The sequence below is a fragment of the Kitasatospora sp. NPDC004240 genome, assembly GCF_053603215.1.
Genome location: NZ_JBSGFD010000007.1, coordinates 57,443 through 105,764 on the forward strand (window position 1 = coordinate 57,443; position 48,322 = coordinate 105,764).

Sequence of the window (48,322 nt, forward strand, 5' to 3'; positions counted from 1 at the left end):
CTACCCGCGCCGCCACGGGAGCACCTCGGTCTGCGCCGGCTGCTGAAGGTACTGGAGGCGCCCCGGACACTCCCGGCCTCCGCCCCGGTCACCGTGGAGGTGCCCGCCGTCCCCGGACGGACCCGCCGCACACCGGTCCACCGGGAGCTCCACATCGCCACGGCCGGGGTGCCGCTGTCCGGGGTGCTCGTCCACCTGGGCCACCTCCTCGCCGAGGCCGTCCTCGACGGGCTCGTCCTGGGCGGGGACACCCTGACGTTGCGGCAACCACCGCGGCTCACCCCAGAACCGTACGCGGCACTGCGCATCGACGCCGACGAGGCCGACGGCGGCCGTGGCCGACTACGGCTCCTGGCAGCCCTGAGCCCACCCCTGCCCGCACCGCCCTCCGGGACCGGCCATCGCCGCCCCGTCCCCGGACAACCCCGAGAAGAACGGAGCACCGCCCCATGCTGACCCAGCACCCCCACACGCCCGCCGAGGTGGGCACCCTCTACAACCGCTACACCGACGTCTACACCCGCGCCCTGGGCGGCAACATCCACCTCGGCTACTGGGAGCACGACGAGGACCCCAGCTCCGTGGAGCAGGCCACCGACCGGCTCACCGACATGGTGGCCGAGCGCCTGCGGCCGGCGGAGGGGCAGCGCATCCTGGACATCGGCTGCGGCCATGGCAGCCCGGCCCTGCGCATCGCGGCGCAGCACCCGGTCGAGATCACCGGGATCAGCGTCAGTGACTACCAGGTCCAGCTCGCCAACAGCCGTCCCCAGCCGGCGCACCGGCCCGGACGCGTCACGTTCGACTTCGCCAACGCCATGGAACTGCCCTTCCCGGACGACTCCTTCGACAGCGCGTACGCCATCGAGTCGTTCATCCACATGAAGGACCGCAAGGCGGCGATGGCACACGTGGCCCGTGTCCTGCGCCCGGGCGGACGGCTCGTGATGGCCGACATCTACCTGGACGGCGAGCCCGAGGGCGCGGACGCCGCACTCATGGCCGACTCCTACCAGTTCTTCAAGCTGTCGCTGACGCCCGACTGCTACCGGGATCTCGCCGAGGGGGCGGGCCTCCAGGTCGTGGACTTCACCGACATCAGCGAGAACGCCCGCCGCTCCTACGACGAACTGGCCGTCACGTGGCGCGCTGCGGCGAAGGAGGAGACCGGCGCGACCGCCGCCGAGTGGAACAGGGCGGCGGACCTCACGGAGGTCTACGGCCGTGTCCCGCAGGTCCGCTACGGCCTCCTGACCGCGGTGCGCCCCTGAACGTCGCGGACCGCGAGCACGTCTCCGCAACCACGCGTCGTGCTCGGCGACCGCATTCGGCCGTCCTCGGTCGATCGACCTGCCGGTAGCGGGTGAAGGGCCGCGTGCACACCGGGCAAGCTTGCTCGCGCAGCGGCTCACGCAGCGGCTCGCGCCGGGCCGGCAGGCCGGGGCGGCGCCGCTTGCGCGGTGCCGTCGTCCGCACGGACGTGGACGCGGATCAGGTCGCCGTGCACCCTGGTCGCGATGCGGGCGCCCCGACGGATCAGCTGCCGGAGGCTGTAGACGACGTTCATCGCGCAGTGCTCGGCACCGCCCTCGTTCCCGGTGATCGGACAACCACCGACCCGGCCGTAGTACGCGTACTGGCCGGCCGAGTTGAGGATCGACGAGCAGGCGTAGAGCCGCTCGATGACCTCCTTCATCACGGAGGAGTTGTCGCCCAGCCAGACCGGCGGAACACTCCGGCACCCTAATCGCAGCACACCCAGACATCAGGGACGCCGAGAAAGCCGGAGCAGCTCAGTCCTTCGTCACCGCCGCCGCCAACGGCAAGTTCGGCGCCGCCTGACGCGTCGACCCGTCGCGCAACAGGCCGTGCACGCCCGGCCGGGGTCTCCCCGGCCGGGCGTTCCGCGTCAGGGGCTCAGATCGGCCAGTCCGCGCGGCCCGTCGGACCTGTGCGGCCGCCCGGATCGTGGCCCGATGTCCCTTCGGCTCCCCTACCCCGGGCCGCTCAGGCCGGGAACGTCGCAGGTTGGCCGCCCGGAGGGGCGCAAGCCACGAGATGGCCGAAAATCCCATGCAATATAACCTGTGACATTGTTCTGATCATCGGTCGATGACAGGATCCACGCCAAATCTCCTTCCCTCAGCCCGACCCCACGTCGGGCTGCCCCCACTCGACGAAGGATTCGGCGTGCTCCTGCGCACCAGACTCTCCGTGCTCGCGGCAGGCGTCGTCGCCTGTTGCGCCACGGCCACCGCCGTGCTCCCGGCCCAGGCCTTCGCGGCGCCGCCCGTCGCGACCGCCGGGTCGGCTCCGACCACGACGACCGCCTCGGCCGGCCCGGTCGGCCCCGCCGCCCCGACGGCCCCGACCACGACCACGGGCTCCGAGGAACCCGGCGAGCCCGCCGCCCCGCTGCCCCCCGCGCTGATAGGCGCGACGCGCCTGCTGGAGGAGCCGGCCGACGCGGCCTCCCCCGCCCGGTTCAAGTCCCTCGCCGTAGACAGCTGCACCCCGGCCGACTTCGCGGCCCTCACCGGGGCCGACCTGGTCGCCTTCATCAAGAGCTCGACCCCGGAGTGCATCAACTCGCTGTACCAGAGCGCCGGCGCCGACCCGAGCATCTTCAACCAGGCCCGGATGCTGTCCGTCGCGGTCGCCCTCAAGGACGTGGCGGCGAACTACCCCGGCGACAACACGACCAGCATCGCGCAGCTGGTGAAGTACCTGCAGGTGGGCTACTACATCCAGTTCTACCACCCCGCTGCGGCGGGCGCGTACACCCCCGCGCTCACCGACGCCGTCACGACCGCCCTGGACACCCTCTTCGCGGGCACCCGCTGGCGCGACGTCAGCGAGAACAACGGCCGCATCCTCAAGGAGGTGGTGTGGCTCACCGACAGCGCCAACGTCCAGGCCCACTACCTGGCCGTCTACAAGCGGATCCTGGACGAGTACGACAACACGTACAACCAGTTCCCGCAGATGCGCAGCGCGGTCAACTCCGTGCTGTTCTACCCGCTCTGGGGAGGCTACCGGAACAAGGACTTCGTCCAGGCGCTCGCGGCCGACCCGCGACTCATCAACTCGCTCGCCGACTTCGCGATCAACCACCGGGACCTGCTCAGCGGGCCCCACTCCGTCCTCGACACCAACGCGGGCAACGACCTGGCCAAGTTCGCCGGGACCAGCCCCGCCGCCGAGGCCGTGGCCAAGCCGCTGGTCAAGAAGGTGCTGGACTCCGCGCCGCTGCTCTCGCTTCGGGACGCTGTACCTGTACACGGCCCGCCAGGCCGAGTACTTCAACTACAGCCAGTGCTCCTACTACGGCATCTGCGACCTGCGCAACAAGCTCACCTCGGTGATCCTGCCGAACCAACTGGTCTGCGACAACCGCATCCTCCAGGCCCAGTCCCTGTCGGCCGCCGAACTGGCCACCGTCTGCGAGAGCCTGCGCAAGCAGGACGCGCTCTTCCACAGCGTGTCCAAGGACAGCGGGGCCATCCCGAACCAGTACGCCAAGACCGTCACCTTCGGGATCTTCGCCAACAAGGCCGACTACACCACCTACTCGTGGGCGATCTACGGCAACAGCACCGACAACGGCGGCCAGACCGTCATGGACGCGACCGACCCGAACAGCCGGGCCGTGACCGTGATGTACCAGAAGCCCTGGAACGTCAACGACCCCGCCCGGGTGTGGAACCTCAACCACGAGTACGCCCACTACCTCGACGGCATCTACAACCTGAAGGGCAACTACGACACCCAGTCGTCCGTCCCGAACAAGTGGTGGGTCGAGGGCCTCGCCGAGTACGTCTCGTACCGCCACCGCGGCGCCACCAACGTCGACGCGATGAACCAGGCGGCCAAGCACACCTACAAGCTCAGCACGCTCTTCCAGAACACCTACGCCAACTCGGACTCGACCCGCATCTACCCGTGGGGCTACCTGTCCGTCCGGTACATGCTGGAGAAGCACCCGGCCGACGTCCAGGCCATGCTGGAGCGCTTCCGCGTCGGCGACTACCCCGGCGGCTACGCGGTCTACAACAACCTCGGCACCTCGTACGACGCCGACTTCGACGCCTGGCTCGACGCCTGCGTCGCCGGCGGCTGCTACGCGACCGGCCCGACCTCGCTGTTCGACACCACGGTGAACGGCGCGACCGTCAGCCTGAACGAGCGCTCCGTGCAGACCGGCCCGGGCCGGATCACCGGCTGGCACTGGGACTTCGGCGACGGCACCTTCTCGGACGAGCGCAGCCCGAGCCACACCTACGGCACGCCCGGCCTGTACACCGTCGCGCTGACCACCACCGATGACACCGGCCGGATCGGCACCACACAGGGCGCGGTCACCACGACCGCCCTCGGCCTGCCGACCTGCCCCGGGCAGCGCGCCGACGCGATGGACCGCAACTGCGCCCGGACCGGCCGCTCCGCGACCGCCGGCAACACGGACTACCTGTACGTCTACCTGCCGGCCGGGACCACCACGCTGAAGGTCAACACCTTCGGCGGCACCGGCACCCCGTACCTGTACTACAACGCGGACACCTGGGCTTCGCCGAAGGCCTACACCGCCGCCTCGACCGCCGCCGGCACCACCCAGTCCATCACCGTCACCAACCCCACGGCGGGCTACCGCTACCTGGGCCTGTACGCCGCCACCGACTTCAGCGGCGTCACCGTCACCACCCAGTTCTGATCCACGGAGCACCGCGACCGGCGCCCGGCCGGGCTCTCCCGGCCGGGCGTTCGCATGCGCGGGCGGGGCACTTCGCGCCGGACTGTCCGGATGGTGATGAACACGGCCGCGGCACTCGCCCGCGGCGAGGAGTTGCCGCACCCGGCGGAGGCGGCCGAACGGGCGGCCGGCTGCGACGAGGCGGTCCGGGACGACGCGGCGACGAAGTTCCACCACATGACGATCAGCCAGTCTCCGGATCCTGTCTCAACAATGCCGGCAGTTCAGCGGTGTTCGGGGTTCTCGAAGTCGAAGCGGCAGCCGGCGTCCCACTCGGAGCGCTGGTTGCCGTGGGCGGGGATGCCTCCGGCGTCCTTGAGCATCCGGGCCAGGTGGAGCTGGTTCCACGTCATGAAGGTGGCGTTGCGGTTGGTGAAGTCGTTCTCGGGGCCGCCCGACCCCTCATCGAGGTACGACGGCCCCGGGCCGGCCGGGCCGACCCAGCCCGCGTCCGCCTGCGGCGGGATCACGTAGCCGAGGTGCTGCAGGCTGTAGATGACGTTCATCGCGCAGTGCTTGGCGCCGTCCTCGTTCCCGGTGATCGGACAACCACCGACCAGGCCGTAGTACGCGTACTAGCCAGCCGAGTTGAGGATCGACGAGCAGGCGTAGAGCCGCTCGATGACCTTCTTCATCACGGAGGAGTTGTCGCCCAACCAGACCGGCGGAACGCTCTGGCACCCATCTGACCAGCCCCAGAATCGGACAGGTCCAGCGCCCTCGCCTGTCCGAGCGTTCGGTCGCCTGCGGTCGTAGTGCCGCAGCCGCCCCGAGAGCCGCTTCCAGAACCCTGCCCGGCTTTAGGGGACGTCTCGGACCGAGGGTCGTGTCCCGCGAAGCGGCGTAGTGGTCGTGTGCCAACGGTCATGAAATCGAGGGAAGTTCGTCGCGACTGTGCTCGCTGGGGTAGAGCTGGTCCATGCTTCCCTCGGGCAGGTAGCGGCAGGGGAAGGCGATCCATTCGTCGTGCATCTCGAACAGCACGGCGGTGACCAGTCGCAGGAGCGCGTCGTCGTTGGGAAAGACCTGGACGACGTCGGTGCGGCGCCGCCCACGGTCATCGCCCGCAGCCGCACCAGCCGCGACGTGCCGTCGAGACACCGGGATGCGGGGATTCCCAGAGGTAGGTGTCCGATGACAGGGCCGTCACGCACCGGCACGACGCCGGACGGTTCGAGGCCGGCAGGGCGTTCTCTGCGGCGCCGGCCGACGCGCCGGTGGGCGGAACCCCGCTCCGCGCGTCGTCCGCGGCACGCGTGGCGGAGCGCACGCAGCGGACGAGCACACGCCGAAGACCGAGGAGCACCGAGCGGGGACCGGGCTGCGCGAAGTCTGCGGGGTCGAGCGGGGCGGGCCTCGGACCAGTGCGTCCGTGCTCACTCGGCGAGGGCATCGGGTACCTCCGGTTTCGTACGCACGGGGTGCCGTAGCAGGCCGGACGCGCGAGAGCCGCGCGCCCCTGTCACGGCTGCGGCACCGGGAACGGAAGACGTCGGGCGGCAGCTCGCCCGGGGCGGTGACTCCGCCTCCGCACCTGGTGCCGGCATCCGAATGCCGGGAGTCTAGGGCGCCGGAGGGAGATCATCACAACTGTGCGATCCACCAGGGATTCTGACGGTTCGGCCGCCCGCGCCTGTGCGGTCCGCCAGGACCGGCACCCGGTCCACCGGTCGTGACAATCCGAAAACCTCTCCGAAACACAGCGGTGCTCCGATGTGCAGAACCCGACGGCCGGGGCCCGACCGTGCTCCTGGCACGGACACGGTCGGCCCGGCACCGACGACGACACCGCTGCCCCGCCGGCCGTCCCCTCCCCGCCACGACGGCGCGCACCCGCACCTCCCGAACCACCCAGGAGCATCCGATGAACCTCGCCCCACGAGAGATCGACAAGCTGTACGTCTACGTGGTGGCCGACCTCGCCCGCCGCCGGCGCGGGCGAGGCGTGAAGCTCAACTACAGCGAGGCCGTCGCGCTGATCAGTGAGGCGCTGATGGAGGGCGCCCGCGACGGCCTCTCGCTCGCCGAGTGCATGGAGCTCGGCCGGACGGTCGTCGGCGCCGACGAGGTGTTGCCCGGGGTGCCCGAGATGCTCCCGCTGCTACAGGTCGAGGCGGTGTTCGCCGACGGCACCAAGCTCGTGTCCTGCCACGACCCGATCGGTGCCTGAACCGTGCGGCCCACGGCCCGACCGCACGGGCGTCCCGCAGCCACCCTCGTCCTGGTCGGCGGCCACGAGAGCCGCGCCGCCCGCGACCTGGCCGACCTCGCCGAACAGGCCGACGCGCTCCGCGCCGTGCCGGTCGGACGCGAACTCGCCCGGGCCGTCGAGGACGCCCTCGCATCCGGCCCCGAGCCGGTGTGCGTGGTGCCGATGACCCTGGGCCGCGACCACGCACTCGTGGCGGACACGGCACGCGCACTGCAGTGGCTGACACGGTCGGCCGATGCCGAACGGGTCGCCCTCACCCAGCCGTTCGGAACGACCACACACCTCGTCGGCTGGCTCCGTGCCGCCGCCGGCACCCGCCACGACGCGGACGCCCTGCTGGTCACGGCACCCGCCGCCGGACCCGACGACGACGCGCAGCTGTACCGGATCGGCCGACTGGTGCGCCAGTACGGCACCCACCGTACGGTCGAGGTCGCCTTCGACGGCGGAGATCCGGACGTCGCCGACGGCATCGACCGCTGCCGCCGCCTCGGCGCCCGCCGCGTGGCCCGGGTTCCCGCCGGGTTCGACGGACCGTTGCTGAGCAGCCGGGCGGTGACGGAGGTGCTGCGCGCCCGGACCACCCGAGCCCTGCACCTGCTCGGACACGGCGACAACGGCATCGCCTCCGCGCTCACCGGCGACCACGGCCATGACCACCCCCACCCCCACTGACCCCCACCCCGCACACGTCGCGGACACGCGACCGGAGGAGCGCACCATGGCAGGAAGAGCCGCATACCTGTACGGAGACGATCCGATCGAGATCAACGCCGGCCGGGCGAGAGCCGTGCTCCCCGTGAGCAACACGGGCGACCGCGCCGTCCAGGTCGGCTCGCACTACCACTTCTTCGAGGTCAACCGCGCACTGTCGTTCGACCGCGACCTGGCCTACGGCATGCACCTGGACCTCCCGGCCGGAACCGGCCTCCGGTTCGAGCCGGGCGACACCCGTGAGGTCGAGCTGGTGGCCTACGCCGGTCACCGGCGGCTGGTCGGGTTCAGCGCGCTGGTCGACGGCGGACTCGGCTCGGCGGACACCCGGGCCTCGGCGCTGCGCCGTGCCGTGGCCCGAGGCTTCCTCGGCGCCCGAAGCGGGGACCGTACGGAGGCGGCCCCGGTCCGGCGCGAGGGCGCGGAAGGCGGGATCTGAATGGCGATCATCTCGCGCCGGCAGTACACGGATCTCTTCGGACCCACCGTCGGCGACCGCTTCCGCCTGGCCGACACCAACCTGGTCGTCGAGGTCGAGAAGGACCACAACCAGGGCCACTACGGCGACGAGGCGGTCTACGGCGGCGGCAAGGCCATCCGCGACGGCATGGCGCAGGACCCGGCGGCCACCTCCGCGCAGGGCGCGCTCGACCTGGTCATCACCAACGTCGTCGTGCTCGACCCGGTGCTCGGCGTCGTCAAGGGCGACATCGGCGTCAAGGACGGCTTCATCACCGCCATCGGCAAGGCCGGCAATCCGCGCCTGCAGAACGGCGTGCACCCGAAGCTGGTGATCGGCCCCGGCACCGACGTGATCGCCGGTGAGCACCTGATCGCCACCGCCGGCGGTATCGACACCCACATCCACTTCATCGCCCCCCAGCAGGTCCAGGAGGCCCTGAGCAACGGCATCACGACCCTCATCGGCGGCGGCACCGGCCCCTCCGACGGCACCAACGGCACCACCTGCACCCCCGGCCCCTGGAACATCCACCGGATGTACCAGGCGGTGGACGACCTGCCGGTCAACGTCGGTCTGCTGGGCAAGGGCAACGCCTCGCTGCCGGGCGGACTGCGCGAGCAGGTCGAGGCCGGAGCCTGCGGGCTGAAGGTGCACGAGGACTGGGGCACCACGCCGGCCGCCATCGACACCGCGCTGCGCGTCGCCGACGAGTACGACGTGCAGGTGGCCATCCACACCGACACCCTCAACGAGTCCGGCTTCTTCGAGGACACCCTCTCGGCCGTCGACGGCCGGACCATCCACACCTTCCACACCGAGGGCGCCGGCGGCGGCCACGCCCCGGACATCATCCGGATCGCCGGCGAGCCCAACGTCCTCCCGTCCTCGACCAACCCGACGCTCCCGTACACGGTGAACTCGATCGACGAGCTGCTCGACATGGTGATGGTCTGCCACCACCTCAGCCACCACATCCCCGAGGACGTCGCGTTCGCCGAATCCCGGGTCAGGGCGGAGACGGTCGCCGCCGAGACCGTCCTGCACGACGAGGGCGTCATCTCGATCTTCTCGTCGGACTCTCAGGCGATGGGCCGGATCGGCGAGTCGTTCACCCGCGCCTTCCAGACCGCCCACCACTGCAAGGAGCAACGCGGCAGGCTCGCCGACGACACCGAACGCAACGACAACGCCCGTGTGCTGCGCTACCTGGCCAAGCTCACCGTCAATCCGGCCGTCGCCGCCGGGATCGCCGACCACGTCGGCTCGCTGGAGCCCGGCAAGCTCGCGGACATCGTGCTCTGGCCGATCAACTCCTTCGCCGCCAAGCCGAAGTCGGTGATCAAGGGCGGCATGATCGCCTGGGCCCTGATGGGCGATCCGAACGCCTCGCTGCCCACCACCCAGCCGGTGTACTACCGGCCCATGTTCGGCGCGTTCGGCCGAGCCCGGCAGGCCACCCGGGTGTCATTCATGTCCCAGGCCGCCGTGGATCGCGGCGTCCCGGCCGAACTCGGCCTGGAGAGCCGGGTGTTGCCGGTACGGCGGTGCCGCACGGTCGGCAAGCAGCACATGGTGCGCAACGACGCCACGCCGGACATCCGGGTGGACCCGGAAACCTACCGGGTCACCCTGGACGGCGAGCCCGCGACCATCGAGCCCGCCCGCGAACTGCCGCTCAACCGGCTCTTCTACCTCGCGTGACCGCGGACCTCGACAAGCTGCTCGTCTGCCTGCAGCTCACCGACTCGGCCTTCCCCAGCGGCCTCTACACCCTCTCGCACGGGCTGGAGGGCTTCGCCCAGGCCAGGGCGGTGGACCAGGACGGCCTGCCCGATCTGCTCGCCGACCTGCTGCGCCACTCGGTCGGACCGGCGGACGCCACCGCGCTCGCGCTGGCCCACCGGGCGGCCGGAGAGGCGGACTGGGCGGACGTGGCCGAGGTGGACCGGCGGCTGTTCGCGAGCAAGCTCAACCGCGAACAACGGCTGGCCACCACCCGCACCGGCCGTCAACTGCTGGACAACGCACGGTTCGCGGTCGGCGGTGAGGCGCTGGACGCCTACGCGGAGTGGGTCGCCGACCGGCGGGCACCGGGCTGCCATCCGGTGGCGGCCGGCGTCGCGTACGCGGCGGGCCGCGTTCCCACCGACCAGGCCGTCGCGAGCGACCTGTTCGCCTTCGCCGTCAGCTTCGTCGGCGCCGGCCTGCGCCTGCGGCTGACCGATCACCGCCGGGCCCAGCACACGCTGCGCGAGATCGCCCCGGTCATCGCCGAGGTCACCGCGGCCGCGCTGGAGAGGGAACTGCCCGACCTGGGTGGCTGCGTCCCGGTGGCGGACGTGATGGCGGGCCGTCACGAGCGGGCGCAGGCCAGGCTGTTCGCGAGCTGAGGGCTCGCGCCTGAAGACCGTTCGAAGGAGTTGGAGAAGATGAGGGACAACGTACTGCGCGTCGGCGTCGCCGGCCCGGTGGGCTCCGGGAAGACGGCGCTGATCGAGGCCCTGGTGCCGGAGCTGATCGCCCGGGGCCGACGGCCGGCGGTGATCACCAACGACATCTACACCCAGGAGGACGCCCAACACGTGCGCCGCAGTCTCGCCGGGGTGCTCGACCCCGAGCGCGTGGTCGGCGTGGAGACCGGCGCCTGCCCGCACACCGCCGTCCGGGACGACCCGACCATGAACCTGGCCGCAGGTGCGGAACTGCTGGAACGATTCCCGGACGTCGACACGCTGCTGTACGAGTCCGGGGGCGACAACCTCACCCTGACCTTCAGCCCGGTGCTGGTCGACATGTTCTTCTTCGTGCTGGACACCGCCGAGGGCGAGAAGATGCCCCGCAAGCGCGGCCCGGGCATCACCGACTCCGACGTGCTGGTGATCAACAAGATCGACATCGCCCGGTACGTCCGCACCGACCTCACGGTGATGACCGCCGACGCCGACACGGTGCGTGAGGGCCGCCCGGTCGTGCTGACCAACAGCCTGACCGGCGAGGGCCTGGAGCGGGTCGCCGACCTGCTGGAGTCCTACCGCGCGGTCGCGCCGTGACCACCGTGGACAGGCTGCTCCCGGCCCACTACGAGCCCGCGCGCGTCCCCCGCGAAGTGCGCCGCCACGCCGGCCGCCCGGACACGCTCCCGGTCGGCCGACCCGGCAAGATCGGCCTGCTGGAACTGGACTTCGAGCGGATCGGCGAACGGACCGAACTGGTCCACCGGTACCAGAAGTCGCCGTTGCAGATCATGCGCCCGCTGTACTTCGACCCCGCGCGCCCGGACCTCGCCGTCACCTTCCTGATGTCCACCGGCGGCGGCGTCGTGCAGGCCGACCGCCTCCGGCTGGACCTGCGGTGCGGAGCGGGCACCGCCGCCCACCTCACCACCCAGGCCGCCACCAGGATCCACCGGATGGACACCGACTACGCCACCCAGCGGGTCCACCTCACCGCGGCGGACGGCAGCTTCGTCGAGTACCTCCCCGAACCGACCATCCCGTACCGCGACTCGCGCTTCTACCAGCACACGGTGATCACCGCAGCCCCCACGGCCACCGTGCTGGCCGGGGAGACCGTACTGGCCGGCCGGCTGGCCCGGGGCGAGCGCAACGCCTACCGGATCTTCGCCACCGACCTCGAGTGGCGCCGACCCGACGGCCGGCTGTTCGCCCTGGACACCGTCCGTCTGGAGCCGGGCGGCAGCGGGGTCACCGGTCCGGCCGTGCTGGCCGGGCACGACCTGATGTCCACCTTCTACGCCGTCAGCCCGGCGGCCCCGGCCCAGGAGGTCGCCGACACCCTGCACCGCGCGCTGGCCGGCAGCGGCCTGCCGTACGGGGTCAGCGTCCTGCCCGAGGACAGCGGCGCGTGGCTGCGCGTACTCGGCAGCGCCCCTCCCGCCGTCGCCACCGCGGTCCACCGGGCCTGGGACGCCGTCCGTCGGCTGCTGATCGGAGTACCGGCCCCGGCGCTGCGCAAGTGCTGACCGACGGCCGGTGCGCCGGCGTTCGGCCGCAGGACCGGCGGAGCCCCGCGCGGACCGGGCCGCGGGTTCGACCCTGCGAACGTCCCCGTCGGGGACCCTGGTTGATCGACCGAGGCCGACCCTTGACCCCTGTGGCGCCAACCACTAGCTTGCGAAAGACGCGCATCCATGACGACCGAATGGGAGGTGACCGGCAGATGCACACCAACTCCGATCTCGGTCGCCTCGCCCGCCGCACGGCCTGGGCTCCCGGTCGAATCGCGCACGGCTGCTGATCACGCCGTTCTGATGTGCCCCCCGTGGCACGTTCCGGAATTCCCCATCCCCATTTCTCGGCACGTCGCTGCCGCCTGCCGTTCTGCGCCCGCTCCTCCCATGGGGCGCGTCCGCACACAGAAAGCTGCCTGACATTGGCGAACATGACGAACGGACCGATCACGCACGGAAACGAAGGCCTGTCATGGTGACGGCGCAGATCACGGTCAACGGGAATGAGACGCCGATCTCGCCGGCCGCGCCCCACACCACCGCGCTGGACTTCCTGCGCGAGCGTGGCCTCACCGGCACCAAGGAGGGCTGCGCCGAGGGCGAATGCGGTGCCTGCTCGGTCCTGGTGGCCCGCCCCGGGGTGCACAGGCCCACCGACTGGGTGGCGGTCAACGCCTGCCTGATCCCTGTCGCGGCGCTCGACGGCCAGGAGGTCGTCACCGCCGAGGGCCTCGCCACCTCCGGCGCGCCGGGCAGGCCACCCACCCTGCACCCGGTACAGGAGGAGATGGCGGTCCGTGGCGGCTCCCAGTGCGGTTACTGCACACCGGGATTCATCTGCAGCATGGCCGCCGAGTACTACCGGCCCGACCGCTGCGCGCACGCGGACCCGGCCGGCAGGAGCGACGCCGAGCACGGTCCGAACGGTTTCGACCTCCACGCGCTGAGCGGAAACCTGTGCCGCTGCACCGGCTACCGCCCGATCCGCGATGCCGCGTTCGCCGTCGGTGCGCCCACCGCCGATGACCCCCTGGCGCAGCGTCGCGAGCAGTCTCCGCCCGCACCGATCGCCACGGAGTACACCCAGGGCGACAGCACTTTCGTACGGAGGAACACCCTGGCCGAAACGCTGCGGTTGCTGCGGGAGCGGCCCGACGCGGTGGTGGTCGCCGGCTCCACCGACTGGGGCGTGGAGGTGAACATCCGTTCCCGCCGGGCGGACTGCGTGGTCTCCGTCGACCGGCTCCCCGAACTGAGGGAGCTGCGGGTCGCATCCGACCACCTCGCGATCGGGGCGGCGCTGACGCTCACCGAGATCGAGCGCCGCCTCGACGGCGGCGTCCCGCTGCTGGCAGAGCTGTTCCCGCAGTTCGCATCCCGGCTCATCCGCAACGGTGCGACGCTCGGCGGGAACCTGGGGACCGGCTCCCCCATCGGTGACAGCCCGCCGGTGCTGCTCGCGCTGGAGGCGTCGGTGGTGCTCGCCGACGCCGACGGTGAACGCGAGATCCCGCTGGCGGACTACTTCACCGGCTACCGGCAGAGCGTGCGCCGTCCCGGCGAGCTGATCCGCACCGTGCGCATCCCGCTGCCGCTCTCGCCGGTCACGGCCTTCCACAAGGTCGCCAAGCGGCGCTTCGACGACATCTCCAGCGTGGCCGTCGCCTTCGCGCTCGACATCGAGGACGGGATCGTCCACAGGGCACGCATCGGCCTGGGCGGCGTGGCCGCCACCCCGATCCGCGCCCTCGCCACCGAGGCGGCCCTGGAGGGGCGGCCGTGGGCGGCGCGGAGCGTCGAAGCCGCGGCCCGGGTGCTGCGGGCCGAGGGCACGCCGATGGACGATCACCGCGCCAGCGCCGACTACCGCTCCGCGATGCTCGGCCAGAGCCTGCTGAAACTGTACGCGCGAACCGCCGAGGCGGTGTCGTCGTGAGCCGGTTGTCCGAGCGCCCCGAAAAGCCCGTCGTCGGTCTCTCGGTGCCTCACGAGAGCGCCGTCCTGCACGTCACCGGCACCGCGCTCTACACCGACGACCTGGTCCATCGCACCAAGGACGTGCTGCACGCCCACCCGGTCCAGGTCATGAAGGCCCACGGCAGGATCACCGCGCTGCGCACCGGGCCCGCGCTCGCCGTGCCCGGTGTGGTCCGCGTGCTGACCGGAGCCGACGTACCCGGCGTCAACGACGCCGGGATGAAGCACGACGAACCGCTGTTCCCCGACGCGGTCATGTTCCACGGCCACGCGGTCGCCTGGGTGCTCGCCGAAACCCTGGAGGCGGCCCGGCTCGGTGCCGCGGCCGTCGAGGTGGACCTCGACGAACGGCCCTCCCTGATCACGCTTCAGGAGGCGATCGCCGCCGGAAGCTTCCATGGCGCCCGGCCCGTGCTGCTGACCGGCGACATCGACGCCGGCTTCGCCGACTCCGCGCACGTGTTCACCGGCGAGCTCCAGTTCTCCGACCAGGAGCACTTCTACCTCGAGACCCACGCGGCACTGGCCTACGTCGACGAGGCCGGGCAGGTGTTCGTCCAGAGCAGTACCCAGCATCCCTCCGAGACCCAGGAGATCGTCGCGCACGTCCTCGGCCTGCACAGCCACGAGGTGACCGTGCAGTGCCTGCGGATGGGCGGCGGCTTCGGCGGCAAGGAGATGCAGCCGCACGGGTTCGCGGCCGTCGCCGCGCTCGGCGCCAGGCTGACCGGCCGGCCGGTCCGGGTGCGGCTCAACCGCACGCAGGACCTGACGATGTCCGGTAAGCGGCACGGTTTCCACGCCCGGTGGACGATCGGCTTCGACGCCGACGGCCGCGTCCAGGCCCTGGACGCCGTCCTGACCGCCGACGGCGGCTGGAGCCTGGACCTGTCCGAACCGGTGGTGGCCCGCGCGCTGTGCCACATCGACAACACCTACTGGATCCCCAACGCCCGCGTCACCGGTCGGATCGCCAGGACCAACAAGGTCTCCAACACCGCCTTCCGCGGCTTCGGCGGACCGCAGGGCATGCTGGTGATCGAGGACATCATGGGCCGCTGCGCGCCGCTGCTCGGCCTGGATCCGATGGAGCTGCGGGAGCGCAACTTCTACCGGCAGGGCCGGAGTACGCCGTACGGACAGCCGGTCCTCCAGCCCGAACGGATCTCCGCCGTCTGGCGGCAGGTCCAGGAGAACGCCGGCATCGCCGATCGCCGGCGCGAGATCGCCGCCTTCAACGCCGCGCACCCGCACACCAAGCGGGCACTCGCGGTCACCGGCCTGAAGTTCGGGATCTCGTTCAACCTCACCGCCTTCAACCAGGGCGGCGCGCTGGTGCTGATCTACAAGGACGGCTCGGTCCTGATCAACCACGGCGGCACCGAGATGGGCCAGGGCCTGCACACCAAGATGCTGCAGGTGGCCGCGACCACGCTGGGGATCCCGCTGCACAAGGTGCGGCTGGCCCCGACGCGCACCGACAAGGTGCCCAACACCTCCGCCACCGCCGCCAGCGCCGGGGCGGATCTCAACGGAGCGGCGGTGAAGAACGCCTGCGAGCAGTTGCGCGAGCGGCTGCTGCAGGTGGCCGCCACCCGGCTGGGTGCGAGCGCGCAGGATGTGCGCATCGTGGAGGGCGTCGCACGTGGCCCGGGCAGCGACGAGGAACTGGCCTGGGACGACCTGGTGCGCACCGCCTACCTCCAGCGGGTCCAGCTGTCGGCGGCCGGCTTCTACCGGACCGAGGGGCTGCACTGGGACGCGAAGACGTTCAGGGGCTCGCCGTTCAAGTACTTCGCCCACGGCGCCGCCGCGGCCGAGGTGGAGGTGGACGGCTTCACCGGCGCGTACCGCGTCCGACGGGTGGACATCGTGCACGACGCCGGCGACAGCCTGTCCCCGATGATCGACATCGGTCAGGTCGAGGGTGGTTTCGTGCAGGGCGCGGGCTGGCTGACGCTGGAGGACCTGCGCTGGGACACCGGGGACGGACCCGACCGCGGCCGGCTGCTGACCCAGGCCGCGAGCACCTACAAGCTGCCGAGCTTCTCGGAGATGCCGGAGGAGTTCAACGTCACGCTCCTGGAGAACGCCGGCGAGGAGGGCGCGGTGTACGGGTCCAAGGCGGTGGGTGAGCCTCCGCTGATGCTGGCGTTCTCGGTGCGGGAGTCGTTGCGGCAGGCGGCGGCCGCGTTCGGGCCGAGCGGGGTCAGCGTCGAGTTGGCCTCGCCCGCGACACCGGAGGCGGTGTACTGGGCGATCCAGGCGGCCCGCCGGGGCGGTGCGGCCCGGAGCGGTCACGCACGCGACGGGTCTGCCGCCGACGGGCACGCCACCGACGGCGGGATCCGAACCGACGCGGGTGCGTCGAACGGTGCCTGACATGACGTGGGTCGCCGCTGTCGCGCGGTTGCGGGCGGACCGGGAGTCCGGCGTGCTGGTGACCGTCGCGGCCGTGCGCGGCCATGCCCCGCGCGAACCGGGCGCGAAACTCGTCGTGGGGCGGACCGGGACGTGGGGCTCGATCGGTGGCGGCAATGTCGAGGCCGTCGCGATCGACCGGGCCCGGGAGATGATCGCCGCGTCCGCACCGGAGCCGGAGCTGATGGACTTCACCCTCAACGACAAGGTGACCAACCGGCACGGCGTGCAGTGCTGCGGCGGCACGGTGTCGGTGCTGCTCGAACCGTTGCCGGTGGCACGGGCGGTGGCGATCTTCGGGATCGGGCACGTCGGGCTGGAACTGGCGCGCATCCTGGCACGTCAGGACCTCGACCTCCATCTGATCGACACCCGTTCGGCGATGCTCGCCGAGGAGCGGCTCGCCGCGCTGGCGGACGCGGTGGCGCAGGTGCACGTGCACCACACGCCGCTGCTTCCCGAGGAGGTGCTGGCGGAGCTGCCGCGCGGCACCCACGTCCTGATCATGACCCATGACCACGCCGAGGACGCCGCTCTGTGCGACGCCGCGCTGCGCACGACCCACCTCGGCTCCATCGGGCTGATCGGGTCGGCGGCCAAGTGGGTGCGGTTCCGCAGACGCCTCGCCGCCGAGGGCGGTCACGACGGGGCCACCATCGACCGGATCAAGACCCCGATCGGGCTGGCCGACATCACCGGAAAGGCACCCGCGACGATCGCCGTGAGCGTCGCCGCCGATCTGCTGCGCACCTTCGAGGCCGAGAGACCCCGGCTCCCCGACCGGTCACGTGAAGGGGCCCTCACTGGTAACCACTGACGGGCGTCCGGCGGCCGGGGCCTCGTCTTACCGAAGCATGACGCGGTGCCCGTCCACGGCTCCGCCGCCGTGCGCGGCCGGTAGCGTCGCCGGTCATGAGGATCCTTGTCACCGGCGGCGCCGGGTTCATCGGTTCGGCGGTCGTAGGTGCCGTGGTCGAAGCGGGCCACGAGGTCCGGGTGCTGGACGCGCTGTTGCCGGCGGTCCACCCTTCGGGGGCGGCACCCGAGCTACCGGTCGGCGCGGAGTTCCGGCGCGGCGACGTCCGGAACGCGCAGGCGGTGGAGCAGGCCCTCGCCGGGGTGGACGCGGTCTGTCATCAGGCTGCCATGGTCGGTCTCGGCCTCGACCTCGACGACGCGCCCGACTACGTCGGCTGCAACGACCTCGGCACGGCGGTCCTGCTCGCCGCGATGGCCCGCCGCGGGGTGCGGAACCTGGTCCTGGCCGGGTCGATGGTGGTCTACGGGGAGGGCCGGTACGAGTGCCCGACGCACGGGAGCGTGGCGCCCGGGCCACGCCGCCGGGACGATCTCGACGCCGGCCGGTTCGAACCGCCGTGCCCGCGGTGCGGCGCCGCGTTGCGGCCGGGGACGGTCACGGAGGACGCGCCGGCCGACCCCCGCAACGTGTACGCCGTCACCAAGCTCGCCCAGGAGCAGCTGGCCGCCGCCTGGGCCCGCGCCTGCGGCGGCTCCGCACTGACGCTGCGCTACCACAACGTCTACGGCCCGGGCATGCCGCGCGACACCCCCTACGCCGGCGTCGCCTCGCTGTTCCGTTCCGCGCTCGCCCGCGGCGAGGCGCCCCGGGTGTTCGAGGACGGAGGCCAGCGCCGGGACTTCGTCCACGTCGACGACGTCGCGGCGGCGAACCTGGTCGCATTGGAGGCCGTCGGCGGCCGGCCGGCGGGCACCGTCCGGGCGTACAACGTCGGCAGCGGCGAGGTGAACACCGTCGGCACGATGGCCCGGGCGCTGGCCGACGCCCACGGCGGGCCGGCTCCGGTGGTGACCGGGCAGTACCGGCTCGGGGACGTCCGTCACATCACCGCCGACTCCTCCCGGCTGCGCACCGAGCTGGGATGGCGGGCCCGGGTGCCGTTCCGGGCGGGGATGGCCGAGTTCGCCGCCGCGCCCCTGCGGGTCTGACTACCCGGGCGCCGCCGGGAGCGCGATCTCGAAGCAGCAGCCTCCGGTGACGTTGCGCACCCGGGCACGGCCTTCGTGCGCCTCGACGATGCCGCGGACGATGGCCAGACCGAGCCCGGCGCCGCTGTCCCCGCCCTCCCCGGGATCGCGCCTGGGCGTTCGGGCGGCGCTCCCGCGCCAGCCGGTCTCGAACACGCGCGGCAGGTCCTGCTCCGGGATGCCGCCGCAGCCGTCGGTGACCGAGAGCACGACCTCGTTCACCTCCCGGCGGGCGGAGACGGCGACGACGCCGTCCTCCGGGGTGGAGCGGATCGCGTTGACCAGGAGGTTGCCGAGCACCCGGGTGATCTCCCGACTGTCCACCTCGACCGGCTCGGCGGCGACCTGGCGGCCCTCCAGACGGACGCCTCGCTGGCGGGCCAGGGGGTGGGCTCCGGCCAGCGCGTCGTCGACCAGGTCGTAGACGGAGACCCGGGCGAGCGAGAGGGACAGCGCGCCGGCCTGGATGCGGGAGAGTTCGAAGAGGTCGTCGACCATCCCGGTGAGCCGCTCGACCTCGGCGCGGATCCGCTGGAGGTAACGCTCCGGCTCGTCTGCCACCCCGTCCTCCAGCGCCTCGGCCATGGCGCGCAGCCCGGCGAGTGGGGTGCGCAGGTCGTGGGAGATCCAGGCGATCAGCTCGCGTCGCGAGGCGTCCAGTGCCTGCTCCCGGGCGCGCGACTCGGCGAGCCGGGCGCTGGTGGCGGCGAGTTCCGCGCTGAGCTGGGCGAGTTCGAGCCCGAGAGGACGATCCGGTGCGGTGAAACCGGTGTCGCTTCCGACGGTACGGGCGGCCGCGGTCAGGGCGCGGCTGCCGGCCACGACCTGGCGACCGAGCAGCGCGGCCGTCAACAGCGAGACCACGGACGCCACGGCGAGGACGGTGATCACCACGCCGAGGTCGTGTGCGGACAGGAACATCGCCTGGGCCACGGCGAACGTCCCGGAGGTGACGGCGAGGACGGTGACGACTGCGACGCAGAAGAGCGAGAGCGCCATCGAGCGGCGGCGCAGCAGCCGCACGGCGACCCAGCCGAGCAGACCGGCGCCGGCGGCGCCGAGCCCCGCGAACAGGGCGATCAGCAGCAGGTCCTTCACGCCGGGCCGTCCTTCTCGTCCGTCACGGGGTCGTAGCGGTAGCCGACGCCCCAGACCGTGCTGATCAGCCGTGGTGCGGCGGGGTCGTCCTCGATCTTCTCGCGCAGGCGGCGAACATGGACGGTGACGGTGGAGAGGTCACCGAAGTCCCAGCCCCAGACCCGTTGCATCAGCTCCTGGCGGGAGAAGGCCGTCCCCGGGTGCCGGAGGAGGAATGCGAGCAGGTCGAACTCCCGAAGTGTGAGGAGGAGTTCATGCCCCGCGCGGTGGGCCCGGCGGGCCTGCGGGTCCAGCGTGATGTCACCGGATGCCACCGGCGCGGAGGCGGGGACCGGCAGCGCGGCGGCTCGGGAGCGACGCAGGACGGACTGGACCCGCAGGACGAGCTCCCTCGGGCTGAACGGCTTGGTGACGTAGTCGTCCGCGCCCAGTTCCAGGCCGAGGATCCGGTCGGCCTCGTCCCCCTTGGCGGTGAGCATGACCACCGGGAGGTCCGCGCCTTCGTCGGTGGCCCGCAGGGTGCGCAGGATCTCCAGGCCGTCGATCCCGGGGAGCATGAGATCCAGGACCAGCAGGTCGGGACGGCGGGCGCGGGCCAGGTCGAGGCCCTGTTCGCCGTCACAGGCCCGGTCGACCCGGTGGCCGGCCCGGGTGAGGTAACCGGCGACGACCTCGCTCACGGTGAGGTCGTCGTCGATCACCAGGATGCGGGCGGGGTCCGGGGGGCCGGCGGGAGCGGGGCTGTCGTTCACCTCGCCGAGGATACGAGCTGTGGCCGTGGCCGGGTGTCACGCCGGGGTTCACGTTCGTGTTCCGTAAGATCGCGGCCCGACCGGACGCGGCTTCCCCGCCGTCGGGCTGACGTAGGACTTTCGTAAGGGCGCGGTACGGCCGCCGCGGGCCGGCCCGCGCCTAGCGTGGCCGACGTGATCTCTCCGACTCCCCCTCGGCCGTGCGCCGACGTGATCCTGCCGTGCCTCGACGAGGCCGCGGCCCTGCCCCGCGTACTCGGGCGTATTCCTCCCGGCTGGCGGGCGATCGTCGTCGACAACGGTTCCCGTGACGGCTCCGCCGGGCTGGCGCGTTCGCTGGGCGCGACGGTCGTCGAGGAGCCCCGGCGCGGCTTCGGCGCCGCGTGCCACGCCGGGCTGCTCGCCGCCACGGCCGAGCTGGTCTGTTTCATGGACTGCGACGGCTCGCTGGATCCGGCCCAGCTGCCCCGGGTCACCGCGCCGGTCGCCTCGGGCGCGGCGGACCTGGTGCTCGGTCGGCGCCGCCCCACGAGCGCCACGGCGTGGCCGCTGCACGCCCGCCTGGCCAACGCGGCGCTGGCCAGGCGGTTGCGGGCGAGGACGGGCGCCCACCTGCACGATCTCGGACCGATGCGGGCCGCCCGACGGGACCGCCTGCTGGCTCTGGGGTTGGGCGACCGCCGCTCCGGCTATCCCCTGGAGATGGTGCTCGCCGCGTCGGCGGCCGGGATGCGGATCGCCGAGACCCCCGTCGACTACCTCCCGCGCGCGGGTCGCTCCAAGGTCACCGGTACCGTGCGCGGTACCCGGCAGGCCGTCCGCGACATGCGGGCCGTGCTGGCCGCACCACCGCCGACCCTGCTGGTGATCGCCAAGGCGCCGGTCCCGGGCCTGGTCAAGACGCGCCTCACCCCGCCGTGTACACCCAAGCAGGCGGCGGCGCTGGCCGAGGCCGCCCTCGCCGACACCCTCGCCACCCTCTCCCTGGTGCCGGCCGGACGACGGCTGCTCGTCCTGGACGGTGACGTCGGCCCCTGGCTCCCGCCCGGCTGGCAGGTCGTCCCCCAGTGCGGTGGCGGGCTGGACGAACGGCTCGCGGCCGCGTTCGCGCACGCCGCCGACATCACCCCGGACGCACCCGCCCTGCTGGTCGGCATGGACACCCCGCAGCTGGACGCCGCCCTCCTCGCGGAGCCCCTGTCGGCGGCCCGCCGCGCGGGTGTCGACGCCTGGTACGGTCCGGCCGGTGACGGCGGGTTCTGGGCCCTCGGGCTGGCCAGGCCCACCGGGCGGCTGGCCCGGCGGCTGCTCCTGGGCCTGCCGATGTCCACGCCGGACACCGGGCAGGCCCTGCTCGACCGGCTGGCCGCGGAGGGACTCGCGGTGCACCGGCTCCCGGTGCTGACGGACGTGGACACCATCCTGGACGCGCGTCAGGTCGCCGCCGAGGCGCCGGGCAGCGGGTTCGCGGCACGTCTGCACGCGATCGAGGCGGCCCACGAGGTGACGGGGTGAGCGTCGCGACCGAGGCATGGGTGGACGACCCTTTCGCCGAGGCCGTCCGTACCGGGCGGGGTCCACTCTGGCTGCGCCGCGATGACGGCCGCCGGATACCGCTCGACGTCGAACGCTGGTGCGCACCCGCCGCCGGGGCGGATCACGACCTGCTGGCGCGCTGCACCCGGCTGACCGCGCCGGTGCTGGACCTCGGCTGCGGCCCCGGGCGTCTCGTCGCGGCCCTGCTGGGCCTGGGCATACCGGCGCTCGGTGTCGACATCACCGCGGCGGCCGTCGCCCGCACCCGCGGCCTCGGCGGGCCGGCCCTGTGCCGCTCGGTGTTCGACCGGCTGCCCGCCGAAGGACGTTGGGGTGGCGCGCTGCTCGCCGACGGAAACCTCGGTATCGGCGGCGACCCGGGGCAGTTGCTCGGGCGCGGTGCCGAACTGCTGGCCCCGGGTGGCGTCCTGCTGGTCGAAGTGGAGACGCGGGAGATCGACGAGCGGCTCACCGTCCGGGTCGAGGGCGCCGGAGGACGGGCCGGGCCGTCGTTCGCATGGGCCCGCTGCGGCCCGGCGGCCGTCGCCCGCCTGGCCGGCCGGGCCGGGCTCGTCGAGACCGAGCGCTGGACCTCTCACGGCCGCCGCTTCCTCGCCCTCCGAAAGACCGCCCGCCCCCGCTGACGAGTGGCCACGCCGGTGCCGTCCCTCCCGCCGAGGAGGGACCGCACCGGTGCTACTCCTGCGTCCCCGTGGGATCCGGGTCCGACCACTGCGGGTGCTCCCGCTCGGCCCACCGCCGGTCGACCAGCCCGGTCCGCATCCCCCGCCGGGCCTCGGGATCCCTGAGGGCCATCCGGATGTGCCCTGCGGTCACCAGGGCGATGGCCGCCGCGAGCCAGTCGTGGACGAAGGTCGCGCCGGTCCGCCAGGCCGGTGGCGTCAGGTGGGTGAGCCACATCGACAGGCCCGTCCCGAGGATCACCAGCATCGCGCCGAGCGTCCACTGGGCGTACAGCTTCTGTCCGGCGTTGAACTTCCCCGCCGGACGGTACGACGCGCGTGCCAAGGTCGCCCGCAGCCACGCCCGGTCCACGGGGTGGAACCGGCTGAGCGTCGACAGGTCCGCACGCACCGCCCGGAAGGCCAGTGAGAGCAACAGCGGCACCGGCAACGCCGAACCGGCCCACACGTGCACGGTGACGACGAGCCTGCGGCGCCCGACCAGTTCGGCCAGCGGCGTCAGGTAAAGGCAGGCGGCGGTGGCCAGGCAGGTCAGCATCAGGGCGGCGGTGGCACGGTGCAACCAGCGCTCGGCGCGGCTGAACCGGAGCAGACGGTCAGACGGTCGGCGCATCGTCACGTCCGTTCGAGCGGCCCACCCAGGCGTCGACGTCATAGCCGTACCGCTCCCAGTAGCCGGGCTCCACCTTCTCGGTCACGGTGATCCCGGACAGCCACTTGGCCGACTTGTAGAAGTACATCGGTGCCACGTACAGGCGCACCGGCCCGCCGTGGGAGTGGGAGATCGGGGCGTCCTGGAGCTTGAGCGCGACCATCACGTCGTCACGCCGGGCCTGTTCCAGGGTGAGGCTCTCGGTGTACTCGCCGTCGAAGCAGCTGAACCGCACCGCGCCCGCGCCCGCCCCCACTCCGGCGGCATCGAGCAGGTGGGACAGCGGCACTCCCTCGAACGGGGTGGCCGGCACCCGCCAGCCGGTCACGCACTGCACGTCCCGCACGATCCGGCGCTGTGGCATCGCCCGGAGGTCGGCCAGGCGGTAGCCGCCGGGGCGTTCCACCAGCCCGTCCACCGTCAGGGTGTACGTCGCCGGGTCGGGTTCCGGGACCGAGGAGACCACGGAGTAGTACCGGAAGCCTCCTCCTCCCGGCAGCAGGCCGGTGAGGCCCGTCGGGTCCTTGCCGGCCACCGCCTCCTGGGCCCGCTGGAGGTCCGGGCCGGCCGCGACGCCCACCGCGCCGAGCCCGAGCAGCCCCAGCACCACCCGGCGGCCGACCGGCGTTCCCCGGCCCTCTTCGATCTGTTCGTTCACGCCGCCGATTCGACCAGCCGGGCGGCTTGACGGCCAGGGTCCGAGCCGGTCCGTCAGACTTCCGTCACCTCTCGCCGCCCACCGCCATCGCCACCCGCCCCGAAAGGCGCCGGCGCAGCAGCGGGACCAGGACGACGACGCACAGGGCCGTCCCGTAGGCGAGCTGCTGGGCGGTCTGTCCTCCCGTCAGGTAGAGCGCCTGCCCGGCGGCCGGGACGGCCAGCCACTCCCAGCGGCCGTCGAGTGCGACCAGGGCGACCACCAGCAGCCCGTACCACGGGTAGGTGGGCGCGACGAGCAGCAGCGCCGTGCCCGTCACCAGGAGCGAACCCTCCCACGGCCGCCGCGGGTCGCCCCGGCGCAGGACACGGACCACCACGGCCGCGAGGGCCAGCGCCGCCGCCCAGGGCGCGAGGCCGTCGGGCAGCACCAGCCGCAGCAGTCCGAACCGGCCGAGGTTCCCCTGCTCGTAGCCCTCCTCCCGCAGGTAGCCCGGCAGATAGCCCAGGACCGAGGTACCCGAGGCCACGACGTACGGGAGGTAGGACAGCGCGAAGGCACCGAGCGCGGATCCGACGAGGAGCATGTCTCCTCGGGTCGGCCGCCGGGCGAGCAGGCCCGGCAGCGCACCGGGCAGGGTGAGGGCCGGGAGCAGCTTGGCAGCGACCGCGCCCCCCAGCAGGAGCCCCCCGCGCACCACCCGCCCCCGCGCCGCCCAGCCGAGCCCGGCGACCGTGAGCAGGGCGCCGAGGGTGTCCACGTGCGCGTCGTTGACGGCCCACACCGTCACACCGGGGAACCACCCCCACAGCGCGGCCCGCCACGTGCCCCGGCCCAGCCGCAGCAGGAGCACGGTGGTCGCCACCGCCAGCACGGCCCCGGCGGCCTGCACGCCGCGGACGCCGTGGCCGAACGGGTGCACGGCGAGGAACCACGCCTGCGCCACCGGCGGGTAGACGGTGTGCACGGCCGGCCGGTTGATCCGGGTGCAGTCCCCGGCCGAGGTGCGCCGCTCGTCCCAGCCCGTGCAGCCGTCGTCCACCGGGAACAGTCCCGGGTCGCGCAGCCGTGCCAGCGCCGGATCGTCCGGGGTGTGGGCGTAGGGCGAGATCCCGGCCGCCTGCACCCGGCCGTCCCAGACGTAGCGGTAGGCGTCGTCGCTGGTGCGCGGCGGCGCCAGGAGCCCGACCGCGGCCACGGCGATGCTGCCGGCCAGGACGAGCGCCCCCGTCTGCCGGGCGGGCACCTTGCGCAGCAGCAGCACCGCGACGACGAAGAGGGCGGTGTCGAGGACGTACCAGGCGGCGAGCGGGAGGGCGCCACTTGCGGCGACGGTCAGTGCCAGAGCGGAGACCAGGGCGCCGATCGCGAGGAGGCAGGGCGGGACGGTACGGGAGATCACGCCGCCCACCCTCCCACCGGCCCGGCCCCCCGACCCGGGCGGCGAGGCCGCCGTTCGGATTCCGTAAGCACGTCGGAGCACCGGTGGGACGCGCCGGGGCGCTTCGATGGACGTGTGGAAACCGAACCCGCCGACTCCGGCACGCCGGCCGCCCGCCGCCGCTACGACCTGCCGCTGCCCACTCCCCCGGCGTTCCTGCGCCGCGGGCCGTTGCGCGAGGGTGCGTTCACCTCACCGCTGCACGAGCCGCGGACCGTGGTCGTCGTCGGCCGCTGGCTGGGTGCGGCCGTCGTGGTCTGCTTCCTGACCGGCCTCGCCAGCCATCTCCTCCAGGACCCGCCCGGCTGGCTCGCGCCGCACCTGCCCGCGCGCCCGGTGAACGGCTACCGGGTCACCCAGGGCCTGCACGTCATCAGCGGTCTGGCCGCGATCCCGCTGGCGGGCGCGAAGCTGTGGGCGGTCTACCCGCGGTTGTTCGAGTGGCCGCCGGCACGCAGCGTGCTGCACGCCCTGGAGCGGCTCGCCATCGCGCTCCTGGTGGCCGCCGTCCTGCTGGAGCTGTTCACGGGCCTGCTGAACACCCTGCAGTGGTACCCGTGGCCGTTCCCGTTCCGTCAGACCCACTTCTGGCTGGGCTGGCTGGCCACCGGCGCGCTGCTGGTCCACCTCGCCGTCAAGGCGCCGCTCATCGCCGCCCACTGGTGGCGCCGGGCCGCGCCCGCCCTGGCGCAGCGCCGCGCCTTCCTCACCGCGACCACCGCCGCGGTCGGCGCGGTCACGCTCGTCACCGCCGGACAGAGCGTCCCCTGGCTCCGCGCGCTGGACCTGCTGGCCCCGCGCCGTCCCGACCTCGGCCCCCAGGGGCTGCCGGTGAACCGCACCGCCGCGCAGGCCGGGACGGTCACGGTGCCCGCCGACTGGCGGCTGCGCGTGGACGGCCCGCGGCCGTACGAGATCACCCTCGCCGAACTCGGCGAACTCCCTCAGCACTCCGCCGAGTTGCCGATCTCCTGTGTGGAGGGCTGGAGCGCCACGGCCCGCTGGACGGGGGTCCGTGTGACCGAACTCGTGCGGCGGGCCGGGGCCCCTCCGGGCTCGGCGGTGCGGGTCACCTCCCTGGAGGCCGAAGGACCGTACCGGGTGATGGAGATGCCCGCACCGTACGTCGACGACCCGCTCAGCCTGCTCGCCCTGCGCGTCAACGGGGAGGTCCTGGACGCGGACCACGGGTTCCCCGCACGCGTCATCGCGCCGAACCGGCCCGGCGTCCTGCAGACCAAGTGGGTCGAGCGCATCGAGGTGATCGCGTGATCGCCGGCATCCGCGCCGTACTGCTGGCCGGCGGCCTCGCCCTGATCGGCTACGGCCTGTACGGGCTGCTCGGCGACCCGTACATCACCGACCCGCCGGACATCCTGATCTGGGCGCTGTGGGGGCTGGTGGTCCACGACGGGCTGTGGGTGCCGCTGGTGTGCGTCCTGGGTGCGTTCCTGGTCCGCGGGCCTGTCCTGCGCGGCTGGCTGGTGGTCGCGGCGGCCGTCACCGCGGTCGGGCTGCCCGCCGTCCTGCGCGCCGACGACGACCACGGCAACCCGTCGGTGCTGCCACTGCCCTACCTGCGCAACTGGCTGCTGGTGCTGGCCGCCACCGCCGGCCTCGCGCTGCTGGCAGCGCTCGCCGGGCGGTGGCGGCACCGGGGTCGGGCCGTCAGGCGCCGGGCGCCCAGGGAAGACCGGTCGTGAGACCGTCCAGGGCGTGCGGGCAGGGGCACGCGCGCACGACCGGCAGCCGCTCCAACGCCTTGAACAGCACGGTGCGCAGCCGGTCGACGTTGCGGGCGAACTCCTTCAGCACCTCACCGTGGGTGACGCCCTCCCCGCTCCCCACACCGGCGTCGAGATCGGTGACCAGGGCCACCGACGTGTAGCAGAGGCCGAGTTCGCGGGCGAGGACGGCCTCCGGGTGTCCCGTCATGCCGACCACCGACCAGCCGTTGGCGGTGAACCAGCGGGACTCGGCACGGGTGGAGAACCGCGGGCCCTCGATCACCACCAGCGTGCCGCCGTCGACCGGTTCCCAGGCGCACTCCCGGGCGGCCTCCGTCGCCGCACGCCGCCCCTGCGGGCAGTACGGGTCGGCCATCGACACGTGCACCACCTCCGGGACCGTGCCGTCCGGCAGCGGCAGGCCGTCGTAGAAGGTCTGCGGGCGCCCCGAGGTGCGGTCCACGAACTGGTCGGGGACGAGCAGCGTGCCGGGCCCGTACTGCGGGCGCAGCCCGCCCACCGCGCAGGGCGCCACCACCTGGCGCACGCCCAGGGACTGCAGCGCCCACAGGTTCGCGCGGTAGTTGATCCGGTGCGGCGGGATCCGGTGGCCCCGTCCGTGGCGGGGCAGGAACGCGACCCTGCGGCCGGCCACCTCCCCCACGAACAGCGCGTCGCTCGGCTCGCCGTACGGCGTCTCCACCCGCACCTCGGTCACATCGTCCAGCAGCTCGTAGAGCCCGGAGCCGCCGATCACACCCACCTCGGCCCTCGGCAGCACGTCCTGGTCGACCGTCATCCCGGCCTGCCTCTCTTCTCGGGAACAACCTCCCGGCAACTGTAGGAACGGGAGGCGGTGGAACCGGGGCCCCTGGCCTTACGAATCGCGAACGCCCCCGGGCGAACACGTCGGTCGAGCGTGACGAGCGTCTTCCCCGGGGCCCGGCCGGACTCCATCACCCGGTGGGCTTCGACGATCTCGCCGAACCGGGCGATCCGGGCGGGGCGGGCCCTGGTGGCCTCACCGCTTCGAGGTCACGGATCTCGGCATACGACCGACGGGCGCTCAGACGCTGCGGCCGGGTCCGGCCGGCTCGGGATCGCGATGATGCCGGATCAGCCTGTCAGGACCGGGGCGACGACGTCGCGCGCGAAGGCGGCGAACCCGCGGGGCTCACGTCCGGTCAGCTCCCGGAACGTGTCGGTCGTGTGTGCGTTCACGCCCGCTCGGAGGGACCGGAACACGGCAACGATCCGCTCGGCCAGCCATGGCGGCACACCGCCTTGGGCCAGGCCGGCAAGAGCCGCGTCGTCCGGCACGTCGACGTACTCGATCACGCGGCCCGTGGCGGCGGAGAGGTGCTCGGCGACCTCCGCGTGGGTGATCGCCTCGGGCCCGGTGATCACACAGGTCTGCCCGTCATGCCCGCCCGCCGTGAGGACGGCGGCTGCCGCGACGGCGACGTCGCGCGGGTCGATCATGGCCACGCGCGCCTCGCCGGCGGGCAGGAAGAACTTTCCGGTCCGAGCGATGGTCTCCGCCGAACCCAGGATGTTCGACATCAGGTAACCGGACTGCAGGATCACGGCCGGAACGCCGCAGGCGCGCAGGTGCTGTTCGATTCGGCCGTGCTGGTCGGCGAACGCCGCCGGTGCGCCGACCTTCGCCCCCACGGTGGAGAGCATGACGATCCGCCCCACGTGCTCGGCGGTGGCCGCGTCGATGACGTTCGTCTCGTACTCGACCTGCCGCGGATCGTTGCCGCACATCAGGAAGACACGGTCGACCCCGGGCAGGGCTCGCCGGATCGATTCGGGATCGGCGAAGTCCCCGACCGCGATGTCGACGTCGCCACCGAGGAGGGCGGCGGCTCGACCCGGATCACGCACGAATGCACGTACGGGAACGCCTCGGTCCCGAAGCTCCGCGACCACCTTCGATCCGATGTTTCCCGTCGCCCCGGTCACCAGGACTCTCGTCATCGCAGGTCACTCCTCATGAGGGCCGACACCGTCGGCCGCGCTGCCGGGGCGGTGGGTCGGACCACCACATTCGCCCTCCGGTGGTCGGGGCCCGGTCGCCGCCGTCGGCGCGTACGGCCAGCCACTCGACGCAGTGGGCCCAGCCCCGCTCGCGCGGCGCGCGGGCCTGCACCGGGAGGTCTTGAACCAGGCACAGCAGGGTGCCCTCGCCGTTCTTGCCCACCCAGGAGAGCCGACGCTCGCGATCGGTGAGGCAGGAGGGCACCGCCCCGGGCCGCGCGGCGATCCTCCGCTCGACGGTCACCGGTTCTGCGGTCATCAGGTCGCGCCCTCTACTCCTGCGCTGCGCGTTCGGCCTGCTCGGCGAGGTCGGCCAGCGTGTCGAGCCTGGCGGCGCACATGGCCTGCAGGTCGTCGGCCAGCAGCCACACGGCCGAAGCGGTCGGCCTGGTCGTAGTGTTTTCCTTCCCGGCGCAGCGTAACCAGGCCGGAGCCTCTCAGCATCTTCAGATGCCGGGACGCGGCGCCGAAGGTGGCGGCGAACCGCTCGGTGATCTCCACCACCGCGGGAATCCAGAGCTGATTCACCACTACCGCCACAGCCGGTGACACTCTGCACGAGCTCTCCTTCAGACGACGCCGGACACTGCGGTGGTCTGACGCCCTACCCGCGACCGGTCCAGCGTGTATCGAGTCTCGATCACCGTCCGGTCCGGGTGCGGTCCCCGCCGTCGACTTCGAGCACCGCCGCCTCGACCAGGCGGCCGGCGTCGGCGCGGGGGCCGAGCACCTGGCCACGGAGGTCAGCGAGGTCGTGCGAGCCGACGGACGCGGCATGGGCCAGGCCGGAGCCCCTTCTGATGCTGCTGACGCGTCGGTCCGTCCATGGCGGGGATACCGTCCCCGCCCCGCCACCGCCCCACCTACGTGGGCCTGGGCCGTCGTCCTCTGCCTCCATCGATGGCCCCACCAGCCGATCCGTCTGCGGGACGGAGCGTTCGGGTGCGCCGCCGTGCACCGGGCGGTACAAAGGACCCATGCCCGAGCGTCCCATCAGCGCCCATCCGGTGCAGCCCCCCGATTGGGCGGAGGAGGACCTGGTCTCTGCGATCCTCGCGGCATCACGGGTCCTGGTCGCCGTGGCGGCTCGATCCCTCGGCAGGGTGGCCGAGGATCTGACCCTGCCGCAGTTCCGGATCCTGGTCCTGCTGAGAACGCGTGGAGCGATGAGCCCGGGCGACCTCGCGGAACAGCTGTCCGTCGCCCCTGAGGCGGCGTTCAGGATGGTCGACGTCCTGCTCACCGGCGGCCTGGTGCTTCGCCTGCCGGCCGGACATGACGGGCCGGGCGAACACGTCGAGCTCAGTGAAGCCGGGGAACGCATGGTCGCCGAGGTGACCGAGCGACGTCGCGTCGAGATCGCGCGGATCGTCAGGGAGATGCCACCTGACGACCGCGCCGGCCTGGCGGTGGCGCTCCACGCGTTCGCCAGGGCCGGCGGGGAGGCGATCCCTCATCGGGAGTCCGACTTCCTGGTCTGGTGAGCTCGCCACGCGAAGGGACGTGCGGACCCGCTCCGCATTACGGCGACGCTCCCAAGGTCGCCGCCTGCGATGCCGGCCGACACCGACCCGAGCGTGGCCCCCACCGGACGACCACCGGTTTCATGCCGCGCGAACAACCGCCGCTCGGTACCCCGGTGAGACCCACCGCGCCTGGCCGGCCCGCACCGGGTTGCCGGGGTCGTCCGGCGGATGGGCGGTTCAGCCTGCTTCGGCGGTGGCTTCGACGTCCTCGATGCCGCTGGGGCGACCGGCACCTATCCATCGGATGTACAGGCCGCCTCCGATGGCGAGGGTGGCGACGAGGGAGAGGATCGGCCAGCCTCGCAGCAGGTTGACCAGCAGGGTGAAGGCGACGGCCGCGGCGGCTGCGGCGTTGACGGCGGCGAGCAGCGGCTTGTGCTCGGTGCGGGCGAAGCGGGTCATGGCGAGCAGGCCGACGAGGAAGCTGACGAACACCGACACCGCGTAGAAGAGCACCAGTTCCTGTTCCTGTCCGGCTGCGGCCACGATGATCACCGCGGCGGCGGCGAGGTGGACGACCACGGACCAGTACGGGGTGTGGTGCCTGTTGGTGCGGCCGAGCACGGGCGGCAGCACGCCGGGGCGCTCGTCGGTGCCGGCGAGGGCCTTGAGCAGGCCGGGGCCGGCCTGGAAGGAGGAGCTGGCCGCGGCGGAGCAGCAGCAGGGAGCTGGTGAGCTGGAAGGCGCCGTAGAGCCATCCACCACCGGTGGCGGCGTGGGCGATGTCGGCGATCTGGGTGGAGTCGGTGCCGGGCAGGCCGATCCGGAGGTCCACGGCAAGGGCGGTCAGCGCGAGGGTGAGGCCGCCGACGATGACCAGGAGCAGGGCGAGGGTGCCACGCCCGAAGCGGCGCCGGTGGGTGTCGTCCAGCTGACCGAGCTGGGCGATCGCCGTGGACGGTGCCTCGACGCCCGTGGCAAGCGCCATCGCGACCGGGAAGGCGAGGACGATCGCCAGCACGGCGGAACGTCCCGGGTCGGTGTGGGCGGGCGCGGTTCCCATGCCGTGCGGGGCGGCGAAGCCGAGGATCACCACGGCGACGGCGGCAAGGACGATCACCACGGTCATCGCGGCGAACAGCAGCCTGCCGCCGTGACCGAACCAGACCGGCGGAACACTCTGGCACCATAGCTGACCTGCGGCAAAGACATCCAGGCCTTCGTGGCCCTTCCCGGAGTACGCAAGGTCCGAAGGCTCGCGCTCAACGGCGACACCACCTGGACAGTGCAGCCGTGAGGACTGGCGGATGCCCGGGCAGGGCCCCCTCCCCGGTCGCCGAAGGACGGCCACCACCGGGACGGTTGGGCCGGAGACTGCGGTCACCACTCGCCCCCCCCACGGACGATCCCGCTCCAAGCCAGTTATTAAACCTGACTTACCGGACGTGACAAGCACCCTTCGCCGCCCGGTCCCGGCGCTAGGGTGGCCCCATGGCGGACGTCCCGACGGCAGCGGCACCCTCGGTCGAGGCACTGGACACCGTGGTCGGGCGCGCCTGCGAACCGCCCACCGGCGCCTCCCGGGCGAAGCAACTGCGCTGGGTCGCCGGCGAACTGCGCACCGCCCTGGAACGGGCCGCGATCCCACCCTCGGCCGCCGGCTCACTCCCCGCGCTCCTCGCGCCGAACACCCTCGCCGCCTACCTCACCGCCGCCGAACAGGGCCTGCTGCGGCGCAAGCCCGCCGCACGACCCGACCACGCCTCGCCCGCCTCCATGCGCGTCCGCGAGGACTGCCTGCGCGTCCTCGCCACCCACGCCGGCATCACCATCACCCTTCCGGACCGCGACCCGCCGCCCGTCACGCTCCGGCCCGTGGTCGCCGCCCGCCCGCGCAGCGTGCTCCTCGGACACCTGGAACACACCACCCACCCCGGCCGCTCCGCGTCCCGCAGCCGGATCCTCGCGATCATCGGCACCATCCTGGACACCGGCTGCCGCGCCGGCGAACTCTGCGCCCTGCGCACGGACGACGTCGACCTGCGCCGCGGCACCATCCGCCTCACCCGCCTCCCCCAGCACCGCAACCCACACATCACACCCGTCACCGAGACGATCGCCCTGTCCGGCCCCACCCGGGCCGCCATGCGCCACTGGCTCACCGCCCGCAGCCACCTCGTCGCCCGCGACACCACCCGACCCCCCGGCCCGGACAACGAGACCACCGACGCCCTGTGGGTCAGCATCGCCCCCAGCGGCCACCCCCGCCCCGGCCTGCCCCTGCACTTCCGGGGCCTGGCCCGCGCCTACGCCCGCGCCATCCACGACCTCAACACCGACATGGCCACGGAACCCGGCTGGCAACCCCTCCCCCGACGCATGGAACAACTGCGCCGCGCCATCGAACTCCAACCCACCGACCCCACCAACCCCACCCTCCTCCGCCGCACCCACACACCTGTGTGAGGGTCGACCACCTCAGTCGTTATCGATCTTGTTGCCGCCGAGGTTGAGGACATACCGGCCAGCGCCGAACGCGATGGAACCCTCGCCGTTCGTGTCCCTGGCCTGCCAGCAGAGAACTCTCAGGGTGGCACAGAGCGTAGACTCGGGAACGCGGGACACTGCCGGTCGCGGTGCGCAACGTAAACCCACGGGACCTCAGATTTCAGCACCACACCAGGGTCCAGAGCACAACTGGGGGTTCGCTGAAGAATCCACGCCGCAACGGGGAGTTTTCACGGCCACAGCCTGCGGCTTTACCGTGGGGTCCTCATCGCCCCTTCGAGGGGTAGCAACCGGCCGCCGTCACCGCACCCGAGCCCGGTCGCCCGGGTCCTCATCGCCCCTTCGAGGGGTAGCAACACCAGTGGGGCCACCTCGGCACCGGGCGGCTGTCCCCGTCCTCATCGCCCCTTCGAGGGGTAGCAACTTCGGGGCCCCGGCCGCGGCGGGACCGCCACCGCGAGTACCGTCCGTGCCGGTGTCGCAGGTCTCGGTGAGGTGGACCTTGTAGCCCAGCCAGAACAGCTCGTCTCCCTTGGCCGACCAGCGGGCGTCGCGGTCGTAGGGGGAGACGAGCCGTAGTCGGCCGGGCGGGACGCCGTCGCCCTCGGCCTCCCGCTTCCCGACCACCTCCCGTCCCCAGGCGTCGCAGGTGACGTGGTAGGTCTTTCCAGTCGATCGCACGCACCGCCATCAACGCGGCCTGCCGGTCGGTCAGGTTCTCCGTGAACTGCAGCACCGTGACCAGTGCCAGCATCCCGGGCGACAAGCCCGCAGGTCCGCGCACCCCGAACGCGTCCGCGAACGGCTCGTCCGCAAACACCCCGCCAGCTCGTCCCTCGCCCGCATCGCGGGCGAACCGGACTGGAACACCGCCCCGGCCACCGCCGCCGGAATCTCCGGCAGCCCCTGCGGCCGCATCGACACTCCGCACCACCCTCCCGGGCCGCACCACCGCCAGGCAGCCCACAGAGTGGTCATCCCGAACCCGACCAACACCCCGCAGCGAAATGAGCAACAGAGTCCGCACGCGTCGCAAGGCCGGGCCCCGGTTCCGGGGCACGGCCTGGCGACGCATGCAGATCAGCAGGTACCGAGGTCCTGCCAGACGCCCCACTGACCGGTGGTGCCGGGCTCCTCGCCCAGCGTCCACCACTTGGCGCTCCACTGGTGACCCTTCCACGAGACGGTGTTGCCACCGGTGTAGACCTGTGTGCCCACCCAGGAGGCGGTGGAGCACGCCGGGGCGGCGCCGGTCACGGTGAGCGTGTAGGTCGCGGAGGACGTGGCCGAGGTGCCGGTCAGCGTGCCCTTGACCGTCAGCGTGTAGGTGCCGGGGACGACCGTGGACACGGTCGACACCGACAGGGCGGCGCCGGAGCTCCCGTTGACCGAGGACGGGCTGACCGAGGCGGTGACCCCCACAGGAACGCCGCTGACCGTCATCGCGATGGACGTGTTCGAGCCGTTGTTGATGATGGCCGTACTCACGGTCGCGGTGGTCGACGAGCCGGCGGTCACCGTGCCAGAGGACGGGCTGACCTGCACCTGGATGGCGGGCACCTGGACACTCGACGCGGAGGGCGACGGGGAGGAGGCGGTGGCGGCGGCTTGGAGGAAGGCCATCGTCGGGTACGTGTCACCCGACTGCGAAGCGAGCTTGGACAGGCTGTCACCGGCCCGGGCCTCGACGTGCGGGGCGAAGACCTGGGCGGGCAGTGGGGTGCCCGCCGCGGTGCCGGTGCCGGTGCCGGTGAGCGCCACGCCGGCGATGGCGGCGGCGGTGACGGCTCCGGCGAGCAGGGCTCGGAGTGGTGCGCGAACGGGTCCGGCCATGGACCGCGCTCCCTTCGAAGGTGGGGGACTTCGGCGACCTGAAGCACTCTGGCCTGGACCAATACTGGTGGTCTGGACCACCCGACTGTCAAGAGTCCTTACCAACCCTTGGGCTCAGCGGTTCCGCCGTATGAGCCACGGCAGCTCCGGAGTTCCTGCGGGCCGCGTTCCGCATCGACTGGAACACCCGCCAGGTCACCTGCCCCGAAGGCCGCACCAGCACCGGCTGGTACCCCGTCACCCAGCACGGTCACGACGCCATCGTGATCGCCTTCGCCGGCACCGACTGCCGCCCCTACCCCTCCCGCGAACGCTGCACCACCGCGGCCCGCGGCACTTGCATGCTCACCCTGCGGCCCCGCGAGCTCCACGAACATGTCGCCGCCGCCCGCGCCGAACAGGCCACCGACGCCTGGCAGGCCACGTACGCCCTGCGCGCCGGCGTCGAGGGCACCATCAGCCAGGCACTCGACATCACCGGCCTACGCCGGGCCCGCTACCGCGGCCTGCCCAAGGTCACCCTCCAGCACGCCTTCTCCGCCACCGCGATCAACATCATCCGACTCGACGCCCACCGGACCGGCCGACAACCCGATCAACCCCGCAAGCCCCGGACAAGCCGACTGTCCCGCCTCGCCTACCAACTCACCGCATAGCCCCGGCCGAAATGCGCAACAGAGTCGCTTCCCCTGTCAAAGACGCCTCGGTTGCCGGCCGTCAGGCCGACCTTAACTCCGAAACACGCTCGGGGCTTTGGTTGCACGTCGCGCGCGCAGTCGAAGCCCTCCGTCCCTGTCTTCTGGTGGTCGAGAATGTACGAGGACTCCTCACCTCACCTGCCGGTTCCCCTGGCAACCTGGAACCCTGCCCGTGGTGTCTGGGAGACCGACCCAACCCGAAATCCGACCAGTTCGCTGAATCCCGGAGGGATGAAACGACGAACCCGCTGGCCTTGGTAGCAATAACTGCCAGGTACCAGCGGGTTCGCACGGCACTCGAGGGTGTCTATGCGACTCATCGTGGGGTGTTGTGCGTTAGAACTCGCGCAGATAGGCGGGACAAGCGCCCAGGACCAGTACAAACAGATTGCGAGACCGGGCTTGTGCTGCTGCGTGAGTGACTGTGCTACTCGACGCGGAACCCTCCGTGAGCCTCTGCGCGCCGCAGGTAGTCGATCCACTCATCCCAGCGCGAGGTCCGGGCTTTGCCCTATTTCGTAGACACTCGCCTTCTACGCCACCAGGTCCAGGTTATCCGTGCTGGTGGCGTGCTGTCGTTCGTAGTCGACGGGGCTTCGATAGCCGAGGGCGGAGTGGCGTCGCCTGCGGTTGTACCAGGCCATCCAGGCGAAGATCACCATACGGGCCTGTGCCCGGGTCAGCCAGCGTGAACCGTAGAGCAGTTCACGCTTGAGGGTGGCGAAGAACGACTCCGCGAGGGCGTTGTCGTAGCTGGAGCCGACCCGGCCCATCGAGCGCCGTATCCCGTGCGCCCGGCAGACCTCGGAGAATGCCCCGGACGTATATTGCGCGCCGCGATCGGAGTGGAAAACCACCCCACGCACATCGCCGCCCCGGGCGTCGACGGCAGCCCGTACGGCGTCGACGACCAGGTCGGCGCGCATGTGCTCCGCGAGCGACCAGCCAACGACCCGCCGCGAGTGCATGTCGATCACCGTCGCCAGGTACATCCACGACCCGCCGACCGGCAGATACGTGATGTCGCCGCACCACCGGACGTCCGGCGCCGCAGCCGCGAAGTCACGCCCGACCAGGTCCGGCGCCGGCGGCACGCTCCGGTCCGCGACCGTCGTGCGGACCGCGCGCCGCAGGTGGCGGCCGACGATCCCGCGCTCCCGCATCAGCCGGGCGACCCGCTTGTGGTTCACCACACCGTGCCGTTCCCGCAGTTCACGGGTGATCCTCGGGACGCCGTAGGCGCCGTTCGACTCTTCGTGGATCGCCTCGATCCGAGCGCCCAGGTCCTCGTCGGCGGACCGGCGCGCGGCCCGGGCGGCCGCCGCGGCGATCCACCGGTAGAAACCGGAAGCCGACACGCCCAGGACCCGACACAGCCGCTGTACCCCGTACAGGTCACGATGGTCGGAGATGAACCGCCAGCGGCCGGTCATCGGCCCATCTCCTTGGCAAAATACTGGGCTGCCTTCCGCAGGATCTCCTTCTCCAGCTCCAGCTCACGGACCTGCTTGCGCAGTCGGCGCAGTTCCTCACGCTCGGCCGGGGTCAACGGGCCCTCACCGCCCGCACCCGACGACGAATCGGCCCGCGATCGTGCGACCCACCGGCGCAGCGACTCCGGGTTGACACCCAGCTCGCGTGCCACCGACGGGATGCGCCGCCCGCTGGACTCCACCAGCGCGACCGCGTCCCGCTTGAACTCTCCCGAGTACCTCGCAGTACCCATGAGGACATCCTCTCCACGGATCCGAAGATCCGCTTCTCAGAAGTGTCCACGGCTCGGGGTAAAGCCCACTTGACCACATATCCCTGAGGTCAAAAGGCCTTGATGGCTCGTCGTAGGCTGCGCTCCATGAGCTTGTGGGATGTTTTGCCGGACAGCGAGCGGCAGCAGTGGGCCTTCGATCCGTTCGTGAGTGTGGGTCCGCTGCGGTTTGGAATGAGTTCGGACGAGGCATCTGCTGCACTCGGTGGAGTCCGCGCGACCGTGCGCCAGCACGACTCGCATTGGAACATCGCGTGTCACACCTACCTCAGGCTGGGCGTGAAGCTCTATTTCGTGGCTGACGAGAGCTTGTGCGGCGTATCGGTCGATGCGCTGCGAGGGCCGCAGGTTCTGGCGGACGGGGTGGCACTGGTCGGGAGGGTCCCTTCCGAGCTGGAGCAGTGGCTGTTCGACCGCGCTGAGAGTCGGGAGACCCGTACGGAGTTGTTCTACTTGCCCGGGGCGGAGGCCGGGTCGCTGACTCTTGGGGTGGTGCTGTGCGTGCAGCGAGCCGGCGATCGCTTGGTCACGCGCCCCGTCTTCCTACCCGCCGAGGCCATGGAGGACGTCTACCACTACCTGCCGAGTGATGCTTGGGCCATGTTCTGATCAGGCATTTCTACGGGTCATGCATGCAGGTCGGGGAGCTCCCGGGTGCGGGCGAGGGCGGGGCGTGTCCGGCCAAGGTAGGTGTTGATGCCGTTGTAGGTCAGCGGCGTGTCGTGGTCGTCCATCATCCGGGCCCAGATCCCTGCGGTGGGGAGGCCGTCTGCGGCCATGGCGTCTATCAGATTCCGGCGAACTTCCCAGCCGGGCACTTTTCGCGACAACCGGCGGGGCTCCTGATGCTGGAGGGCCTTGCGGACGGTCTTGCGGTCGAGCCCGCGCCGTTGGGCGGCAACCGCGGCCCCATCACCACCTACCTCACCATCGAGCAGACCTACTGGACCCTGCACGCCACGCTGCGCACGGCGGAGAGCATGTCGCGCTCGAACAACGCGACGATCGTGAAGACGGACGGCTCGGGGATCGCCGAGGTGGCAGGTTCGCCTGGTGCAGCAGGACCAGGTCGGCGGCCGGCACGGGCGTGCCGCTACCCTGCTCCAACCGCCTGATGAGGGCAGGTACCTCACGGAGCGCGAAGCGCTTCACCGCCCGCGGATCCATGGCGAAGCTGTGGATGTCGGCTTCGTGAAGAGCCAGGCCTTCGTTGCCGGCGGGGTCCGTGCGGGAGGCATTGAACAGGATGCCCGCACCTTCCCTGCAAGGGCGAAGGATCCAGCAGCACGCGCCGTCGCCGAAAATGATCGTCGGCAAGGCCTCACCTTCACGGACGTCATGCAGCCGCATGAGACTGCTACTCGCCTCCGACTGCACGACCGCGACGGTGCCGACGCCCGCTTCGACGAGCTGCACACCCAGGTACAGGAGCCCCACAGCGCCGGCACAGCCCGCACCAACAACGTCGACCGGAGTCATGGCCAGGTCCAGGCCGGCGTCGGCGATCAGACGTACTCCAAGCCCTGGCATGACCCCCGCCGGTGTGCTGGTGGACGTGACGACGGCGTCGATCTCCTTGGGGTTGATGCCAGACCGCCTACATGCGTCCACGGTGCCAGCGGGCGCATTCGATGTCGTCGGCAACCTCCCTCGCGGGTCGCGGAGTCCTTGGCCGCGGCCCTGCGGGTCGCCCAGTAGGCCATGAGGGCGGTGACGACGACGCCGGCCGCGGCCACGATGACGCCGACCATCGTCCAGATATCGTTGCTGCTGTCCTCCATGGCGCGGGACCGTAGCAGCGCGGCGGCTGGGCTGGGGCGAGCTTCGGCGATCGGGAAGTGATCGTTGCCAAGGGCGCCAGGGCGGTGCGCCGGATCAGCTGGCGTAGCCGGCGATGAGTTTGATCAACGCTGCGACGAACGCGAGCAGGGCTCCCCAGAGGACCAGGCCCCAGGCCACGAACTGGTTGATCAGCTCCCCGAGACGGCGGGCGTCCTCGCCGCCCTCTTGTTTGATCTGTTGCCAGCTTCGGACTACGGCGACTGTCGTAGCTACCAAGGCGGGGATCCTAATCAGGTTCAGCAGCCCGGGCCGGAGAGCCCACATCAGCTGGCGGGCGAAGGTGGGGAGCTGGGCGCGGGCAAGCAGATCGCGATATTCGAGCATGGTGAACCATGCCCTCATGGCCGAGCCCAGTGCTGCGAGGGCCGTTCCCAGGGCGGTGATCCAGAACGAGGCCAGCGTCCAGCCGTCGGGTGCTTCCATGCTCCCCGCACGATACGGCCGCGAACCGCTGGGCGCCGCTAGGCGTACCGCGGTCACGCCTGGTGGCTGTGTGGAGCTCATCCGTCTGGCCGCAGAGTCGCAGCGGCAGGTCAGGAAGTGGGATGCCGGGGTTGGAACGGTCGGCGGCGGCCGCGAGGGTTGCCGGTGTTCAGGGGTGTCCCAGGGCGGCCTCGGCGTTGGGGATGGCTTCGTCGCGCATCCAGTTGAGGAACTCGCGCAGCACGGGGATCACTTCGCCGGTGCATTCGGCGCCCGTGAAGATCCAGGTTCGGGTGTAGGCCGAGCCGGCCGTTCCGCTGCCTGCGGGGGTACCGAGGGGGTGGTGAAGGTGTATCGGGTCGGTTCTCCGCCTGCGGCGACGTCGATGTGGGTCTCGGTGCTCACTGACGGGGGGTAGGCGGTGGCGACTCCGAGCGGCGTATCGGCGACGTTGACCTCGTGGTGGACCTGCGTCACTTCCTCGGCCTCTTTGTACACGAGGTCTCTCGCGCTTTTGATGCACTGGTAGAGAGGGGTGTTGTTCGCTTGGCCCCACCACCACTGGCCGAAGGTGGACGTGCGTTCCAAGCCCAGCTTCTTCAACTCGTCGTTGACCACGTGGCCGACCCTGCGGATCACGCCGATGGCACCGACGAAGGAGGCCTGGAACTCCTCCGGGTCGTCGTGGAGCTCCTCCAGGACTGCCAGGTACTTCTCCGCGAGTGCGAGTGCCTTCCGGCTCTTGTCCAGCCTCATGGGTACAGTTCAGCCGCTGTGCGGCGACTCTGCTGTCGCGAGCACTCCAGATGGCTGTCTGGTTTCCCGTCGGGGCAGCTCGTGCGTCAGCTGCACCACCGTCTCCCCACCCGGGCCCTCGTCCAGGCCGTGACGGCACAGCAGGGCGTTCTTGGAGGCGAGGAGTTGGTGGAGGAGTTCGAGGTGCTCGCCGGTGGCGCGGTTGGCGATTGCGGTGCTGTATCTGGTGGTACGCCAGGTGCGTGTTCGGCGCGCAGCCGGGCGCCGCGGTCGGCGGCTTCGGGGCGTGATCGGGGTATCGGGCCCACCTGGCCGGTGTGATTGTCAGTGGGGCCGGTACGTTTCCCGACCCCGAGAAGGTCATCGGCTCGTCCCCGGTGCGCGCACCGGGGCCGTTGTCGTCCCCTCGGTCTACGCGCAGCACCGGACAGAGCATCGCGCGGGGCGTCGAAGGAATCTTGAACTCGGCCGTGGGGTGTCTGGAACAGGGCAACTTGCAAGCGGCACACCGAGTAGGCCCGTACAACCTTCCCCGGCGGCCGCCAGCGGACGGGGCTGCCACGAACGGGGCCTGTCCGTCCGCGTCCCGCCCCAACCGGGCGCGCCACGGCCGGGCCGGGCAGGGTGCTCGCGGTAGAAGGTTGCCCACGGAGAGCATCGCACTCCGGACTGATACCGAGGCCGACGCAGCTAGGCTGAGCGCAGCGTCGGTGGAGGGAGCAGCTGGTGAGCCGGGGGTACGGTGCCGCGGTGCCCGACCGACGGGTTTTGGAGCAGGCGGGCGTCGGCCTTCCCGCGTTCCTGGCCGCCACCGTTCCGCTGGCCCGGCGCGGCAGTGGCAAGTGGCACGTGGCCACGCCGAACCCGATCCGGCACCGGTGGGGCGGCGGGTGCCCGCATTCCCATGGCTTGAAGGCCGACGCCGCCGCCGAGGTGCCCTTCCTCGACCTGCTGGACGGCATCTGCGCGAAGTGCGTACCGGCCGCGGCCCTCCCCGACCCGGTGCGCGGTCTGTGGAGCGCCTGCGTGGTGATCGCCGAGGCGGACCGCCGGGCCCGGGCCCTGGCCGACGGCACCGGCCCCAGGACCTGGCCCGGTTACGCCCGCGCCTTGGCCGCCGGGGCCCATCACGACGACGACGCGGTGCGAGCGCTGCTCAAGCCCTGGCTGGACCACGGCGAGGTCGGCGAGCAGGCGTGGACCGCGCTCGCGGCGTGGACCGTGGTGATCGAGCGCTCGAACCTGGCGCTGGCCGCGTACCAGGCTGCCGCGCCAGCTGCCGACACCACGGCCGCGATCAGCCGGGCCTGCGACGCGGTCGCCGAGGACCCGGCCGTCCACGCCACCTCCGCGGCCCTGGACACGGCCGTCGGTCGAGGGCACCGGTACAACCGGGACCACGCCGCGCTGTGGCCGCTGGTGCGCACAGTCTGGAGTGCCGCCCGACGCCAGGGGCGATGTGCCGAGGACGCGGCCGCGCTCACCCTGGCCGCGGCTGCGCGGCACTGGGCGGGCGCCAGGGTCCGCGACGTCACGGTCCTCCCGACACCGCCCAGCCTTCCGGCCTGCTCGTACGCGACGCCTTCCGCCTGGGCGGACGCTTTGCTGGGGGTGTGGTGGAGGGAGGCGATCACCACATGGTGCGCCCGCCTTGAGGACGCTCTCCAACCGGGCGCGCGATGAGCAGCCAGCACCTGGGCGAGGCCGACATGCTCGACCCGCGCAGGATGGACGCCATCGCCCAGAGCCGGCAGCATGGATTGGCAAGGTGGGTGGACGGCAGTGTCCCAGGTGGCGTTGACCGTGGCCGGTGCTGACCTGGGTCTGCGGGCTTATCGGCGAGGAATTTCAAAACCTGCGGGTGAGCGGAGTCACGACGAGGGGTTTGCGCCCTGGATGATCTCCCAGCCGTGAGCCTTATCTCCTGAAACAAGGAGAGGCGTCCCTGCTCCGCGGAGGGTCACGAGGGCGGTGTGGGCGGAATCGAGTTCGTCGACTGGACGCCCGTAGAAGAGGATCTCCGTCAGCTTCAGGTCGATCGGGACCGCAGTGTCGCGGATGCGGTGGAAGCGCGCCCCAAGGCGCACCGGTCCTTGGATGCAACGCACGACAACGGTTGTCTTGTCCTCCCCGGTGCCATGGATGTCGTCGATCTGGAGTTCTGCGTCAATCCGCGGGTGCTCGGGAGTTATCGTCACACTGCCATGATCTCAGGGTGTTCGATGAGCCACCGCGTTCGAAGCGGGCGCCAGCGTGGACGAGCGGGACGGGGTGGGTGCCGTTGAGTGGTCGGGCACCTCAGTGGCCGGCCGGGCCGCAGAGGTGGCGGCCTCTAGCATGTGCCGGGCGGTCGGCGTGTGCGGCTGGCAGTTGGGGCGCCGAACGTGGGCCGGACCTTGCCCGGGCCGCTGCGGTCGTGGTCAGCGCCGCAGGGCCAGCGAGGTCATCCGCGCGTGCAGCAGCGTGGCGCGGATGAGTTCGCATGGACCTGCCTGCTGTGTTTTCTGCATATTGATCAGAAACTCAATTGGTTCCCATCGAGGGTGTAGCGGACCTGCGGACCGTGGAAGTAGCCGCGGACGATGTGGGGCTGGCGCTGGCGGCGGTGGAAGAAGCGTCGGGCTTCGGCGGCCAGCTCGGACTGGTTGCGGGCCCGGTGCCTCATGGGCAGGCTGCGCTTGAGGTCGGCGTTGACCAGTTCGTCGGGGTTCGGCTCGGGCGAGTACGACGGCAGGAAGTGCAGCTCGACCCGTTCGACATGGTCGGCCGGCCAGGCACGGACTCTCCGTGAGCGGTGGGCCGAGTGCCGGTCCACGACGAGGTGGACCTTGCGGTCGAAGTGGCCGGCGAGCCGGTCGGGGAACCGGCACATGACCTTGGCGTCGAAGGTCTCGGTGAAGACCATGAAGTGCATGCGGCCCTTGGTGCTGATCGCGGACATCGCGTTGACCGGGAAGTGGTTGCCTGTGCGGCGCACGATTGGGGTGCGGCCCTTCTCGCCCCAGGTGCGGCCGGTGACCTGGTCGGAGCGGATGCCGACCTGGTCGGCGAACAGCACCTCGGCTCCCTCGGCCCTCGCCTTCGCACGGATCGCCGGCCAGGCCTCCTCGAGCCGGCCAGTACGGCGGTGGCGGCCAGGGCGAGCACGTACGACAGCGCGTGCCGCACCCCGCGGGGATCACGAGGGTCGGGTATTTCGGCCAGGCGTTCCAGCAGGCCAGGGTACTCCTTGGGCCCGGTCGGCGGCTGGTCACGGAGTTGGTCAAGGGCGGGTGGGATCGGAGATGATGCAGCGGCAGGCGCGGGCTTCCAACGGGATCACGGGGCGTAGAGAACTCCATGATCTTGGAAACCGTGCCTGCTTCACACCTGGACGACCTGCACCGCAGAGCCGGACAAGCCGGTCAAATCCAAACCTTGCCGAGGCCCTGTCGTAGCCGGCCGTGGATAGTCCTACCGTTCGGGGCACGGCGGGTCCTCGGGAACGACGGCGGCGATCCCCGCGGTCGGCGGCCACGGCGGGCACGGGGGCGCATTCAGGGCGGTTAGGGATGATAGCCGAAACGGCTCGCAAGATCCGCTTGACGGGCCGCTTCGGCTATCAGTCCCGGATTAAACGACTTGCATCATTGCCCAGATTAGGAGAATTCCGATCATTGTACAGTATGCGGATATTCCGGCCAGCGCCGCCCGCTTGATGGGCGGACAGTTGGCGAGCCCACCGAGTGATCGGATCTCCACAATTTTCAGCGCCCAGCCAATCACGCCGAACGCCAGGAATAGTGATATCACCGCGAGGTGCGGAAGCCCGATTTCATCGGGCCGAATCACTTTCCGGTATTCATCTGCTCCAGTCATGCGCCCCCCACATCACTTCCCGCGACCAATCAGGTCATAATTCTACACGAAAGCGGCAGTTGGGTAGATCCCAGACCCTATGCCGACCGACACGAAGGTTGCTGCCACTCCCCCTTGCCCCTGATATGCAACCCCCAAACCGGGCGCATGCACAGGCACCGACGCTTCCACTGCTCTGCTTGTCTGCCATTGTTGCATTGAAGCCAATACTGAAACCGCCGCCCATGCCAAGCAGCTTCTTGGCAAATTCCCGCTCAGGCATGTTCGATCCTGCGGCCCGTTCCGCAACGTGGGGGAACGACCCCCGTAGCCGCCCTGGAAGGTGACTGTGGCGCACAATACCGCAATGCAGGCCGATCCGAACACGGTGGTGCGCTCTTCTGTCCACTCGACCCAGCCCGGCACTTTGCTGCTTGCGACACCGCAAGCACCGGATGCAAAGGCGAAGTCATTGGCGCACGGTTCGCCGCCTGCCGATGCCGCCTGATCAAATGCCGCCGCAGATCCCGACTGCTCGAGCCGGCACTCAGGGTCTGCCTTGCAGGGGTCTGTACGGCCTTCAAGACCGTACAGACCCTCCTCCTCCGGCGATCATCACAAAAGAAGGACGGCCAACCTTAACGAACCGCAAAGTTCGAGCCGACCTTCCGGAAAGGGCATACGGCAACAGTCGGCGCGGCCACCATCTCGATGGCCGCGCCGGCGGCCTCAATGGAAAATGGGCAACACCTTCCCATGCGGAATCGACAATGACCCCTTTTCGCCGAGCGCATCCGTTAGTATAAATAGACATCTGGCCAGACTTTCGGCCTAGGCCTGAACGAAACGGCGATTTGCCCCGTAATACCCGTATTCCGGGGCAACAGGGAAGGTGGCAGTGGTACTTCTCTTCATCATCCCGCTACTTGCAGGGATCGCAGTGGTGACCGACTTTCGAGGGATCGGGTCACACTTCGCCGGAAACCTCCCAAGGGGCGAAAGCGGGAAACTTCCGGGCGTCATCTACCTTGTTGGAGGGGGCTTCATCGCACTCTCGAGCCTTGTTATCGTAACCACCCTGGTGAGGTTTATTGTAAGCCTGATGTGATGGCAAGATAATGCCCGAAAGCGGCAGGGCCATGCGCATTGAATTCGATCAACCTGGCTACCGTGGCGATCTTGGGAGCCTTGGATGTGATGGGCATGGCGTGCATCGTCAGCCTCGCTGTCTCGGCACTGTCAGGATGGTGCCGGCCGCGCGTCGGGCCAGAAACGGGGATTAGAGTTGATGGTTCTCGTATTTGCACTCCCCTTGCTCCTGGGGGTAGCCGTCGTGATGGACGTCCGAGGGCTTGGCTCGTTTTTTGCCGGGTCACTGCTGCGAAGGGACGACGGCAAGCTCCCCGCGGTCATCCTGGCAGTCGGGTGGTTCTTCATTGCGTTCTCCGCGATTGTCCTGGCTACCAGCCTGATCAGGCTTCTTCTCAGCCTCGGCTGATATCGTCACAGTTGCCACCTCCGGCGGCCGCTTGAATCTCGGCTGAACTTGACCAACGATCTGTCCCGGGGTGGCACCGCCACCCCGGGACAGCGGGGACGGTAGCCATGGCATTTCTCTTCCTCATCCCGCTGCTCATAGGGCTCGCGGTGGTGACTGACTTCCGGGGAGTCGGATCACATTTCGCCGGCAACCTCCCGAGAGGTAAGGACGGGCGGCTTCCCGGTGTCGTCTACCTCACCGGAGGGGTCTTCATCGCACTCCCGGGCTTCGCCCTTGTGAGCATGCTGGTGAGGTTCATAGTGAGCCTGGGGTGACGGCAGCATTCATCCCATGCCAGTCCCGGTCTCAAATCAATTGCACCCAGCCACAGAACCCAGGGCGGGCACAACCTTGTGCAACAGGCACGCAGGAACTCCGTGGTCGGACTGGAGGCTGCGGGCTACCGCCCTCGGTGGCCGCACCCGCAGCACTCACGAACTACCACGAGTAGATCAGCGCTACCCCTGCTCGAAACGTCGGCCAGCGCCGCGACCAGGACGTCCGTGTTCAGCTCGGGGCCACCGCTACCGGATCTCCCACGGGCTGGGCGCTGAGGGCGGTTTGGAGCGGGTAGATCGTCATAGCCGAGTCGAATCAAACGCCATAGAACTCGTAACACGATCTTGCTGATCGTTGCTGGTGGGGCGTGACCGATGTGACGATTCGTCCGTTCGTGATGGCGTGAGCAAGAAGCCGTGGGTGGTGGACGACGAGTTGTGGGCCCGGATTCAGCCGCTGCTGCCAGCTTGGCCGGAGCGGTCGCCGGGGGCCCGCGCCCCGTGGACGACCGACTCTGCATGCAGGGCATCCTCTTCGTGCTGTACACCGGAATCACCTGGCAGCAGTTGCCGCTGGAGCTGGGCTTCGGTTCCGGGCAGACCTGCTGGCGGAGACTCGGCCGCTGGCAGGAGGCCGGGGTGTTCGAGGCTCTCCACCGCATACTCCTGGCCGAGTTGAACGCGGCCGGACTGATCGACTGGACGCGCGCCTGCGTGGACGCCTCGCACGTGCGCGCGAAAAAGGGGGCGAGGCGACCGGCCCGTCGCCGGTCGACCGCCGCAAGACCGGGAGCAAGCACCATCTGATCAGCGACGGAGGCGGCATCCCTTTCCACGTGATCACCACCGCCGCCAACGTCAACGATGTCACCCAGACTCTCGCCCTGGTCGACGCCGTCCCGCCGGTCGCCGGCCGCGTCGGTCATCCCCGCAAGCGCCCGGACGCCCTGCTCGGCGACAAGGGCTACGACAGCAACCCCAACCGTCGGGAACTGCGCAAACGTCGCATCCTGCCCGTCATCTCCCGCAAGGGTGAGCGCGACATCATCGGTCTCGGAAAGCTTCGTTACGTCGTCGAGCAGACCTTCGCCCAGCTCCACCAGTTCAAGCGCGTCGCCGTCCGCTGGGAACGACGCCTGGACCTCCACAACGCCTTCGTCTCACTCGCCTGCGCACTCATCTGTTGGCGACGCCTGAACACACACGGCCAGTGATCGTGTTACGAGCTCATAGGGGGCAAGGTGCGTCAGCGGATCTGGTGGGCAGTGGCAGGCTTGTGCGCAGTGGTTACGGTCGTGCTGGCTGCGATAGCCGTCGTGCGTGACCTGGACCTGAGACCGCGTTTGAGATCTCGCTGAATGGCAGGTAGACGCGCCGAGCCGTCCTCAGGCGAAGGCGGTCTCCGCGAAGGAGATCCCACCGCGGTGGCTGTGTTGGAGGGTAAGTCGCGGCGAGTGCTGGGGTGGCTGTCGTACGTACTGGCGGAATCCGGCAGCTCGGAACTTGAGCTCGAAGGAGTGGCCTTCGATGTGCCACTGCGGGCCGCCGCGGCTGTCCTGTGGGGTCGAGCGTCGAAGGTGGTCAATGTCCAGGCTCAAGGCAGTCCACTTGAAGTCGAGGTCACCCTCGATGTCCCAGACGTCCTCGAACACGAGCGTGGATGGTGCGATCCAGAAGCTGAAGTGCGTCTCCGGCTCGACCGGGTGCACCCAACGGACGATGTAGTCGATGTCCAGCAGCAGGCGTGGCAGAGCGTTGTCCGAGGTCGGGGGCTGCACGCAGAGGCCGTGGATGGTGACGTCGTGCCATCCCATGGCGTCGAAGTCGGCGTCGCTCCAGATGCTCTTCGTCAGACCGGATTCCGGGTGGGTGCCTGCGCTCATGGCGGCATCCAACCAGAATGCGGCAGGCGGGCGCGTCAGGTATTTGCTGGTGCAAGAGGTTGCGGGCCGGGTCGTGTTGCCGGTCGGCCGCGGGTGAGCCGACGGACCATGATGCCGATCATCGCCCAGCGGATCATCGTCTCCGAGTGGGCGGGGCTGGTCTCGTAGTCCCGGGCGAGGCGCCGGTGGGCGGTTAGCCACGAGGTTGGGTCGGCCGCGCGGCGAGGTGCCTGCCCGTGGCAGGTCCTTTTCCGCGCGGCCTCCCGCCGAACTGGACATGACGGTTTCCCTGTCATCCGGCTCTCCAGTGATCACGGCGTGAGTGATCGGGCCGTTCGCGCTTCGTGGATGCGGTCATGGCAGGCAGT

Annotated in this window: 46 protein-coding genes and 8 pseudogenes (1 of these 54 only partly in view); 31 read left to right on the forward strand and 23 right to left on the reverse strand. The window is 71.0% G+C overall.

Going from position 1 to position 48,322, the window contains the following annotated elements; genetic code table 11:
• Nucleotides 1–456, forward strand: the 3' portion of a protein-coding gene (locus tag ACWEQL_RS03555; RefSeq protein WP_452148489.1) for a DUF6182 family protein. 345 nt of this gene lie to the left of the window's left edge; the window shows 456 of its 801 coding nt (coding positions 346–801); the start codon falls outside the window, past its left edge; it ends in the stop codon at nt 454–456.
• The gene (locus tag ACWEQL_RS03560; protein WP_452148490.1) at nt 450–1,271 is read left to right on the forward strand and encodes an SAM-dependent methyltransferase; all 822 of its coding nucleotides are present in this window, start codon (nt 450–452) and stop codon (nt 1,269–1,271) included. Before ACWEQL_RS03555 ends, ACWEQL_RS03560 begins: the two co-directional genes overlap by 7 nt.
• 266 nt (nt 1,272–1,537) lie before the next feature.
• Here the strand turns inward: ACWEQL_RS03560 and ACWEQL_RS03565 are convergent.
• Nucleotides 1,538–1,726, reverse strand: a pseudogene (locus tag ACWEQL_RS03565) (flavodoxin family protein); the annotation flags it as partial.
• A 386-nt stretch (nt 1,727–2,112) separates the two neighbouring features.
• On the opposite strand from ACWEQL_RS03565, the pseudogene ACWEQL_RS03570 reads away from it, so the two are divergent.
• Together ACWEQL_RS03570 and ACWEQL_RS03575 are read left to right on the forward strand one after the other, a co-directional pair.
• Nucleotides 2,113–2,997: pseudogene (locus ACWEQL_RS03570) on the forward strand (M9 family metallopeptidase N-terminal domain-containing protein); the annotation flags it as partial.
• 277 nt (nt 2,998–3,274) lie between these two features.
• A complete protein-coding gene (locus tag ACWEQL_RS03575; RefSeq protein WP_452148529.1) occupies nt 3,275–4,711 on the forward strand; it encodes a collagenase in 1,437 nt (478 codons plus the stop codon).
• Between the two features lie 263 nt (nt 4,712–4,974).
• Here the strand turns inward: ACWEQL_RS03575 and ACWEQL_RS03580 are convergent.
• Together ACWEQL_RS03580 and ACWEQL_RS03585 are read right to left on the reverse strand one after the other, a co-directional pair.
• Nucleotides 4,975–5,415: pseudogene (locus ACWEQL_RS03580) on the reverse strand (flavodoxin family protein); the annotation flags it as partial.
• Nucleotides 5,416–5,614: 199 nt separating this feature from the next.
• Nucleotides 5,615–5,800 (reverse strand): annotated as a pseudogene (locus ACWEQL_RS03585) (transposase); the annotation flags it as partial.
• An 814-nt stretch (nt 5,801–6,614) separates the two neighbouring features.
• On the opposite strand from ACWEQL_RS03585, the gene ACWEQL_RS03590 reads away from it, so the two are divergent.
• The 11 genes from ACWEQL_RS03590 (at nt 6,615) to ACWEQL_RS03640 (ending at nt 18,475) form a co-directional block, all read left to right on the forward strand.
• The gene (locus ACWEQL_RS03590; RefSeq protein WP_452148491.1) at nt 6,615–6,920 is read left to right on the forward strand and encodes an urease subunit gamma; all 306 of its coding nucleotides are present in this window, start codon (nt 6,615–6,617) and stop codon (nt 6,918–6,920) included.
• A 3-nt stretch (nt 6,921–6,923) separates the two neighbouring features.
• Nucleotides 6,924–7,637: a sirohydrochlorin chelatase gene (locus ACWEQL_RS03595; RefSeq protein ID WP_452148492.1), complete on the forward strand. Its 714-nt coding sequence runs from the start codon at nt 6,924–6,926 to the stop codon at nt 7,635–7,637.
• Between the two features lie 46 nt (nt 7,638–7,683).
• Nucleotides 7,684–8,115, forward strand: a complete 432-nt coding sequence (locus ACWEQL_RS03600) for an urease subunit beta (RefSeq protein WP_452148493.1) — start codon at nt 7,684–7,686, stop codon at nt 8,113–8,115.
• A complete protein-coding gene (ureC, locus tag ACWEQL_RS03605) occupies nt 8,116–9,840 on the forward strand; it encodes an urease subunit alpha (RefSeq protein WP_452148494.1) in 1,725 nt (574 codons plus the stop codon).
• Entirely contained in the window at nt 9,837–10,529 is a 693-nt protein-coding gene (locus tag ACWEQL_RS03610; protein ID WP_452148495.1) for an urease accessory protein UreF, read from the forward strand. Before ureC ends, ACWEQL_RS03610 begins: the two co-directional genes overlap by 4 nt.
• A gap of 39 nt (nt 10,530–10,568) precedes the next feature.
• Entirely contained in the window at nt 10,569–11,189 is a 621-nt protein-coding gene (gene ureG, locus ACWEQL_RS03615) for an urease accessory protein UreG (protein ID WP_452148496.1), read from the forward strand.
• Complete coding sequence (locus ACWEQL_RS03620) at nt 11,186–12,121, forward strand: urease accessory protein UreD (protein ID WP_452148497.1); 936 nt, start codon at nt 11,186–11,188, stop codon at nt 12,119–12,121. Before ureG ends, ACWEQL_RS03620 begins: the two co-directional genes overlap by 4 nt.
• 460 nt (nt 12,122–12,581) lie before the next feature.
• Entirely contained in the window at nt 12,582–14,045 is a 1,464-nt protein-coding gene (locus ACWEQL_RS03625; protein WP_452148498.1) for a xanthine dehydrogenase small subunit, read from the forward strand.
• Complete coding sequence (xdhB, locus tag ACWEQL_RS03630) at nt 14,042–16,468, forward strand: xanthine dehydrogenase molybdopterin binding subunit (protein WP_452148499.1); 2,427 nt, start codon at nt 14,042–14,044, stop codon at nt 16,466–16,468. Before ACWEQL_RS03625 ends, xdhB begins: the two co-directional genes overlap by 4 nt.
• 1 nt (nt 16,469) lies before the next feature.
• Nucleotides 16,470–17,324, forward strand: coding sequence for a xanthine dehydrogenase accessory protein XdhC (gene xdhC, locus ACWEQL_RS03635; RefSeq protein WP_452148500.1), 855 nt, complete (start codon nt 16,470–16,472; stop codon nt 17,322–17,324).
• Nucleotides 17,325–17,419: 95 nt separating this feature from the next.
• On the forward strand, nt 17,420–18,475 hold the full coding sequence (locus ACWEQL_RS03640; protein ID WP_452148501.1) for an NAD-dependent epimerase/dehydratase family protein: 1,056 nt from the start codon (nt 17,420–17,422) through the stop codon (nt 18,473–18,475).
• Here ACWEQL_RS03640 and ACWEQL_RS03645 read toward each other — a convergent pair whose 3' ends face one another.
• On the reverse strand, nt 18,476–19,612 hold the full coding sequence (locus tag ACWEQL_RS03645) for a sensor histidine kinase (RefSeq protein ID WP_452148502.1): 1,137 nt from the start codon (nt 19,610–19,612) through the stop codon (nt 18,476–18,478). It lies immediately after the preceding gene.
• Nucleotides 19,609–20,364 carry a response regulator transcription factor gene (locus tag ACWEQL_RS03650; protein ID WP_452148503.1) on the reverse strand — a complete coding sequence of 252 codons (756 nt, stop codon included), beginning with the start codon at nt 20,362–20,364 and terminating at the stop codon, nt 19,609–19,611. Before ACWEQL_RS03650 ends, ACWEQL_RS03645 begins: the two co-directional genes overlap by 4 nt.
• Nucleotides 20,365–20,538: 174 nt before the next feature.
• Between ACWEQL_RS03650 and ACWEQL_RS03655 the strand changes: the two are divergent.
• The 3 genes and pseudogenes from ACWEQL_RS03655 to ACWEQL_RS03665 all read left to right on the forward strand — a co-directional run.
• Nucleotides 20,539–21,252 (forward strand): annotated as a pseudogene (locus ACWEQL_RS03655) (glycosyltransferase family 2 protein); the annotation flags it as partial.
• Between the two features lie 99 nt (nt 21,253–21,351).
• A complete protein-coding gene (locus ACWEQL_RS03660) occupies nt 21,352–21,879 on the forward strand; it encodes a TIGR04282 family arsenosugar biosynthesis glycosyltransferase (protein WP_452148530.1) in 528 nt (175 codons plus the stop codon).
• Nucleotides 21,876–22,544, forward strand: a complete 669-nt coding sequence (locus tag ACWEQL_RS03665; protein WP_452148504.1) for an SAM-dependent methyltransferase — start codon at nt 21,876–21,878, stop codon at nt 22,542–22,544. The genes ACWEQL_RS03660 and ACWEQL_RS03665 overlap by 4 nt, the downstream gene beginning before the upstream one ends.
• Before the next feature lie 52 nt (nt 22,545–22,596).
• Here ACWEQL_RS03665 and ACWEQL_RS03670 read toward each other — a convergent pair whose 3' ends face one another.
• The 3 genes from ACWEQL_RS03670 to ACWEQL_RS03680 all read right to left on the reverse strand — a co-directional run bounded on the left by ACWEQL_RS03670 (nt 22,597) and on the right by ACWEQL_RS03680 (nt 25,316).
• The gene (locus ACWEQL_RS03670; protein WP_452148505.1) at nt 22,597–23,217 is read right to left on the reverse strand and encodes a cytochrome b/b6 domain-containing protein; all 621 of its coding nucleotides are present in this window, start codon (nt 23,215–23,217) and stop codon (nt 22,597–22,599) included.
• On the reverse strand, nt 23,201–23,914 hold the full coding sequence (locus ACWEQL_RS03675; RefSeq protein WP_452148506.1) for a molybdopterin-dependent oxidoreductase: 714 nt from the start codon (nt 23,912–23,914) through the stop codon (nt 23,201–23,203). The genes ACWEQL_RS03670 and ACWEQL_RS03675 overlap by 17 nt, the downstream gene beginning before the upstream one ends.
• A 64-nt stretch (nt 23,915–23,978) precedes the next feature.
• Nucleotides 23,979–25,316 (reverse strand): glycosyltransferase 87 family protein, encoded by a 1,338-nt coding sequence (locus ACWEQL_RS03680; protein WP_452148507.1) that lies wholly within the window; start codon nt 25,314–25,316, stop codon nt 23,979–23,981.
• Between the two features lie 195 nt (nt 25,317–25,511).
• On the opposite strand from ACWEQL_RS03680, the gene ACWEQL_RS03685 reads away from it, so the two are divergent.
• Complete coding sequence (locus ACWEQL_RS03685; protein WP_452148531.1) at nt 25,512–26,627, forward strand: molybdopterin-dependent oxidoreductase; 1,116 nt, start codon at nt 25,512–25,514, stop codon at nt 26,625–26,627.
• Entirely contained in the window at nt 26,624–27,058 is a 435-nt protein-coding gene (locus tag ACWEQL_RS03690) for a hypothetical protein (RefSeq protein WP_452148508.1), read from the forward strand. The genes ACWEQL_RS03685 and ACWEQL_RS03690 overlap by 4 nt, the downstream gene beginning before the upstream one ends.
• On the opposite strand, the gene ACWEQL_RS03695 is transcribed toward ACWEQL_RS03690, so the two are convergent.
• The 3 genes from ACWEQL_RS03695 to ACWEQL_RS03705 all read right to left on the reverse strand — a co-directional run bounded on the left by ACWEQL_RS03695 (nt 27,024) and on the right by ACWEQL_RS03705 (nt 29,384).
• Nucleotides 27,024–27,881 (reverse strand): S-methyl-5'-thioadenosine phosphorylase, encoded by an 858-nt coding sequence (locus ACWEQL_RS03695; protein ID WP_452148509.1) that lies wholly within the window; start codon nt 27,879–27,881, stop codon nt 27,024–27,026. The genes ACWEQL_RS03690 and ACWEQL_RS03695 overlap by 35 nt on opposite strands.
• Before the next feature lie 317 nt (nt 27,882–28,198).
• Complete coding sequence (locus ACWEQL_RS03700) at nt 28,199–29,065, reverse strand: SDR family oxidoreductase (RefSeq protein WP_452148510.1); 867 nt, start codon at nt 29,063–29,065, stop codon at nt 28,199–28,201.
• Nucleotides 29,066–29,078: 13 nt separating this feature from the next.
• Complete coding sequence (locus ACWEQL_RS03705) at nt 29,079–29,384, reverse strand: hypothetical protein (protein ID WP_452148511.1); 306 nt, start codon at nt 29,382–29,384, stop codon at nt 29,079–29,081.
• 718 nt (nt 29,385–30,102) lie between these two features.
• Here ACWEQL_RS03705 and ACWEQL_RS03710 point away from each other — a divergent pair.
• Nucleotides 30,103–30,609, forward strand: coding sequence for a MarR family winged helix-turn-helix transcriptional regulator (locus ACWEQL_RS03710; protein WP_452148512.1), 507 nt, complete (start codon nt 30,103–30,105; stop codon nt 30,607–30,609).
• 219 nt (nt 30,610–30,828) lie between these two features.
• On the opposite strand, the gene ACWEQL_RS03715 is transcribed toward ACWEQL_RS03710, so the two are convergent.
• On the reverse strand, nt 30,829–31,356 hold the full coding sequence (locus tag ACWEQL_RS03715; RefSeq protein WP_452148513.1) for a hypothetical protein: 528 nt from the start codon (nt 31,354–31,356) through the stop codon (nt 30,829–30,831).
• Between the two features lie 10 nt (nt 31,357–31,366).
• Here ACWEQL_RS03715 and ACWEQL_RS03720 point away from each other — a divergent pair, with 10 nt between their 5' ends.
• Both ACWEQL_RS03720 and ACWEQL_RS03725 read left to right on the forward strand, forming a co-directional pair.
• On the forward strand, nt 31,367–31,783 hold the full coding sequence (locus ACWEQL_RS03720) for a hypothetical protein (protein WP_452148514.1): 417 nt from the start codon (nt 31,367–31,369) through the stop codon (nt 31,781–31,783).
• A gap of 299 nt (nt 31,784–32,082) precedes the next feature.
• Nucleotides 32,083–33,057 (forward strand): site-specific integrase, encoded by a 975-nt coding sequence (locus ACWEQL_RS03725; protein ID WP_452148515.1) that lies wholly within the window; start codon nt 32,083–32,085, stop codon nt 33,055–33,057.
• A gap of 342 nt (nt 33,058–33,399) precedes the next feature.
• Here ACWEQL_RS03725 and ACWEQL_RS03730 read toward each other — a convergent pair whose 3' ends face one another.
• The gene (locus ACWEQL_RS03730; protein ID WP_452148516.1) at nt 33,400–33,780 is read right to left on the reverse strand and encodes a hypothetical protein; all 381 of its coding nucleotides are present in this window, start codon (nt 33,778–33,780) and stop codon (nt 33,400–33,402) included.
• 399 nt (nt 33,781–34,179) lie between these two features.
• A complete protein-coding gene (locus ACWEQL_RS03735; protein WP_452148517.1) occupies nt 34,180–34,932 on the reverse strand; it encodes a hypothetical protein in 753 nt (250 codons plus the stop codon).
• A gap of 173 nt (nt 34,933–35,105) precedes the next feature.
• Between ACWEQL_RS03735 and ACWEQL_RS03740 the strand changes: the two genes are divergently transcribed.
• Together ACWEQL_RS03740 and ACWEQL_RS03745 are read left to right on the forward strand one after the other, a co-directional pair.
• A complete protein-coding gene (locus tag ACWEQL_RS03740; protein WP_452148532.1) occupies nt 35,106–35,588 on the forward strand; it encodes a transposase in 483 nt (160 codons plus the stop codon).
• 11 nt (nt 35,589–35,599) lie between these two features.
• Complete coding sequence (locus ACWEQL_RS03745; protein WP_452148518.1) at nt 35,600–36,052, forward strand: DNA cytosine methyltransferase; 453 nt, start codon at nt 35,600–35,602, stop codon at nt 36,050–36,052.
• A 111-nt stretch (nt 36,053–36,163) separates the two neighbouring features.
• On the opposite strand, the gene ACWEQL_RS03750 is transcribed toward ACWEQL_RS03745, so the two are convergent.
• Nucleotides 36,164–37,356, reverse strand: a protein-coding gene (locus ACWEQL_RS03750; protein ID WP_452148519.1) for an IS3 family transposase whose coding sequence is annotated in 2 segments (ribosomal slippage) — nt 36,164–37,078 and nt 37,081–37,356 — 1,191 coding nt in all. Because the reading frame shifts where the segments join, the coding sequence is not laid out codon by codon here.
• A 126-nt stretch (nt 37,357–37,482) separates the two neighbouring features.
• On the opposite strand from ACWEQL_RS03750, the gene ACWEQL_RS03755 reads away from it, so the two are divergent.
• Nucleotides 37,483–38,004 carry a hypothetical protein gene (locus ACWEQL_RS03755; protein WP_452148520.1) on the forward strand — a complete coding sequence of 174 codons (522 nt, stop codon included), beginning with the start codon at nt 37,483–37,485 and terminating at the stop codon, nt 38,002–38,004.
• Nucleotides 38,005–38,021: 17 nt separating this feature from the next.
• Here the strand turns inward: ACWEQL_RS03755 and ACWEQL_RS03760 are convergent, their stop codons facing one another.
• Nucleotides 38,022–38,174, reverse strand: coding sequence for a hypothetical protein (locus tag ACWEQL_RS03760; protein WP_452148521.1), 153 nt, complete (start codon nt 38,172–38,174; stop codon nt 38,022–38,024).
• Nucleotides 38,175–38,240: 66 nt separating this feature from the next.
• Here ACWEQL_RS03760 and ACWEQL_RS03765 point away from each other — a divergent pair, with 66 nt between their 5' ends.
• Nucleotides 38,241–38,510 carry a hypothetical protein gene (locus ACWEQL_RS03765; protein WP_452148534.1) on the forward strand — a complete coding sequence of 90 codons (270 nt, stop codon included), beginning with the start codon at nt 38,241–38,243 and terminating at the stop codon, nt 38,508–38,510.
• A 118-nt stretch (nt 38,511–38,628) separates the two neighbouring features.
• On the opposite strand, the pseudogene ACWEQL_RS03770 reads toward ACWEQL_RS03765, so the two are convergent.
• The 3 genes and pseudogenes from ACWEQL_RS03770 to ACWEQL_RS03780 all read right to left on the reverse strand — a co-directional run.
• Nucleotides 38,629–38,925: pseudogene (locus ACWEQL_RS03770) on the reverse strand (hypothetical protein); the annotation flags it as partial.
• A gap of 345 nt (nt 38,926–39,270) precedes the next feature.
• Nucleotides 39,271–39,660, reverse strand: coding sequence for a hypothetical protein (locus ACWEQL_RS03775; protein ID WP_452148522.1), 390 nt, complete (start codon nt 39,658–39,660; stop codon nt 39,271–39,273).
• Nucleotides 39,661–39,909: 249 nt separating this feature from the next.
• On the reverse strand, nt 39,910–40,416 hold the full coding sequence (locus ACWEQL_RS03780) for a hypothetical protein (protein ID WP_452148523.1): 507 nt from the start codon (nt 40,414–40,416) through the stop codon (nt 39,910–39,912).
• 750 nt (nt 40,417–41,166) lie between these two features.
• Here ACWEQL_RS03780 and ACWEQL_RS03785 point away from each other — a divergent pair.
• A complete protein-coding gene (locus tag ACWEQL_RS03785) occupies nt 41,167–42,099 on the forward strand; it encodes a hypothetical protein (RefSeq protein ID WP_452148524.1) in 933 nt (310 codons plus the stop codon).
• Between the two features lie 188 nt (nt 42,100–42,287).
• Here the strand turns inward: ACWEQL_RS03785 and ACWEQL_RS03790 are convergent, their stop codons facing one another.
• Nucleotides 42,288–42,614 carry a hypothetical protein gene (locus ACWEQL_RS03790; protein ID WP_452148525.1) on the reverse strand — a complete coding sequence of 109 codons (327 nt, stop codon included), beginning with the start codon at nt 42,612–42,614 and terminating at the stop codon, nt 42,288–42,290.
• A gap of 317 nt (nt 42,615–42,931) precedes the next feature.
• Nucleotides 42,932–43,507, reverse strand: coding sequence for an IS630 family transposase (locus ACWEQL_RS03795; protein WP_452148533.1), 576 nt, complete (start codon nt 43,505–43,507; stop codon nt 42,932–42,934).
• A 1,113-nt stretch (nt 43,508–44,620) separates the two neighbouring features.
• Here ACWEQL_RS03795 and ACWEQL_RS03800 point away from each other — a divergent pair.
• The 3 genes and pseudogenes from ACWEQL_RS03800 (at nt 44,621) to ACWEQL_RS03810 (ending at nt 47,285) form a co-directional block, all read left to right on the forward strand.
• Nucleotides 44,621–44,761, forward strand: coding sequence for a hypothetical protein (locus ACWEQL_RS03800; protein ID WP_452148526.1), 141 nt, complete (start codon nt 44,621–44,623; stop codon nt 44,759–44,761).
• 1,097 nt (nt 44,762–45,858) lie between these two features.
• A complete protein-coding gene (locus ACWEQL_RS03805) occupies nt 45,859–46,068 on the forward strand; it encodes a hypothetical protein (RefSeq protein WP_452148527.1) in 210 nt (69 codons plus the stop codon).
• Nucleotides 46,069–46,474: 406 nt separating this feature from the next.
• Nucleotides 46,475–47,285 (forward strand): annotated as a pseudogene (locus ACWEQL_RS03810) (IS5 family transposase).
• Nucleotides 47,286–47,456: 171 nt separating this feature from the next.
• Here ACWEQL_RS03810 and ACWEQL_RS03815 read toward each other — a convergent pair.
• Both ACWEQL_RS03815 and ACWEQL_RS03820 read right to left on the reverse strand, forming a co-directional pair.
• A complete protein-coding gene (locus tag ACWEQL_RS03815; protein ID WP_452148528.1) occupies nt 47,457–47,954 on the reverse strand; it encodes a hypothetical protein in 498 nt (165 codons plus the stop codon).
• A 35-nt stretch (nt 47,955–47,989) separates the two neighbouring features.
• Nucleotides 47,990–48,157, reverse strand: a pseudogene (locus ACWEQL_RS03820) (IS5-like element IS4811 family transposase); the annotation flags it as partial.
• Nucleotides 48,158–48,322: the final 165 nt, after the last annotated feature.

Excerpts from the sequence above, each read along its gene's own strand:
- ACWEQL_RS03560 (WP_452148490.1), top strand. The coding sequence starts at position 450 with ATGCTGACCCAGCACCCCCACACGCCCGCCGAGGTGGGCACCCTCTAC.
- ACWEQL_RS03590 (WP_452148491.1), top strand. The coding sequence starts at position 6,615 with ATGAACCTCGCCCCACGAGAGATCGACAAGCTGTACGTCTACGTGGTG.
- ACWEQL_RS03600 (WP_452148493.1), top strand. The coding sequence starts at position 7,684 with ATGGCAGGAAGAGCCGCATACCTGTACGGAGACGATCCGATCGAGATC.
- ureC (WP_452148494.1), top strand. The coding sequence starts at position 8,116 with ATGGCGATCATCTCGCGCCGGCAGTACACGGATCTCTTCGGACCCACC.
- ureG (WP_452148496.1), top strand. The coding sequence starts at position 10,569 with ATGAGGGACAACGTACTGCGCGTCGGCGTCGCCGGCCCGGTGGGCTCC.
- ACWEQL_RS03625 (WP_452148498.1), top strand. The coding sequence starts at position 12,582 with ATGGTGACGGCGCAGATCACGGTCAACGGGAATGAGACGCCGATCTCG.
- xdhC (WP_452148500.1), top strand. The coding sequence starts at position 16,470 with ATGACGTGGGTCGCCGCTGTCGCGCGGTTGCGGGCGGACCGGGAGTCC.
- ACWEQL_RS03640 (WP_452148501.1), top strand. The coding sequence starts at position 17,420 with ATGAGGATCCTTGTCACCGGCGGCGCCGGGTTCATCGGTTCGGCGGTC.
- ACWEQL_RS03670 (WP_452148505.1), bottom strand. The coding sequence starts at position 23,217 with ATGCGCCGACCGTCTGACCGTCTGCTCCGGTTCAGCCGCGCCGAGCGC.
- ACWEQL_RS03695 (WP_452148509.1), bottom strand. The coding sequence starts at position 27,881 with ATGACGGTCGACCAGGACGTGCTGCCGAGGGCCGAGGTGGGTGTGATC.
- ACWEQL_RS03700 (WP_452148510.1), bottom strand. The coding sequence starts at position 29,065 with ATGACGAGAGTCCTGGTGACCGGGGCGACGGGAAACATCGGATCGAAG.
- ACWEQL_RS03705 (WP_452148511.1), bottom strand. The coding sequence starts at position 29,384 with ATGACCGCAGAACCGGTGACCGTCGAGCGGAGGATCGCCGCGCGGCCC.
- ACWEQL_RS03710 (WP_452148512.1), top strand. The coding sequence starts at position 30,103 with ATGCCCGAGCGTCCCATCAGCGCCCATCCGGTGCAGCCCCCCGATTGG.
- ACWEQL_RS03725 (WP_452148515.1), top strand. The coding sequence starts at position 32,083 with ATGGCGGACGTCCCGACGGCAGCGGCACCCTCGGTCGAGGCACTGGAC.
- ACWEQL_RS03735 (WP_452148517.1), bottom strand. The coding sequence starts at position 34,932 with ATGGCCGGACCCGTTCGCGCACCACTCCGAGCCCTGCTCGCCGGAGCC.
- ACWEQL_RS03745 (WP_452148518.1), top strand. The coding sequence starts at position 35,600 with ATGCGCAACAGAGTCGCTTCCCCTGTCAAAGACGCCTCGGTTGCCGGC.
- ACWEQL_RS03755 (WP_452148520.1), top strand. The coding sequence starts at position 37,483 with ATGAGCTTGTGGGATGTTTTGCCGGACAGCGAGCGGCAGCAGTGGGCC.
- ACWEQL_RS03760 (WP_452148521.1), bottom strand. The coding sequence starts at position 38,174 with ATGGCCGCAGACGGCCTCCCCACCGCAGGGATCTGGGCCCGGATGATG.
- ACWEQL_RS03765 (WP_452148534.1), top strand. The coding sequence starts at position 38,241 with ATGCTGGAGGGCCTTGCGGACGGTCTTGCGGTCGAGCCCGCGCCGTTG.
- ACWEQL_RS03775 (WP_452148522.1), bottom strand. The coding sequence starts at position 39,660 with ATGGAAGCACCCGACGGCTGGACGCTGGCCTCGTTCTGGATCACCGCC.
- ACWEQL_RS03780 (WP_452148523.1), bottom strand. The coding sequence starts at position 40,416 with ATGAGGCTGGACAAGAGCCGGAAGGCACTCGCACTCGCGGAGAAGTAC.
- ACWEQL_RS03800 (WP_452148526.1), top strand. The coding sequence starts at position 44,621 with ATGCAGGCCGATCCGAACACGGTGGTGCGCTCTTCTGTCCACTCGACC.
- ACWEQL_RS03805 (WP_452148527.1), top strand. The coding sequence starts at position 45,859 with ATGGCATTTCTCTTCCTCATCCCGCTGCTCATAGGGCTCGCGGTGGTG.
- ACWEQL_RS03815 (WP_452148528.1), bottom strand. The coding sequence starts at position 47,954 with ATGAGCGCAGGCACCCACCCGGAATCCGGTCTGACGAAGAGCATCTGG.